The sequence below is a fragment of the Micromonospora matsumotoense genome, from assembly GCF_900091525.1.
Taxonomy (GTDB): Bacteria; Actinomycetota; Actinomycetes; order Mycobacteriales; family Micromonosporaceae; genus Micromonospora; species Micromonospora matsumotoensis.
The window spans coordinates 1-57,671 of the sequence record NZ_FMCU01000013.1; the positions used below are offsets into that span (position 1 = coordinate 1).

46 protein-coding genes (1 of these 46 running past the window's edge) are annotated in these 57,671 nt (G+C 69.4%); 21 read left to right on the forward strand and 25 right to left on the reverse strand.

The annotated features are described in order from the left end of the window. The coding region (locus tag GA0070216_RS22775) for an arabinan endo-1,5-alpha-L-arabinosidase (protein WP_218108258.1) at positions 1-1,046 on the reverse strand (1,046 nt) is incomplete at its 3' end. Positions 1,047-1,495: 449 nt separating this feature from the next. Here GA0070216_RS22775 and GA0070216_RS22780 point away from each other — a divergent pair. Further along, positions 1,496-3,016 (forward strand): FAD-dependent monooxygenase, encoded by a 1,521-nt coding sequence (locus GA0070216_RS22780; protein ID WP_091249898.1) that lies wholly within the window; start codon positions 1,496-1,498, stop codon positions 3,014-3,016. A gap of 15 nt (positions 3,017-3,031) precedes the next feature. Here the strand turns inward: GA0070216_RS22780 and rubN8 are convergent, their stop codons facing one another. The 5 genes from rubN8 to GA0070216_RS22805 form a co-directional block, all read right to left on the reverse strand. Beyond that, a complete protein-coding gene (gene rubN8, locus GA0070216_RS22785) occupies positions 3,032-4,306 on the reverse strand; it encodes an amino sugar nitrososynthase RubN8 (protein WP_245722652.1) in 1,275 nt (424 codons plus the stop codon). Positions 4,307-4,369: 63 nt separating this feature from the next. Continuing rightward, positions 4,370-5,605, reverse strand: a complete 1,236-nt coding sequence (locus GA0070216_RS22790) for a class I SAM-dependent methyltransferase (protein WP_091249904.1) — start codon at positions 5,603-5,605, stop codon at positions 4,370-4,372. Positions 5,606-5,634: 29 nt separating this feature from the next. Further along, positions 5,635-6,756: a DegT/DnrJ/EryC1/StrS family aminotransferase gene (locus GA0070216_RS22795; RefSeq protein WP_091249909.1), complete on the reverse strand. Its 1,122-nt coding sequence runs from the start codon at positions 6,754-6,756 to the stop codon at positions 5,635-5,637. Beyond that, positions 6,753-7,175: a PPOX class F420-dependent oxidoreductase gene (locus tag GA0070216_RS22800; protein WP_091249912.1), complete on the reverse strand. Its 423-nt coding sequence runs from the start codon at positions 7,173-7,175 to the stop codon at positions 6,753-6,755. Before GA0070216_RS22800 ends, GA0070216_RS22795 begins: the two co-directional genes overlap by 4 nt. Before the next feature lie 206 nt (positions 7,176-7,381). Beyond that, the gene (locus GA0070216_RS22805) at positions 7,382-8,200 is read right to left on the reverse strand and encodes an AfsR/SARP family transcriptional regulator (protein WP_091249915.1); all 819 of its coding nucleotides are present in this window, start codon (positions 8,198-8,200) and stop codon (positions 7,382-7,384) included. A 263-nt stretch (positions 8,201-8,463) separates the two neighbouring features. Here GA0070216_RS22805 and GA0070216_RS22810 point away from each other — a divergent pair, with 263 nt between their 5' ends. Continuing rightward, positions 8,464-10,431, forward strand: a complete 1,968-nt coding sequence (locus tag GA0070216_RS22810; RefSeq protein WP_091249918.1) for an AMP-binding protein — start codon at positions 8,464-8,466, stop codon at positions 10,429-10,431. Next, complete coding sequence (locus tag GA0070216_RS22815; protein WP_091249922.1) at positions 10,428-11,453, forward strand: methyltransferase; 1,026 nt, start codon at positions 10,428-10,430, stop codon at positions 11,451-11,453. The genes GA0070216_RS22810 and GA0070216_RS22815 overlap by 4 nt, the downstream gene beginning before the upstream one ends. Before the next feature lie 112 nt (positions 11,454-11,565). Here the strand turns inward: GA0070216_RS22815 and GA0070216_RS22820 are convergent, their stop codons facing one another. Beyond that, entirely contained in the window at positions 11,566-12,015 is a 450-nt protein-coding gene (locus tag GA0070216_RS22820; protein WP_091249926.1) for a nuclear transport factor 2 family protein, read from the reverse strand. 187 nt (positions 12,016-12,202) lie between these two features. Here GA0070216_RS22820 and GA0070216_RS22825 point away from each other — a divergent pair, with 187 nt between their 5' ends. From GA0070216_RS22825 to GA0070216_RS22835, 3 genes are read left to right on the forward strand one after another with little or no spacing between them, the layout of a single operon-like run. Further along, positions 12,203-13,153 (forward strand): aromatase/cyclase, encoded by a 951-nt coding sequence (locus GA0070216_RS22825; protein ID WP_091249930.1) that lies wholly within the window; start codon positions 12,203-12,205, stop codon positions 13,151-13,153. Between the two features lie 35 nt (positions 13,154-13,188). Beyond that, positions 13,189-13,890: a class I SAM-dependent methyltransferase gene (locus tag GA0070216_RS22830; RefSeq protein ID WP_218108259.1), complete on the forward strand. Its 702-nt coding sequence runs from the start codon at positions 13,189-13,191 to the stop codon at positions 13,888-13,890. 14 nt (positions 13,891-13,904) lie between these two features. Then, a complete protein-coding gene (locus GA0070216_RS22835; protein WP_091249933.1) occupies positions 13,905-15,410 on the forward strand; it encodes an FAD-dependent monooxygenase in 1,506 nt (501 codons plus the stop codon). Between the two features lie 68 nt (positions 15,411-15,478). Here the strand turns inward: GA0070216_RS22835 and GA0070216_RS22840 are convergent, their stop codons facing one another. The 3 genes from GA0070216_RS22840 to GA0070216_RS22850 are packed head-to-tail and all read right to left on the reverse strand — an operon-like array spanning position 15,479 to position 19,873. After that, positions 15,479-16,990: an FAD-dependent monooxygenase gene (locus GA0070216_RS22840; protein WP_091249937.1), complete on the reverse strand. Its 1,512-nt coding sequence runs from the start codon at positions 16,988-16,990 to the stop codon at positions 15,479-15,481. A 15-nt stretch (positions 16,991-17,005) separates the two neighbouring features. Beyond that, on the reverse strand, positions 17,006-18,625 hold the full coding sequence (locus tag GA0070216_RS22845; protein WP_218108260.1) for an NAD(P)/FAD-dependent oxidoreductase: 1,620 nt from the start codon (positions 18,623-18,625) through the stop codon (positions 17,006-17,008). 39 nt (positions 18,626-18,664) lie between these two features. Then, positions 18,665-19,873 (reverse strand): nucleotide disphospho-sugar-binding domain-containing protein, encoded by a 1,209-nt coding sequence (locus tag GA0070216_RS22850; RefSeq protein WP_342670785.1) that lies wholly within the window; start codon positions 19,871-19,873, stop codon positions 18,665-18,667. A 247-nt stretch (positions 19,874-20,120) separates the two neighbouring features. Here GA0070216_RS22850 and GA0070216_RS22855 point away from each other — a divergent pair, with 247 nt between their 5' ends. From GA0070216_RS22855 to GA0070216_RS22870, 4 genes are all read left to right on the forward strand, one after another. Then, positions 20,121-22,088 carry an elongation factor G gene (locus GA0070216_RS22855; RefSeq protein ID WP_091249948.1) on the forward strand — a complete coding sequence of 656 codons (1,968 nt, stop codon included), beginning with the start codon at positions 20,121-20,123 and terminating at the stop codon, positions 22,086-22,088. Between the two features lie 132 nt (positions 22,089-22,220). Continuing rightward, complete coding sequence (locus tag GA0070216_RS22860; protein WP_091249951.1) at positions 22,221-23,006, forward strand: AfsR/SARP family transcriptional regulator; 786 nt, start codon at positions 22,221-22,223, stop codon at positions 23,004-23,006. Further along, the gene (locus tag GA0070216_RS22865; protein ID WP_425413184.1) at positions 23,003-23,938 is read left to right on the forward strand and encodes a putative sugar O-methyltransferase; all 936 of its coding nucleotides are present in this window, start codon (positions 23,003-23,005) and stop codon (positions 23,936-23,938) included. Before GA0070216_RS22860 ends, GA0070216_RS22865 begins: the two co-directional genes overlap by 4 nt. Further along, on the forward strand, positions 23,935-24,924 hold the full coding sequence (locus GA0070216_RS22870) for an NAD-dependent epimerase/dehydratase family protein (protein WP_091249955.1): 990 nt from the start codon (positions 23,935-23,937) through the stop codon (positions 24,922-24,924). Before GA0070216_RS22865 ends, GA0070216_RS22870 begins: the two co-directional genes overlap by 4 nt. 7 nt (positions 24,925-24,931) lie before the next feature. Here the strand turns inward: GA0070216_RS22870 and GA0070216_RS22875 are convergent, their stop codons facing one another. The 6 genes from GA0070216_RS22875 to GA0070216_RS22900 all read right to left on the reverse strand — a co-directional run bounded on the left by GA0070216_RS22875 (position 24,932) and on the right by GA0070216_RS22900 (position 32,980). Next, positions 24,932-26,308: an NDP-hexose 2,3-dehydratase family protein gene (locus GA0070216_RS22875; RefSeq protein ID WP_091249959.1), complete on the reverse strand. Its 1,377-nt coding sequence runs from the start codon at positions 26,306-26,308 to the stop codon at positions 24,932-24,934. Positions 26,309-26,328: 20 nt separating this feature from the next. Continuing rightward, the gene (metK, locus tag GA0070216_RS22880; protein ID WP_141723161.1) at positions 26,329-27,522 is read right to left on the reverse strand and encodes a methionine adenosyltransferase; all 1,194 of its coding nucleotides are present in this window, start codon (positions 27,520-27,522) and stop codon (positions 26,329-26,331) included. A gap of 46 nt (positions 27,523-27,568) precedes the next feature. Then, the gene (dapC, locus tag GA0070216_RS22885) at positions 27,569-28,969 is read right to left on the reverse strand and encodes a succinyldiaminopimelate transaminase (RefSeq protein ID WP_281190456.1); all 1,401 of its coding nucleotides are present in this window, start codon (positions 28,967-28,969) and stop codon (positions 27,569-27,571) included. Between the two features lie 31 nt (positions 28,970-29,000). Next, positions 29,001-29,663 carry a LuxR C-terminal-related transcriptional regulator gene (locus tag GA0070216_RS22890; RefSeq protein WP_091249964.1) on the reverse strand — a complete coding sequence of 221 codons (663 nt, stop codon included), beginning with the start codon at positions 29,661-29,663 and terminating at the stop codon, positions 29,001-29,003. Positions 29,664-30,854: 1,191 nt separating this feature from the next. Continuing rightward, complete coding sequence (gene asnB, locus GA0070216_RS22895) at positions 30,855-32,711, reverse strand: asparagine synthase (glutamine-hydrolyzing) (protein ID WP_245722653.1); 1,857 nt, start codon at positions 32,709-32,711, stop codon at positions 30,855-30,857. A gap of 11 nt (positions 32,712-32,722) precedes the next feature. Continuing rightward, entirely contained in the window at positions 32,723-32,980 is a 258-nt protein-coding gene (locus GA0070216_RS22900) for an acyl carrier protein (RefSeq protein ID WP_091250249.1), read from the reverse strand. Positions 32,981-33,209: 229 nt separating this feature from the next. On the opposite strand from GA0070216_RS22900, the gene accA reads away from it, so the two are divergent. Genes accA through GA0070216_RS22915 form a run of 3 tightly spaced genes read left to right on the forward strand, consistent with a single transcriptional unit; the run spans position 33,210 to position 36,822 of the window. Continuing rightward, a complete protein-coding gene (gene accA / locus GA0070216_RS22905) occupies positions 33,210-34,937 on the forward strand; it encodes an acetyl-CoA carboxylase carboxyltransferase subunit alpha/beta (protein ID WP_091249967.1) in 1,728 nt (575 codons plus the stop codon). Then, positions 34,934-35,461 carry an acetyl-CoA carboxylase biotin carboxyl carrier protein gene (locus GA0070216_RS22910; RefSeq protein WP_245722654.1) on the forward strand — a complete coding sequence of 176 codons (528 nt, stop codon included), beginning with the start codon at positions 34,934-34,936 and terminating at the stop codon, positions 35,459-35,461. The genes accA and GA0070216_RS22910 overlap by 4 nt, the downstream gene beginning before the upstream one ends. An 8-nt stretch (positions 35,462-35,469) precedes the next feature. Beyond that, positions 35,470-36,822 carry an acetyl-CoA carboxylase biotin carboxylase subunit gene (locus GA0070216_RS22915; RefSeq protein ID WP_091250255.1) on the forward strand — a complete coding sequence of 451 codons (1,353 nt, stop codon included), beginning with the start codon at positions 35,470-35,472 and terminating at the stop codon, positions 36,820-36,822. A 25-nt stretch (positions 36,823-36,847) separates the two neighbouring features. On the opposite strand, the gene GA0070216_RS22920 is transcribed toward GA0070216_RS22915, so the two are convergent. Then, complete coding sequence (locus tag GA0070216_RS22920) at positions 36,848-37,624, reverse strand: cyclase family protein (protein WP_091249969.1); 777 nt, start codon at positions 37,622-37,624, stop codon at positions 36,848-36,850. A gap of 20 nt (positions 37,625-37,644) precedes the next feature. Continuing rightward, positions 37,645-39,285: an FAD-dependent oxidoreductase gene (locus GA0070216_RS22925; RefSeq protein ID WP_091249972.1), complete on the reverse strand. Its 1,641-nt coding sequence runs from the start codon at positions 39,283-39,285 to the stop codon at positions 37,645-37,647. A 166-nt stretch (positions 39,286-39,451) separates the two neighbouring features. Between GA0070216_RS22925 and GA0070216_RS22930 the strand changes: the two genes are divergently transcribed. After that, the gene (locus GA0070216_RS22930; RefSeq protein WP_091249975.1) at positions 39,452-40,480 is read left to right on the forward strand and encodes an acyltransferase domain-containing protein; all 1,029 of its coding nucleotides are present in this window, start codon (positions 39,452-39,454) and stop codon (positions 40,478-40,480) included. Here the strand turns inward: GA0070216_RS22930 and GA0070216_RS22935 are convergent. Both GA0070216_RS22935 and GA0070216_RS22940 read right to left on the reverse strand, forming a co-directional pair. After that, positions 40,446-41,702 carry a ketosynthase chain-length factor gene (locus GA0070216_RS22935; protein ID WP_091250258.1) on the reverse strand — a complete coding sequence of 419 codons (1,257 nt, stop codon included), beginning with the start codon at positions 41,700-41,702 and terminating at the stop codon, positions 40,446-40,448. The genes GA0070216_RS22930 and GA0070216_RS22935 overlap by 35 nt on opposite strands. Continuing rightward, complete coding sequence (locus GA0070216_RS22940; protein WP_281190457.1) at positions 41,699-42,994, reverse strand: beta-ketoacyl-[acyl-carrier-protein] synthase family protein; 1,296 nt, start codon at positions 42,992-42,994, stop codon at positions 41,699-41,701. The genes GA0070216_RS22935 and GA0070216_RS22940 overlap by 4 nt, the downstream gene beginning before the upstream one ends. A 166-nt stretch (positions 42,995-43,160) precedes the next feature. Between GA0070216_RS22940 and GA0070216_RS22945 the strand changes: the two genes are divergently transcribed. The 5 genes from GA0070216_RS22945 to GA0070216_RS22965 all read left to right on the forward strand — a co-directional run bounded on the left by GA0070216_RS22945 (position 43,161) and on the right by GA0070216_RS22965 (position 50,894). After that, positions 43,161-44,204: a methyltransferase gene (locus GA0070216_RS22945; protein ID WP_091249981.1), complete on the forward strand. Its 1,044-nt coding sequence runs from the start codon at positions 43,161-43,163 to the stop codon at positions 44,202-44,204. Between the two features lies 1 nt (position 44,205). Continuing rightward, positions 44,206-44,784 carry a flavin reductase family protein gene (locus GA0070216_RS22950; RefSeq protein WP_091249983.1) on the forward strand — a complete coding sequence of 193 codons (579 nt, stop codon included), beginning with the start codon at positions 44,206-44,208 and terminating at the stop codon, positions 44,782-44,784. Positions 44,785-44,792: 8 nt separating this feature from the next. Then, positions 44,793-46,118, forward strand: a complete 1,326-nt coding sequence (locus GA0070216_RS22955; RefSeq protein ID WP_218108261.1) for a cation:proton antiporter — start codon at positions 44,793-44,795, stop codon at positions 46,116-46,118. 111 nt (positions 46,119-46,229) lie between these two features. Then, entirely contained in the window at positions 46,230-47,774 is a 1,545-nt protein-coding gene (locus GA0070216_RS22960; protein ID WP_091249988.1) for an MDR family MFS transporter, read from the forward strand. 1,095 nt (positions 47,775-48,869) lie between these two features. Then, on the forward strand, positions 48,870-50,894 hold the full coding sequence (locus GA0070216_RS22965) for a HelD family protein (RefSeq protein WP_245722655.1): 2,025 nt from the start codon (positions 48,870-48,872) through the stop codon (positions 50,892-50,894). A 50-nt stretch (positions 50,895-50,944) separates the two neighbouring features. Here the strand turns inward: GA0070216_RS22965 and GA0070216_RS22970 are convergent, their stop codons facing one another. Both GA0070216_RS22970 and GA0070216_RS22975 read right to left on the reverse strand, forming a co-directional pair. Then, the gene (locus tag GA0070216_RS22970) at positions 50,945-51,508 is read right to left on the reverse strand and encodes an NADPH-dependent FMN reductase (protein ID WP_091249994.1); all 564 of its coding nucleotides are present in this window, start codon (positions 51,506-51,508) and stop codon (positions 50,945-50,947) included. 44 nt (positions 51,509-51,552) lie between these two features. Beyond that, a complete protein-coding gene (locus GA0070216_RS22975) occupies positions 51,553-53,013 on the reverse strand; it encodes a DHA2 family efflux MFS transporter permease subunit (RefSeq protein WP_245722656.1) in 1,461 nt (486 codons plus the stop codon). A 77-nt stretch (positions 53,014-53,090) separates the two neighbouring features. Here GA0070216_RS22975 and GA0070216_RS22980 point away from each other — a divergent pair, with 77 nt between their 5' ends. After that, complete coding sequence (locus GA0070216_RS22980) at positions 53,091-53,549, forward strand: MarR family winged helix-turn-helix transcriptional regulator (protein WP_091249997.1); 459 nt, start codon at positions 53,091-53,093, stop codon at positions 53,547-53,549. 429 nt (positions 53,550-53,978) lie between these two features. Here GA0070216_RS22980 and GA0070216_RS22985 read toward each other — a convergent pair whose 3' ends face one another. The 3 genes from GA0070216_RS22985 to GA0070216_RS22995 form a co-directional block, all read right to left on the reverse strand. After that, a complete protein-coding gene (locus GA0070216_RS22985; RefSeq protein ID WP_091250264.1) occupies positions 53,979-54,800 on the reverse strand; it encodes an alpha/beta fold hydrolase in 822 nt (273 codons plus the stop codon). 20 nt (positions 54,801-54,820) lie between these two features. Further along, positions 54,821-55,390 (reverse strand): DJ-1/PfpI family protein, encoded by a 570-nt coding sequence (locus GA0070216_RS22990; RefSeq protein ID WP_091250001.1) that lies wholly within the window; start codon positions 55,388-55,390, stop codon positions 54,821-54,823. Between the two features lie 88 nt (positions 55,391-55,478). After that, positions 55,479-56,222 carry a GntR family transcriptional regulator gene (locus tag GA0070216_RS22995; protein ID WP_091250004.1) on the reverse strand — a complete coding sequence of 248 codons (744 nt, stop codon included), beginning with the start codon at positions 56,220-56,222 and terminating at the stop codon, positions 55,479-55,481. Between the two features lie 443 nt (positions 56,223-56,665). On the opposite strand from GA0070216_RS22995, the gene GA0070216_RS23000 reads away from it, so the two are divergent. After that, positions 56,666-57,671 carry the 5' portion of an extracellular solute-binding protein gene (locus GA0070216_RS23000; protein WP_245722657.1) on the forward strand. 380 nt of this gene lie beyond the right edge of the window, so only the first 1,006 of its 1,386 coding nucleotides appear in the window; it begins with the start codon at positions 56,666-56,668; the stop codon falls past the right edge of the window.

Sequence of the window (57,671 nt, forward strand, 5' to 3'; positions counted from 1 at the left end):
AACGGCCAGCCGGCGGTGTCGTAGCCGAGCAGGTTGATGCCCAGCAACGAGGCGCCGTTGTTCGCGTAGTAGTGGTAGGCGAGGACCTCGGCGTCGGTGTCGGTGAACACCGCCTGGTGCCCGGGTCCGTGGATGCTGCCGTGTCCGGCGAGCACCTGGGTGCCGCCGCCTGAGGTCATCGCCACCCCGTTGCGGTCGACGTACGGGCCGGTGACCGAGGTCGACCTGCCCACCATGACCCGGTACGTGCTCGCCGCACCCTGGCAGCACCGGTCGAACGACACCCACAGGTAGTAGTAGTTGCCGTGCCGCACGATCACCGGCGCCTCGATCGCGCCTCCGTTACGTCCCGCGATGCTGCGCACCGTCGTATCCGAGCGTTTCCCGGTGGCCGGGTTGAGCGCCACCATCTTGATGCCCGACCAGAACGACCCGAAACTGAGCCACCACCGGCCGGAGGCGTCGACCACCAGATTCGGATCGATCGCGTTGAAGTTGTCGGACGTCCGGGACTCGATCACCAAACCCTGGTTGGTCCAACTACCGGAGGCACCGGTCGTGCTCGTGGCCAGGAAGATCGCCGACCGGTTCGACCCGAACGTCGAGGCAGAGTAATACAGCCAGTACCGGCCATCACGGTAAGACAGATCCGGCGCCCACAGGTTGCGACTGCCACCGGTGTACGTCGTGGTCCACGGCGCACCGTTGGGGAACACCGCACCCGCGTTACGGAACGCGGTCCGGTCACTCGAGGTCTTGAGAGCGATGTTGTCACCGGTGTGCGCCAACAGGTAACCACCACCGGGACGAACCACGATCGTCGGGTCGTGCACCCCGACATCGCCGGTGACCCGGCCGGGACCCGGGTAGGACCCGGGCGGTGTGGTGGGCGTCGCCGCTGCCCGTGGCGCGGCAGTCGACGAGGCGGCCGACGAGGACCGCGCCACCACGAACGTGCCGGCGACCACCACCACGACGGACAGGGACAGCAGAGCCAGTCGACGGACGGTGGGTGGATTCTGTACGGGGGTGAGCGAAGTGGTCACGACAGTTCCTTGGGTCGGGCGCCGGCGGCCCGATCACAGGCCGTAACGGCACGTGCATAACGTGTGAACCGTTGTATCGGTGGAGCCAACCTGTCCATCGACCTGGGAGATCAGGGGGCACGACACGGTGTCCCGACGGCCACTGACACTGAGTTCAGATTCGGAAAGTTAACGCAGACATCGATACATGTCAACGTCGATGCGACGCTGGCCCCCCCACAACAGGTGACGTAGGACCCATCGGCACGCTGCACTACCGCATCCGCGACCGCATGCGAGGCCGAGTTCGCCGCCGTGCGGTACTTCGCCCTCAACGGCACCGCCCACCGGACCACACCCAGGCTGAACACGGAAAACTACGCAGTCCCGCCACGACGCAAGGGTTGAAGATCAAGTTAGATCCACACCACCGTGCCGCATCAACCGTGGGATGACGACATAATGCCTGGGTGAGTCTTCCCGTTCTGATCGTCGGTGCCGGACCGGCGGGTCTGGTCGCCGCGTGTGAACTCGCGCGTCGCGGTGTCGACGTCCGCCTTGTCGAGCAGGCGGTGTCGCCCTCGTCGGGCTCGCGTGCGAAGGGAATCCAACCCCGCACGTTGGAGGTTTTCGAGACGCTCGGCGTCGTCGAGGAAGTAACCTCATCCGGAGGGCCTTTTCCGCGCTGGCGGAGCTACCGGGCAGGGCACCTGTCGTGGGAGAAGTCGATCTACGAGATGCTGGGAATGGGTCAGCCCGCCGCCACTCCAGCGGTTCCCTATCCTGAAACCTGGATGATTCCGCAGTGGCGGACCGAGGAGATCCTCCGTGGCGCCCTACGGCGGCTCGGCGTGCAGGTCGAGTATCGCTCGGTACTCATCGCGCTCGCTGAGGACGAAACCGATGCCATCGCCACGATCCGTAGTCCCGATGGGACGGAACACATCCGCTCGCCCTACGTCATCGCCGCGGACGGCGCGGCCAGCACCGCACGGAAACTCGTTGGCGTGGCGTTCGACGGGGTGACTCGTGACGATCAGCGGTTCCTCACCGCGGACGTACGAACGACCCAGCTGGATCGTTCGTACTGGCACAACTGGTCGCGCCCCGACAACCCGGCAGCCCGCGTGTCCATCTGCCCGCTGCCGGGAACGGACACCTTCCAGTTCGTTGCCCCGCTCCTACCGGGCGACAATCCCGTTCCCGATCTACCCACGATCCAGCGTCTGTTCGATGAGCGGTCCGACCGTGTCGCGGTGACCTTCGACGAGGTGCTCTGGGGCACCGAGCATCGAGCGAACGAACGGCTGGCGAGCCGATTCCGGGTCGGCCGGGTGTTCCTCGTCGGAGACGCCGCGCATGCTCTTCCGGCGGCTGGCGGACAAGGGCTGAACACCGCTGTCCAAGACTCACACAACCTCGGATGGAAGATCGCAGCTGTTCTGCGGGGCGCACCGGAGAAGCTGCTGGACAGCTACGAGGAAGAACGTCGACCCATCGCAGCACGCCTGATGAAGGGACTGGCAGCACCCGATGACCGCGGCGAGGTGGCGGACATCTTCCAACTGCGGAACAACTACCGTGGACGTCGACTCAGCGTGGAGACCCGGCAGACTCCGGGGATCGTTCAAGCTGGTGACCGGGCACCGGACGCGCCGCTGAGGCTCTCGGATGGCTCGCAACTTCGGTTGTTCGAGTTCATGCGAGAGGGGAACCTCACCGCTCTCGCGTTCGGTGACGAGGCGACCAAGGGATGCCGTGTCATTGCGGACCAGTGTTGCCCGGCGGATGCCCCCCGGATACTCGACGTTCGCAACGAGTCGTCCTCGACCGCTGACGCGCTACAGGAAACCTACGGCGTCAACGACGACGACGTGCTCTTTCTCATACGTCCGGACGGGCACATCGGACTCGCCGCGGAGGACCATTTCGCCGAGCGGCTGAACGGTTACCTCGCGTGTTTGACTCCCTCCGGCATGGCCCGCAGGTGAGTGGCAGCGCCACGGTCAGCGACCATCCACCGGCGGGGCGGCCCGTACGCTCACGTAGTTGTTGTCCCGTTCCAGGTTCAGTGCCTGCGCGCTTAGGTAGTCCACCCCGTCGACGTAGGTGTACGGCTGCATGAAGCGGCCGGCGCGCACATCCCGGTACAGCCGGGCCAGCGGGTGGTCCGCCACATAGGTGGCCCCGCCCACCACGGTCAGGCAGTCGTCGACCACCGCCGCCGCCAACTGGTTGACCATGAGCTTGGCACACTGGAATGGGGTCATCATGCGCCGTCCCCGTTCTTCCGCGTCCATCTCCTGGTTCGGGGACAACTCGTCGGCGTTCACCAGCGAGGCCGACGCCGTGGCCCGCAGCGCGTACAGTCGCGCGTCGATCTCGGCCACCAGGGTCCGCTTCGCCGCCGACGGGATGGTCGACCGGCGGGCGACCGTGTCGACCGCAAGGTCGCGGGCCGCCTGGGCGACGCCCGCATAGATGCCCAGCATGGTGATGGAGCTCACCGCGTGTCCGGCCAGGGCCGCGTCGCCGTGCGCGCCCACACTGCCGCGCGCCAGCACGTCGCCGGCCGGCACCGGGCAGTCGTCGAACGCGACGTCGAGCGTGCCGGACGCGCGCATGCCCAGTCCCTCCCAGCCATCGATGACGGAGAGTCCCGGGGCGTTGCGGGACACGATGGGGGCGAGCAGCAGCGTCGGCCCCCCGGCGACGGGTGCCTGGGCGGAGACCACGAAGTGCGTCGCGATCGGCGCCATCGTCACGAGCATCTTGCGGCCGGACAGCAACCAGCCGCCGGAGCCGTCGGGGCGCAGTTGGGTGACCGCGCTTGGATGGTCCTTCACCGCGCCACACACCACAGCTTCGCCGCGGGCCATCGACCGCAGCAGCCGTTCGGCAAGATCACGAGTGGCCGGGGGGCCGTTCCGCCACTCGTATGTCAGGGTGATCCCCCGACTGAACTGGGCGTGCAGGGCCAGCGCGGTGGAGGCGTCCGCCTCGGCGATCCGCAGCAGCGCGACGGCCACGTCGTGCAGCCGGCTGACGCCCATCCCACCCAACTCGACGGGCACGGTCGCGCCCAGCACGCCGTCGCGCGCGAAGTCCCGGAAGGTCTGGACGGGGAACGTACCGTCCCGGTCGTTCGGGGTGGCCATGGACCGTAACGCGGGCAGGTGTCGCGCTAGAACGGTCAGCAACTCGCGGCCGGGCATGGTGATCGTGGTGTCCAGGTTGCCGGGCGCAACCGACCGCGAGGCGTCTCGTTCGGTCGTCGTCACCGCGGAACCGGCCTGGCACGGGGCCGGGACGTCGTACTCTGACATGAGTTCCTCTCGATACTCTCACAGCACCCGGACGTCCGGCACATAGCTGATCCACTGCCCACCGCAGCGCCGGAACTCCCGCTCCTTCCCCATGATCTCGTCGGCGTGGTTCCAGGCGAACAGCAGCGCATAGTCCGGGTACGGGTCACGGAACGCTGCCGGCGGCCGCACCGGGATGTGCTTGCCGGGCGTCATCCGGTGCTGCTTGGCAGGTGTGCTGTCGCACACGTAGGAGACGAGCTCGGGCCCGATGCCACAGAAGTTGGTAACCGTCGCGCTCTTGGCCGTGGCGCCGTAGGCGGCCACGACCGATCCTTCGGCGCGGAGCCGGCGCAGCAGCTCCATGAGGTCATCGCGTATCCGCAGCACGCTGTCGGCGAAGCCGCGCAGGGTCTGCATGTCGGACAGGCCGTCGGCATCCTCCTCGGCGAGCAGCTCGGCGACGGCCGGGCTTGGCGCGCGCCTCCCGGCCCGGGCGAGTGTGTAGCGGACCTCGCCACCGTGCACCGGCAAGCGGTCCACGTCCACCAGCTCGAACCCGTAGTGTTCCGCCATGGCCCGCACCGAGTGCCCGCTGAACAGGAAGAAGTGCTCGTCGTAGATCTGATCGAAGGAGGTCTTCGCCACGAGATCGCCGAGGTACGGGTCCTCGAACACGAACACGCCGTCCGGCGCCAGCAGCGCATCGACACCGCGAAAGATCGATGCCGGGTACGGTATGTGACACATGGTGTTCGCCGCGTAGATGACCTGGGCCGGCCCCTCCTCAGCACGGACCTGCGCCGCCGTCGCCTCCTCGAAGAACACGGTGCGCACCCGGATGCCCTCGGCGCGGGCCGCCTCGGCCACTCCACTGGAGGGCTCGAAGCCCAGATGACGTACGCCGGCCTGCTTGATCGTGCTGAGCATGACGCCGTCGTTGCAGCCCATCTCGACGATGAACGGATCCGCAACGGCGAGTTCGGTGTCAAGGAACCGCTGCGCGACGCTCGCGAAGTGCGCGCGCATCACCGCAGACCCGGACGAGTGGTACGGGTAGTCCTCGTGGAACATCTTCTCCCGCGGAACCGACTCCGTCAGCTGCACCATCGCGCACGCCTCACACCGCCCGACGGCGAGCCGGAAGAAGAACTCCGGGACGTCGCTGTCCGGCTCACGGAACGCGTCGGACAACGGCTGCCGTCCCAGATCGAGGAACTCATGGACTCTTCCACCGCACACCTTGCAGGTGACGGCCACCGACTCTGTCGGCATGGTGCTCCCTCCGTACCATTCGGGTGGTCTCAGAAACCGGTCAGCACGTCACGCAGGGCCCGGATCACGGCCTGCTGCCGATCGGGCGACAGCATGGGGTACATCGGCAGGGAGAACACCTCACCAGCGAGCCTCTCGGTGGCGGGCAGCGCGCCCTTGGCGTACCTGAGGTGCGCAAACCCGGTCATGGTGTGCACCGGCCAGGGGTAGCTGATGTTCAGCGCGATGTCGTACGCCCGCAGCCGCTCGATGATCTCGTCCCGGCGGGGATGCCTGACCACGTACAGGTAGTACACATGCTCGTTGCCCGGGGCCACCGTCGGCAGCACGAGCCCGCCCGGTTCGGCGAGGTCACCCAGTGCCTCGGTGTAGCGTCGGGCCACCGCCCGACGCCGCGCGATGTACGTGTCGAGCCGACGCAGCTTGCCCCGCAGGATCTCGGCCTGCAACTCGTCGAGGCGACTGTTGTGGCCGGGAGTCTGCGCCACGTAGTAGCGGTCCTCCATGCCGTAGTAACGCAGGCGCCTGACGTTCTGGTCGATGTTCTCGTCGCTGGTGAGCACGGCGCCTCCGTCACCATAGGCGCCGAGAACCTTGGTGGGATAGAACGAGAACGCCGCAGCGTCGCCCATCGTGCCTGCCAGCTGATCGTGGTGGCGTGCACCGTGTGCCTGGGCACAGTCCTCCAGCACGGACAGGCCGTGCCGGGCAGCCAGCCGGTGCAGCGGTGCCATGTCGACGCACTGGCCGTACAGGTGCACCGGGAGCAGGGCCCGGGTACGCGGGCCGATCGCGGCCGCGACCTGGTCGGTGTCCATGAGGAAGTCGTCCTCGCGCACATCCACGAAGACCGGTTTGGCACCCGTCCCGTCGATTGCCACCACAGTCGGCGCGGCGGTGTTGGCCACCGTGATCACCTCGTCGCCCGGCCCGACTCCGAGCGCCTGCAACGCCAGCTTGATCGCGTTGGTGCCGTTGTCGACGCCGGCGCAGTGACGGACACCGTGGTACGCCGCGAACTCCACCTCGAACCCGGCCACACCGGGACCCAGGATCAGCTGGCCGGACTCGAACACCCGCGCCACCGCAGCCAGGATGTCCGCGCGCTCGTCGTGGTACTCCGGCAGATAGTCCCACACCCGGATCGTCATCGCCGCGCTCCACGGTCGGCGAGCGTGCCACCGACCGTGCGGCCCACCGCCCCTGACTCCCACCCCGAGTCGATTCCCCAGGCGATGATCCGGATCGGGTGTATCCGGATCAGGTCGACGCCGGTGCCGCCGGCGGGCGGCAGCGCCTCGGCCTCACCCCGGATCTCCAGGCCGCGGAACGCGGGTGGCGAGTCGGGCGTGATGTCGTCGACGACGAAGGCCACCCTGCCGTTCGCCCGCACGTCACGGTACTTCCGGCTGCTGCCCAACCCGCGCCCGGTGATGTCGATGGTGTCCCAGTCCGCGTTGTACGTGAACCGCACCGGGACGCAGTGCGGATAGCCGGTGCCACCGATGGTGGCCAGGCGGCCCAGGGACTGTGTCCGCAGGTAGGTAACTTCCCCTGCCGTGAACAGCATGGCGATCCCTTCTGCATGGGGCTGCGATACAGACGATCCTGGGGGTTCCCGATCGAGATGGCCTCGAGGGCTGTTGGGGCGGGGCCGTCCGTCGAACGACCGGCGCCGGGACGCTTTTCGCGCCGGCCTCTGTGCGCGGCTCCCCATGTCACCCGATGCCGGCACGGCGGTCGACTGTGGCGCTCCGGCCGGGCCCACCGTGCTCGTCATGACGGCCCGGTCCGTTGCCGTGGCACCACCAGGTCCAGTTCAGCCTGCGGGTCCAGCGTCCACGGCACGCCGGCGACAACGTCGTGCTGGAGCTGACACAGCCGCGACGAGGGTGCCACGCCCAGTTCGGCACCGAGTGTGGACTGGAGCCGTTCGTACACCTGGAGGGCGTCGGCGCGTCGGCCGGTCTCGGTGAGCGCGATCATCAACTGCTGGTGGAACCACTCGTCGATCGGGTTGGCAGCCGCCAGGAACTGGAGTTCGGGGATCAGCTCGTGGTGCCGGCCCAGCCGCCGGTCGGCGACGATGCGCAGCCGCAGGGTCCGGGTCCGGATCTCTGCCAGGTGCGTGACGTGCGGCGTCAACAACGGCCCGGCCGGCACGTCGGCCAGCGCCGGCCCGCGCCACAGCGCAAGCGCCCCGTGCAGCTGTCGCGCGGCCTGCTCGACGTGCCCGGACTCCAGCGACGTACGCCCCTGCTCGCTCAGCCGCTCGAACACCCACGCGTCGATCTCCGCCTCGTCCACCCTGAGCAGGTATCCGGGCGAGCGGGTCTGCACGAACTCGCCCCAGCCGAGCTGAGAGAACCGATGCTGGTACTTCTTGCGAATTTGGTAGACGTAGGTCTGTGCGGTGGTGACAGCACTGCGTGGCGGGTGCTCGCCCCACAACTCCGCGATGATCGAGGCGCGGCTGACGACCTGATTGGCCCGGAGCAGCAGCAGGGCGAGCGTCCAGCGCACCTTGGTCGCCGTGGGCGTCTCGATGGTGCCCTGCACGGTGACTTCCAATGGACCGAGCACTCGGAACATCATGCCGCTATGTAACACCTACGACGCTCTGAGTGACAGGTAGAGCGAGCCAACTGGGCGGGTGAGTGTTCCCGAGGGCACAGCGCGCCATCGCCCCTGGGCACAGTGGACCGTCAACCCGGCAAGGGGCCGAGGAGTCCGGGCCAGGTGATCCGGCGGTCCTGATCGTCGCTCGCATCTCGACCCGGCGTCGAGCGGAGAGGCGAAGGGTCGCCTGTGGGCCGCACGGCGCGGTCCGGCATCTCTGAGAACGGACGGACCGACCGATGTCCGAGACAAGCATGGAGGAGGACGGCGTCGTCCGCGGTGCGCCGCTGGATCGCACCATCGCGCGCCTGATCGACGGACGCGTAGACGCACTCCTCACCCGCGCGGTACGACTGGCACCGGACCGGATCGCGCTGCGCTGCAGCGCCGACGCGCTGACCTTCGCCGAACTGGACCGGCTGGCGACTCGATGTGCGGCTGCGCTGCGCGCCCTGACTGGTGGGCCGAACCAGGTGGTCGCGCTGGCCGGCGTGCTGGACCCGGTCTTCGCGGTCGGGTTCTTCGGAATCGCGCGGGCCGACAACGTCAGCGCGCTGGTCAACCCGCTGCTGCGGGAGGACGGTCTGGTCCACGCGCTGAGCACTGTCCGGGCCGGCACCGTCGTGGCGACACCGGAGATGTGCCGCCGGATTCGGCGGGTGCGGCACCGGCTGCCCGGGTTGACCCACCTGGTGCTGACCCACCGGGACGAGGGTGTGGCGGCCGACCGGGACGTTCCCACGCTGCGGGAACTGATCGACGCCACCACGACCACGACCACGGCACCCGCACCGGCCGGCAGGCCGGACGCGGTGGCCTGCCTGCAACTCACCAGCGGGACGAGCGGGCCGGCGAAGGCGGTGCAGCTGACCCACCGCAACCTCACCGTCAACGCCGCGCAGACGGTGTACGGCCACCGGCTGACCGACGACTCGGTGCTCTTCAACTACCTGCCCACCTTCCACCTGATGCACCTGACCATCGGGCTGGCCTCGACGGCGACCCACGTACTGTGCGCGGAGCCTGATCTCGCCGAGGCGGTGCGGGCCGCCGACGCATGCGGCGCGACCCACCTGTACAGCCTGCCCGTGCGACTGTCCCGGCTGGCGGTGGAACCACGGCTGCCGATGATGCGGATCAGCTCCCTGCGAGCCGTACTGTCCGGCGGCTCGGCCATGCCCGAGTCGGCCGTCGATACGCTCAGTGACCACTTCGGGGTGCCGGTCGTGCAGGGATACGGCCTGGCGGAGACCTCACCGTCGACTCACCTCGGCGACCTGGACCGGCCCCGAACGGGTTCTTGCGGGCGGCCGGTGCCCGGCACCGAGTGCCGGATCGTCGACGTGGACACCGGTGCGGTGGTGTTGACCGGCGGCAAGGGCGAGGTGCAGGTGCGGGGTCCTCAGCTGATGCGTGGGTACCTCGGTCACGAACGCTCCCGGGATATCGACGCCGATGGTTGGTTTGCGACCGGCGACATCGGTCGGTGCGATCCGGATGGCTACCTCTTTCTGGTCGATCGACTCAAAGACGTCTTCAAGCGGGACAACTGGTTGGTGGCGCCGACGACCATCGAACGCGAGTTGCGCCGGCATCCAGCGGTCACCGACTGTGTCGTCTTCGACTACCCGGACACATTCAGCGGGGCCGTGGCCTACGGACTGGCCGTGGTCCGCGACGACGCCACCCGTCCGGCCGACCTGATGGCGTACGTCAACGACCGGCTCCCCTATTACGAGCACCTGGCCCAGGTGGAGTTGGTCGACGAGATCCCGCGCTCGGCCACCGGCAAGGTCCGTCGGCGCGAGTTGCGCGACCAGACGCTCGACCGGCACCGCAACGCAGCGGTCCGGGCCGATCGGAGTTCATCCCTGCAGGACAGAGCTGAAGGTGAGGACCACGTGTTCATTTTCATCGACCGGATGACGGTCACCGGGGACGTCGAGGAGTTCGAGCAGGCGCTGGCCCAGATCTCCGAGTACATGGCACAGCAGCCGGGCTTCCGCTCACACCAGCTGTACCAGTCGGCCGACGATCCGAAGGTGTACATGGAAATCGCACACTGGCAGGACGCCGCCGCGCATCGCCAGGCCACCAGCACGGAGGGCTTCCGCACGCCGCTACAGCAGGTGATCAAGAATGCCAGGGTAGACTTCTCGCCGTACGAGTTGCGCTCCAGCCACGGCGACGCGGCGTCGCAGTCATGACCGACATGAAGGTGCCGCAGGCCGCCCGGCAGCTACGTGAACTGGCGCTGAGTGCCGCGTGCGCCGCGGCACTGCGCGCCGCGGCGAGGCTCGGCGTGGCCGACGCGCTGGGCGACGACCCGGCGTCCGTGGAGGAGATCGCGCGGGCGGTGAAGGCCGACGCCGGCGCGCTGCGACGGCTGATGCGCGGCCTGTCCAGCCATGGCATCTTCGCCGAGGTGGACGGCGACCGTTTCGCGCACACCGAGGCCTCCCGCCTGCTCCGCGAGGACACGCCGAGTGGACTGCGGTACACCACGCTCTGGGCGACCGAGCCCTGGACATGGGAGTTGTGGCCGCGGCTGGACGAGGCGGTCCGGGCGGGACGCAGCCAGTTCGGCGACCTGCACGGCAAGAGCTTCTTCGAGTTCCTGCACGAGGACGCGCCGGAGTCGGCCGCGGTGTTCGACCGGGCGATGACCCAGGCCAGCGCCTTGTCCGCGCGAGCACTCGCGGACGTGCTGGACCTGCACGGGGTGGCCGTGGTGGCGGACGTGGGCGGCGGCCAGGGCGGCGTGCTGCGCGCCCTGCTGGAGCGCTCGACGACGCTGCGCGGCGTGTTGTTCGATCTGCCCGAGGTGATCGCCAACGCGGACCCGTGGCTGCGTCCTGGCGGCCCACTCGGCGATCGGGTCCAGTTGGTCGCCGGTGACTGTCGACGCGAGGTCCCGGTGGAAGCCGACCTGTACCTGGTGAAGAACGTCCTCGAATGGGACGACGACAGCACGGTGGCGACCCTGCGCGCCATCGCGTCGAGCGGCCGGCCCGGCGCTCGGGTGGTCATCGTCGAGAACCTCATCGACGGCAGCCCGGAACTGAAGTTCACCACGGCGATGGACCTGCTCCTCCTGCTCAACGTCGGTGGGCGCAAGCACACCCGGGAGGGGCTGGAAGCGCTGATCGGGCAGGCCGGGCTGACGCTGGGCAGGGTGGAGCCGGTCAACTCCTACCTGCACATGTTCACCTGCGTCGTACCCGCCTAGCTGGTCGAGTCCCACCGTCCGAGGGCCGATCTCAGCGGGAGTCCGGGGCTCCCCCGTCCAGCGGCGACGCCCCGTCCGAGAATCGGACGGGGCGTCGCCGTACGTGTCGCGCTCAGGCCAGATCGTCGCGCGTCACCCGCCGCGACCTCACCCGCAGCTGCCCGTCCTCGAACACCAGGACGTCCTCACAGACGCAGGTACGGTACAGGCGCGGAGCACCGCCGAGCAGCGTCGAGAAGACCAGCGCGTAGCAGCGGACCGCGATGGTGCCGTCCGCCCCCGGGCGGACGTCGAGCATGCCGTGCCAGTGCCTACGGACATCGCCGGCCGCGGCCAGCTCCGCTGCGGTACGGCTCATCGCGGCGATCAGCTCGGCCCGGCCCCGGGTCGGCTCGTCCAGGGTCGGCGCCTCGAAGGTGCCGTCCTCGGTGAAGGTCTGCGCCCACTCGTGCGCCGCACCGGCGTCGAGCAGGTGCATGTGTCGTGCGTAGAACTGTTGGACCTCGACGTAGAGGCGTTCGAAGGTGAGGTCTGCGGTGGGCAGGTCGAGCTGTGCTGGCATGGCCACTCCGTTACGGCAGGCGGTTGAGGTTCCAGGCGCGCGCCGGCTCAGCCTGTGCCGATCGTCTCGAACCGCGGTGGAGCGTCGTTCACGCCCCCGCTGTCGACCGGTGCTCCACCACGCCTCCAGTACCCGCGTCAACCGTGGCAACCATGGCCCGCAACTGTCACGACCGAAAGGACCACCCGTGTTGACGAGGACTACCCATGTTGTCGAGGAGAAGGCTTCGATCCGCGCGCCGTGGCAGGTGTGCCGCGACCTGGTGACCGACCTGGCCGGCTGGAGCCAACTGCATCGGCCGGCGGTGCACGCCGAACACCTGGCCCGGGACGCATCCGGTGACCTGGTCCAGCGGTGGTACGTCACCGGATTCGACACCGTACGGACCTGGCGTGAGCGTCGTGCGACCGAGGAGGACGGGCGGCGCACCGTGTTCACGCACGAACCGGCGGAGCCGCCCTTCGCAGACGTACGCGGGGCCTGGACCCTGGACGAACAGCCGGACGGCAGCACCTTGGCCGTGCTGCGTCTCGAGTTCGAGCTGCTGGATGCGGATCCCGCCGAGGCGACCCGCCGGATCGACCTGCTGCGCCGGGACAGCCGTGCGGAGTTGGAGACCCTCCGCCACGCCGCCGAGCACCGCGACGAGCTCAGCGAGCTGATCATCTCCTTCGAGGACCCGCTGTTCGTGGCGGGTTCCGTGAGCGACGCCTACACGTACCTCTACGAGGCGGACAAGTGGCCGGACCGCATCCCGCACGTGGTGCGGCTGGCGATGACCGAGGAGGTGCCGAACATCCAGTTCTTCGACATGGACACGGTCTCCGCCGACGGGTCGGAGCACACCACCCGGTCGGTCCGCATCTGCCTGCCGAACCGGAAGATCGTCTACAAGCAGACCCAGCCGCCCGCGACGATGACCGCGCACGCCGGGCACTGGATGTTCACGGAAACCCCGGAGGGGCTGATCCTGGGCGCCCGGCACACCTGCACGATCCGCCCTGAGGGGCTGCACCTGCTCGGCGAGGGCACCACGGTCACCAAGGCCCGGCGGTACCTGCGCAAGGTGCTCAGCGCGAACAGCATGGGCAATCTGCGGCTGGCCAAGTCGTACGCCGAGGAGCGGGCGGAAGCATGACGCGCACCGACCCGATCCGCGGGGAGGACCCCGCCATGCCAACGCACCCCGCTGACGGCTCCGACGCCGGAGTCGTCGCCGAGGTACCCGACCAGGTGTTGGCCGGCGCGGCCGTGTACAGCAGACGTATCCTGGCCGCGTACGACCTGTGGGTGCTCGGCTTCGTCTGCTCGGCCGTGTGGCACTGCCCGCGGCGGTACATGCTGAGGCAGTACGACCGCAACGTCGGCCGTCGCCACCTGGACCTCGGCCCGGGCACCGGCTTCTTCCTGGACCGCTGCGCGTTCCCCGTCGACCGGCCCCACCTGGTCCTGGCGGACCTCAACGAGGAGGTCCTGCGCAAGACGGCCGGTCGGCTCGCCCGGTACCGCCCGGTCATGTACCGCCGCGACGTGCTGCAACCGCTCGAACTCGGCACCGCCCGGTTCGACTCGGTCGGCATGAACTTCCTGCTGCACTGCATGCCGGGTGGGATCACCGAGAAGGCCGTCGTCTTCGACCACGTCCTGCCCTACGTGGCACCGGGTGGACGCATCTTCGGTGCCACCGTCCTGACCCACGGGGTACGGCACGGGCGGCTCGCCCCGAAGGCGCTCGAGTCGCTCAACGAGGACGAGGTGATGAGCAACAGGAACGACTCGCTGGCCGACCTCGACGCCGCCCTCGCGGCCCGGTTCGAGAGCTACCAGCTGCGGGTGCGGGGATCGGTAGCGATGTTCGAGGTGTCGGTCGTCTAGGAGGGAGACAGTCGATGGAGGTCGACGTTCTGGTGGTCGGTGGCGGCCCCGCCGGCACCATGCTGGCCAGTGAGCTGCGGGTCGCGGGGGTCCGGACGCTGGTCGTGGAGCGGATGACCGAGCCGTTCGGTCATCCGAAGGCGCTGGGTCTGCATGCCCGCACGATCGAGGAGTTCGAGCTCCGGGGAGCCCACCAGGAGCTCCTCGACGGTGCGCCGAAGCTACGCGGCGGCCACTTCGCCAGCCTGCCGTCGCCGCTGGTGTACGAGGCGCTCGACAGCCGCCATCCGTACGGGCTGTACCGCACGCAGGTGGAGGTCGAGGAGTTGCTGACCGCGCGGGCCCGCCGGCTCGGTGCGGAGATTCGGCGCGGGCATGAGCTGATCCGGCTGGAGCAGGACGACGCCGGGGTCACCGCCGGCATCCGCGGGCCGGACGGCGAGTACCAGATCCGGTCCCGTTACCTGGTCGGCTGCGACGGTGGGCGCAGCACCACCCGCAAGCTCGCCGGCATCGGGTTCCCCGGCCAGGAACCGAGCCTGGCCGTGCTGCTGGCCGACGCCAAGTTCAGCGGGGAACTGCCCGTGGGCGAGGGGATGGGGCCGCTGCGCCCGTACGGCGTGGTAAGGCCCGAGAAACGTGCCTGGTTCTCGGCGGTGCCGCTCTTCGAGCCGGGGCTGTACCGCGTCATGGTCTTCTGGTATGGGCGGACCTTCCCCGACCGCCGCGCCCCGGTGACCGAGGAAGAGATGCGGGCCGCGCTCGCCGAGATCGCGGGGAGCGACTTCGGGCTGTGCGACATCGAGTGGCTGACCCGTCTGACCGACAGTTCCCGGCAGGCCGAGCGATATCGGCAGGGGCGGGTGTTCCTGGCCGGCGACGCCGCGCATGTGACGTTCCCGGCCGGCGGTCCGGGAATGAACATGGGGCTGCAGGATGCGATGAACCTGGGATGGAAGCTGGGCGCCGCCGTGCACGGCTGGGGTGACGAGGCGCTGCTGGACTCGTACCACGTCGAGCGCCACCCGGTGGGCGAGCTGGTGCTGCGCAACACCCGGCTCCAGGTCGTGCTGCTCGATCCCGACCCGCACCTGCAGCCGCTGCGCGACACCTTCACCGAGCTGCTGCGGATGCCGCAGGTCAACCGGCACTTCGCCGGGCTCGGCGTGGCGCTGGACATCAGGTACGACCTGCCCGGTGAGCATCCCATGATCGGGCGACGGATGCCGGATGTGCCCCTGGTCACCGCGGAGACCCGGCGCTACCTGAGTGAGTACTTCCACCGTGGGCACGGGGTGCTGGTGCTCCTCGACGGGACGGCACCGGCCGTCGATGCGACCACGGCGTGGAAGGACCGGGTCGACGTCGTCACCGGCACGGTGGCCGACCCGGACGTACCGCTCGCGGACGCCTTCCTGGTACGGCCGGACGGTTACGTCTGCTGGGCCGGCGACCCGGTCACCGGGGCCGCCCAGCTGGGCGTCGCGCTGGAGACCTGGTTCGGGCCGCCTCTGCGGTGACATCAGGACGGTGGCCGGGTTCATGCAGTCGAACCCGGCCACCGTCCTACTCCCTGCTGTTTCGCCGGTCAGCGCACCGCAGCCGTGGCCAGTCCGAACCAGGCCGCGAGCGCGGCCGGCAGCGACGATTCGACCGCTGCCGGTGCCACGTCCGGCGCGGCGGCCCAGGCGACGTACCCGTCCGGCCGGATCAGCAGCGCGCCCACCGTGGCCCCGTCCTCTTCCCGGGCCGCGATCACATCGACGCGGTCACGGTGCCCGGCTGCCGCGGTGGCCACCGACGGCTCGTCGCCCAGGTCGACCAGGACCGGCCGGCCGGTCCTGAGCAGCTCCGCCAGCCGTACCGGCCCGGCGGCGGTCCGCAGCCGCAGCGGCGGGGCCAGCCGCCCGACGAGCGGGTGCACCGCTGCGGTCGGCTCCGGCTGGTAGCGCGCGTCCAGCCCGGTCAACATCCGGGACAGGTGCCGGTTGACCTCGTCGATCGCGAGCAGCTCCCGGAACACCTCGCGGAGGGGGTCGATCCGTTCGTCCGAGTTCATCAGCGCGAGCTGTGCCCGGGTCTCCAGGATCACCCGATCCGCCGCCGGGCGTCGCTCCCGGTCGTAGCTGTCCAGCAGGTCACCGGGCGCCCACCCGTGGATCTGACCGGCCAGCTTCCAGCCGAGGTTCATCGCGTCCTGGATGCCGAGGTTGAGGCCCTGGGCACCGATCGGGAAGTGGACGTGTGCCGCGTCGCCGGCCACGAACACCCGGCCGCTGTGGAACCGGTCCACCAGCCGCGACGAGTCGGTGAAGCGGGCGAGCCAGGTCGGCTCGCTCATCTCGATCTCCAGCCCGGTCACCCGGGTCGCCGCGGCCCGCAGTTCGTCCAGGCTCACCGGCGCGTCCCGGTCGGGCACCGGTCGGTCGAACTCACAGGTGAACACCCGGATGCCGGTGTCCGGCATGGCTACCGCCATGATCAGGCCGGACCGGGTGCGCAACGTACCGGGGATGCCGGAGGGGAAGGCGTCCGGATCGCCGAGCGTGACGTCGCCCAGCAGCGCGCTCACGGTGCCGGGCACCCCGGGGAACCCGATCCCCGCCGCCTTGCGGACGAGGCTGCGTCCACCGTCGCAGCCCACGACGTAGGCCGCCGTGAGCGAGTACGGGCCGTCGGCACTGTTCACCTGCAGAACGACCCCGTCGCCGGTCTGTTCCAGTCCGGTGATCTCGTGGCCGCGCCGGATCTCGGCGCCCAGCCCGGCCGCGTGCTCCACCAGGTACGCCTCGGTGCGCGCCTGCGGGATGCCCAGCGTGTACGGATGCTCGGTGTCCAGCAGGTCCAGGTCCAGCAGCGGCGGTCGGATCGCCGCAAAGTGCGTCTTGGGGATCCTGATGGCGTTCGCCACGAACCGGTCGAGCAGCCCCCGGTAGTCGAGCAGTTCCAGGGTCCTGGTCTGCAGCCGGAACGCGCGGGAGTGCACCGTCGGCTCGACGGACCGCTCCAGCACCACGACCCGTACGCCGGCCAGTCGCAACTCACCGGCGAGAAACGCACCGACCGGTCCGCACCCGACGATGGCAACATCGACAGTCATGTTTCTCCTCGTGGATCAGTGCGTCGGTGCGGCGTCGGCCAGCAACTCGCGGATCGCCCGTCGTGGATGGTTGGCGGCCCACCCCGCGATCGCGCCCATCCTGTCCGGGGTCGGATCGATGTAGCGCACCTCGGGCCGGTTGAACTCCAGTGGCGGGAGCATCCAGTCGGCCGCCCGGATCTTCTCGTTGATCCGGTCGGCGGCCTGCTGCGCCTCCAGCGTGCCGGCGTCCACCGCCGCGCAGGCGGCGACAAGCTCGTCGAACAGCTCCGCGTAGAAGTCGACCGGGCACCACAGGCCCGGATACGGGCTGTCGTCCAGCCGACGGCACGGCCCGTCGTCACCGGTTCGCTGCGCGGCGATCATGGCGTTGAGCACGTGCTTGCCGCCGAGCACGCTACCCGCGGCCCAGATGCGGAACACCGCGTTCCACAGGTCGTAGTTGCTGAAGGCAATGAACGCCGAGTTCACCAGTCGGTCGTTGTAGTCCAACAACCCCTGCTCCAGTTGCTCCACGGGGGCGAACCGTTCGGCGGAGAAGTCGTCGTCGCGCAGCGCCTCCATCAGCCGCCACGCGAGCGTGTTGATGACCTCGCAGGTGTTGGACAGCCCACGGGAGAAGAGCGGGTCGATGAAGCCGCCCGCGTGCGACATCAGGCACCAGCGCCCCCCGACCGTACGGGACGAGGAGTACTGCATACGGTCGGTGCTGACCCACTCGCGCACGCTGCGCGCGTGGGCCAACTGCCGCTTCACCGCCGGGAACCGGTCGACGTGGGTCCAGAACTCCTGCTCGGGGGTGAGGTCACGGCGTGCCGGGTAGCGCCGCGGATCGAGCTGGATACCCACGCTGCACAACGGATTGGTCGCACCCTCCCGGTTGTTGAACGGGATGATCCACATCCACCCGCGTTCGAAGATCTGGTGCATGGTGCCGTCGTTGAACGGCACCGGCGGCTGGTCCTGCGGCCCGAAACCGAGATGGTCGTCCGCGGCCTCGACGCCGATCATGTGCGTGAAGATCGACCGCGCGTGGTGCTTGAGCCGGCTCGGCGTCTCCCGCAGGCTCAGTTGTTGGGCCAGCGGCGACCGGAACCCGCTGGCGTCCACGAGGTACCGGCTGCGGTGCACGCTGCCGTCGGCGCCGGTGACCGTCACCTCGTCGTCCGCGAAGTCGATCTTCTCCACCCGGTAGTTCTGGCGGGCGGTGCAGCCGTACCCGATCGCGGTGTGGAACATGTAGGCGTCGGTGTCCTGGCGGAAGTAGTGCGCCGCCCGCCCCATCCCGGTCGGGATGCGGAACATGTTGGTTTCCCGCGGGTCCGGCTCCTGACCGTCGCGGTGAATCGCGAAACCGAAGTTGCTCTTGCGCCCGTGGGCGCTGCTGATGTGGGTGAGCACCCCGTCGAGGCTCGCCAGATTGGCGATCTCCGGCACGCCGTAGCGGGTGGCGATGAGGCGCATCACCGAGAGGGTCTGCCCGATCGTCGACTCACCGACCGCGAAGCGCGGATGCTGAGTGCCGTCGAGCAGTATCACCCGGAAGCCGTGCCGGGCCAGGATGGAACCGAGAATGGTGCCGGACAGCCCGGTACCGATGATGGTGACGTCGTAGGTGGCGTCGTCTGTCGTCACGTCGGGGATCTCCTATCGCATGGGCCTCACGGCCCGTCGTCAGGCGGAAGCCACCAGCGGACTGGTCCGGATGTCCGCGCCGGCCGCACAGTCCTCCAGGAGGTTGACCACGCTGGCCGGTGATGGTGTCGTGGCGACCTCCCGCTGAAGGGCCAGCGCACGCTGGCGGTACTCGGGCCGGGTCAGGACGGTCTCCAGCGCCTGCTGGAGGGTGAGTTCGTCGGCGGCTTCCGGATCGGCGATCGAGACGCCCAGGCCGAACTGCTCGACCTTGTTGGCCCAGAAGTCCTGTGAGGTGCTCTGCGGCAGGGTGACCTGCGGAACGCCGTTGGCGGCGGTGTGCATACCGGTGCCCAGGCCACCGTGGTGGATGACCGCGTCGCAGGTGGGCAGCAGGACGCTCAGCGGAAACGACTCGACGACGCGGATGTCCGGCAGGCTCTCCGCGACGCCGGCCCGGTCCGCCCGCTCCACGGCGATGACCAACTCCGCGCCCATCTTCTGGACCGCCCGCGCGATCCTGCCGGTCAGCGGGTCGAGCACGGTGGTGGTGATGCCGGAGGTCAGACACACCCGGGGTCGGCCCCCGGAGGGCACCAGCCACGGCTCGGCCACCACCGGACCGTTGTAGGACACCAGCCGCATGCCGGCCCAGGGAATGCGGTACGGGTCACGCAGGCTGGGCGGGCACGGGTCGACCAGGATCTCGGGGAAGATCGCTTCGAGACCGAACCGGTCGAACAGTCCCTTGTAGGCCTCCCACAGCTCCGGCTCGCCCCGGTAGTCGAAGTCGAGTGTGTAACCGGCGGTGTGCCCGATCGCCGGCACCCCGACCGCCGCCGCCGCCACCAGCCCGGCCGAGGCGACGGTGTCGTAGACCACGAGATCCGGCCGCCAGGACCGCGCCAGTGCGACGGTGTCCTCGGCCGTCGCCTCCGCCGCCGCGAGCAACCGCCTGGCCATGCCCACCCGCAGTTCCTTGTCGAGCAGTTCCGGCCGGGCGAACCAGTTGCCGGTGATGTTGCGTGGGGTGCCCTTGTAGGCAAGGCCGCCGTGCCGGCTCTGGGCCTGTTGGATGACGGCCTCGTCACCCACGGACACGGTGACCAACCCGGTGGCCTTGACGGCGTCCACACCCTGCGGCCGGACGGCCACCCTGACCTCGTGGCCCGCCAATTGGAAGGCCCAACTCAATGGCACGATCCATGGCACGTGCGGACCCGCCGCAGCTACGAAGAGGACTCGCATCTACACCTCCCGATGGTGATGGCAACTCACTGCCACGGGACGTTAGGGAGGACGTCTCGACGCGACGTCGACGGCGACTCGACGATCGCCCGGACGCGTACGTCGCGTAGTGGCCTTGGTGGTAGGCTGCGGGTCGGGTAGATAGTTGTTCAGCCTGTTCTCGGTAAGGAGAATGAGATGCGCCGACAGTCCGGAGCACCAGACGGGACGGTCATGTCGGCTATCTACCCCAGGGTGGCGTTCATCAATGGGCTCCCTCAATATCGGGATCGTTGCGCATGTTGATGCGGGAAAAACGAGCCTGACCGAGCGGCTTCTTCATCACACCGGTGTCATCGACCAGGTCGGAAGCGTCGACGCCGGTAGCACCCAGACCGACTCCATGGAGATGGAGCGGCGTCGCGGGATCACCATCCGGTCCGCCGTGGTGTCCTTCAGCATCGACGATCTTCCGGTCAATCTGATCGACACACCCGGGCACCCCGATTTCATTGCCGAGGTGGAGCGGGCGCTGCGGGTGCTCGACGGCGCGATCCTCGTGGTGTCGGCCGTCGAGGGGGTGCAGGCCCAGACCCGGATCCTCATGCGGACGCTGACCCGCCTGCGGATTCCCGTCCTCGTCTTCGCCAACAAGATCGACCGCGTCGGTGCCCGCTACCAGGAGTTGCTGGACAGCATCGGGCAGAAACTGACCCCCCGCCCGCTCGCGATGAGCACGGTGACCGGTCCCGGCACCGCCGAGGCACGGTCACTGCCCCTGCCGCTGGCCGCAGGCGGGCGGGCCGCCTCGGTGGCCGAACTGTTGGCCGAGGAGAGCGACGCGTTCCTTGAGTCCTACCTCGACGACACGACGCACCTCACCGAGGGCGACTATCGCGCCGAGTTGACCCGCCAGGTGCGGCAGGCGCGGGTGGTGCCGGTGTACTTCGGCTCGGCCATCACCGGCGAGGGCGTGGGTGAACTGCTCCAGGCCATCCGGGAGTTCCTTCCACCGGCGGCCGGCGACCCGGCGGCGCGGTTGCGGGCGAGCGTCTTCAAGATCGACTGGGCACCCGGCGGCGAGAAGGTCGCCTACGCGCGGGTGCACTCCGGCCGGCTCACGGCCCGGGAACCGGTCGACACCTACCGCCGTGGCCGCACCGGCGAGGTGATCGGGGGAAACGGCAAGGTGACGTCGGTGCGGGTCTTCGCGCAGGGCACCACCACCCACGAGACGGCCGCCGAGCCCGGCGACATCGCCAAGGTGTACGGGCTGGCACACGTGCAGGTCGGCGACCAGCTCGGCTCGCCCGAGGGGCTGCCATCCGGTGGTTTCTTCGCGCCGCCCAGCCTGGAGACCGTCGTCCGGGCCGCCCAGCCCGCGCAGAACGCCGAGTTCTACCAGCGCCTGCAACGGCTGGCCGAGGAGGACCCGCTGATCAACGTACGTCGCCACGAGGCGGACCGGACGATCTCGGTGGCCCTCTACGGCGAGGTGCAACGCGAGGTCATCAAGGGCCTGCTCCTGGACCGGTACGGCATCGAGGTGGTCTTCGAGGAGACCACGACGGTGTACGTCGAGAAGGTGGTGGGCGTCGGCCACGGGCTGGAGGTGATCTGGCAGAACGAGTTCGCCGCCACCGTCGGCCTGCGGATCGCGCCGGGTCCCGCCGGCAGCGGAGTGCGGTACCGGATCGAGGTCGAGCCCGGTGGGCTGCCCGCCTCCTTCCACAAGGCGATCGAGGAGACCGTCCGGCAGACGTTGCAGCAGGGGCTGTACGGCTGGGAGGTCGTCGACTGCGTGGTCACGTTGACCGACACCGCGTACTTCAGCCCGGTCACCTCGGCCGGCGACTTCCGCAAGCTCACCCCGCTGGTGCTGATGGCGGCGCTGAGCACGGCGCGGACCACGGTGCACGAGCCGGTCAACCAGTTCGAGGTGGAGGTGCCCGACGACACGGTCCGCGCGGTCATGTCCCGGCTGACCGCCGCGCGGGCGATCGTGGACCACTGCGACACCCACGGCCCGGTCAGCCGCCTGCACGGCACGATCCCCGCGAGCAACGTCCACGACATCGAGCGGCAGCTACCGGGCCTGTCCCACGGCGAAGGCGTCTTCGTCTCCGCGCTGAGCGGCCACCGCCGCACCACCGGCACCCCGCCGACCCGACGACGCACCGACGGCAACCCACTGCACCGCAAGGAATACCTGACCCACGTACTCAAACGGGGGTGAAAGATCGGCGGGGCGGGGTTGAGGGCCACTGTCACCGGGAGTGCAAACGGATGTCCACCCGGATACACACGGCATTCTCCATGGGGCAATGAGCTCTATCGGCCCCGCACCGCCGGCTGTTAGAAACGGTTCATGAAATTCCGGGTACTCGGTCCACTCGAAAGTTCGATGGACGGCACGCCGAGCACGCCCAGCGCGGCACGGGTGCGCTGGACGCTTGCCCTGCTGCTACTGCGAGCCAATCAGGTAGTTGATCGGGGTTGCATCATCCACGAGTTATGGGGGGAGAATCCTCCGCGCAGCGCGGTCACCACGGCCCAGACCTACATCTACCAGTTGCGGAAGAACTACCACCGGTATACCGACCAACCGGGCTGTGGTGAGTTCATCGAGACACGCCCCCCGGGGTACCGGTTGCGGTGCCACGAATCGGAGATCGACGCGTTCGCCTTCGAGCGGTCGAGCGCGGACGGTGTGGCGGCCTACGCCGCGGGTGACCCGGAACGGGCGGCCCGTCTTCTGCGCGAGGCGCTCATGCTGTGGCGCGGCCCGGTCCTCGCCGACATCACCGCAGGCCCGGTGCTGACGCCGCACATCCGGCAACTGGAGGAGGCGCACACCCGGGCGGTCCGGACCCGCATCCTGGCCGACCTGAGACTCGGCCGGCATCGCGAACTCATCCCCGAGCTGCGGTTCGCCGCGTTGGAGCACCCCTTCGACGAGTGGATTCATGAGCAGCTGATGATCTCCCTGAGCCAGGAGGGCCGACGGGCTGACGCCCTGGACACCTACCGCCAGTTGCAACGAATGCTGGACCAGAAACTCGGCATCGAGCCGTCGCGCGCACTGCGGCAACTTCAGCACGACGTACTCGTGGGTGCCGTGCGAAACCCCCACCCGATGGAGGAAGTTGCGTGACAGAGCAGGCTAAGCTGACCCCCCGGCGGTACGGCCCGAGTGCGCAGTGGCAGCACATCAACGAGGCGCACATCACCGAGGAGGCCGCGGCGGATCTCGCCGGCTTCAAGTCGAACGCGGTCAATTTCAAGCTGGCGCTGTGGAACCCTGAGCCCAACGGCGTGCGCTACCTGAAGGCGCTCACCTTCGCGCTGGGGATGCAGCTGACTCCCGCCAACCGGGAGCGGCTGCGCCGCACCCGCAACCGCGAGGTCGGCACCCCCTATTCGGTGCGCTGCAACGGCGAGTCGGTCTGCCTCGACTATCTCCAGGCCGTGCACGAGGTGGAGTTCATGTCGGCTCAGCTGCCTCTCGACGGTGCCCGGGTGGTGGAGATCGGCGCCGGCTACGGCCGGACCTGCCACACCATGCTCTCCAACCACGAGGTCGCCGGGTACACGATCGTCGACCTGTCCAACACGCTGGCGCTGTCCCGCCGGTACCTGGAGGCCGTGCTGACACCGGAGCAGTTCGCGAAGATCCACTTCGTGGGCATCGACGACGTGGACGAGCAGGTGCGCGGCGACCGCTTCGACCTGTGCCTGAACATCGACTCGTTCGCCGAGATGGACCCCGGCACGGTACGGGACTACCTCGAACTGATCGACTCGACGTGCGGTCACTTCTATGTCAACAACCCGGTCGGCAAGTACCTCGACGAGACGCTGGACGGACACTCGCAGGGAGCCGACGTGGTGCAGTTGGCGCTGAACAGCGGGCTGCTGCGCGACATCATCGACATCCACGACAGCGACGCGGTACACGAGCAGGTAGCGGCCTTCGTGTCCGCGTACCGGCCGGCCGCGCGGTGGCAGTGTGTGGCTCAGCATCGTGCCGTGTCGTGGAGCTACTACTGGCAGGCCCTGTACCGCGCCGACCCGGTGTCGCGGTGAACGCCGGTGCGGACCGGCCACTGGTCGTGGTGCTGGGTGGCTCGGGCTTCGTGGGTGCGGCGGTCGTCGAGGCCCTCGCGCGGCGGCCGATCCGGCTACGAACCATCGGACGTCGGCCCCAGTCGGTCCCGACCCATGCCGTGGCCGAGATCGAGGTGCGGTCCGCCGACCTCACGGATCGCCGGGAACTCGAAGGCGCTGTGGCCGGCGCGGACGCGCTGGTCCACCTGCTGATGCACACCGCCGGCTGGCGTGCCGCCGCCGGCGATCCGGCCAGCGAACGGGTGAACGTCGGGGTGATGTGTGACGTCGTCGAGCTGCTGCGGGCAGGTCGCGGAATGGCTGGGCCACCCGCGGTCGTGTTCGCCGGTTCCACCTCGCAGGCCGGGCTGCCCGAGCGGATGCCTATCGACGGTGGGGAGCCGGACCGGCCCACGACCGCATACGACAGCCAGAAGCACGCCGCCGAGCAGCTACTCAAGGATGCCACCACCGCCGGACTGGTCCGCGGCGTGTCGTTACGGCTACCCACGGTGTACGGTGACAGCCCGCGCGGACGGCTCACCGGCCGCGGCGTGGTCTCGACCATGGTCCGAAAGGCCTTCGCGGGCGAGGAACTGACCCTGTGGAACGACGGCACGGTTCAGCGTGACCTGCTGTATGTGCACGACGCGGCGGACGCCTTCCTCGCCGGACTCGACCACGCGGATCTGCTCGCGGGACAGCACTGGCTGCTCGGCACGGGACGCGGCGTGCCCCTGGGCGACGTCTTGCGGACCATCGCTGATCTGGTCGCCGCCCGCCTGGGACGGCCACCGGTGCCGGTCGTCTGCGTACCGCCGCCCACCGTCGCTACGGCCACCGACATGCACAGTGTCGTGATCGACTCATCGCGATTCCGGGCTGCCACCGGTTGGCGCCCTCGGGTGCCGTTGCACACCGCGCTGCGGCGCTGCGTCGACGCGTTCGCCCGGAACACCGAGTAGCGCCGTCTTACAGCCGCCCGCTCCACAGGCCGGCGACGGCAAGCAGGGTGCGGGCCTGCACGTTGAGGTAGTGCCCGTGCCGGCTCAGCGAGTTGAGCTGGCCGGGAGTCACCCACGCGAACCCGGGTGGGGGTTCAGCGGTCGCCTCCGCCTCGCTGGCCTCCACGAGCAGGAAGCGGCTCGTGGCGTTGAGGAAACGGCCGCCCTCCTCGGAATGCGCGGCGGCGTACCGGATGCGGTCCGCTCCCGCGTGCCGTACCAGATCGAGAAAGGGCGGGCGCTCATGCTCCGGCAGATGGGCGTAGTTCTCCGGAGTGCACTGCACCGTCGGTCCCAGCTCGACCGTGTCCAGGAAGCCGCCCTCGGCGCGGGCATGGACCAGGAAGTGCGGCACCCTGCCGAAGCGGTGGACCAGGAACGCGCACAGACCCACGCCGATCGGTTCGAACAGCGGTTGCATCCACGAGGTGACCTCGCGGTTACCGGCATGGACGGCCACTCCGGTGACCCGGAAGTACCGATTGGCGACGTGGTGGATGTCGTCGTCGGTGAACACCCAGTCGCGTACGTCGGCAAGCGGGATGCGCCTGACCCGCACGTCGTGCCGGGCCCGTTCCGTGGTGAACCAGGACAGCAGGTCCGTGTCAGAGTGCACCGCGCCGGCCTCCACCGGGGCCATCGGAGCGCAGGCCAGCACGCTACGTGCGTCCATGTTCACGATGTGGTCCCGGTGCAGCAGCGTGCCGAGCTGCCCCAGCGTGAGCCAGCAGAAGTCGTCGTCCGGCGGTAGGTCGTCGGTGGTCTCCACGATCATGTTCCGGTTCGACTTGCACAGGAACCACGAGCCGTGCTCCGACTGAAGCACGTCGGCGAGGACGCGGCCCTGACCCGGATCGATGAAGTAGTCGAGGTACTTCACGTCGGCGCCCTGGTGCACACCCGTGTAGTTGCTATGGGTGGCCTGCACGGTGGGTGAGAGCTGGAGCAGCCGAGGATTGCCCGGCTCCATCTTGGCCTGCATCAGAAAGTGCAGGACGCCGTCGAACTCCTTGGCCAGGATGCCGAGGATCCCCACCTCGGGCTGCACGATGATCGGCTGCTGCCACTCCCGGGCGCCGATGGTGACGTGCAGTCCCTCCACCCGGAAGAACCGTCCGCTGTGGTGGCCGATGTTGCCGCTACCAGGCTCGAGCGACCAGCCCATGAGGTTTCGCAGGGGCACCCGCTCGACGGTGAACCGGTGGGCCCGGCCGCGGGCGGCGAACCAGGTGTCGAAGTCCTCAGTCCGCATCATGGCGCTGGTGGTGATGCTCCGCCGGGAGCGGGCGAACCGCGCGGGCAGCTGGTTGTCCTCCCGCTCCGCCAACCTCGTCACGATCGTCATGCATGGCTCCTTCGGGTGCGTCAGGCGTTGACGGCGGCCTTCAACTCGGCGATCCGGTCGGTGCGTTCCCAGCTCAGATCCGGCAATTCCCTGCCGAAGTGCCCGTAGGCGGCCGTCTGCCGGTAGATCGGACGCAACAGGCCGAGATCCTCGATGATGGCGGCCGGCCGCAGATCGAAGACCTTGTAGATGGCGACGACGATGCGCTCGGCCGGTACCGCCTCGGTACCGAAGGTCTCGACGAACAGGCCGACCGGACGGGCCCTGCCGATGGCGTACGCCACCTGCACCTCGCACCGATCGGCCAGGCCGGCCGCGACCACGTTCTTGGCGACCCAACGCATCGCGTAGGCGCCCGAGCGGTCGACCTTCGAGGGGTCCTTGCCGGAGAACGCTCCGCCTCCGTGCCGGGCGGACCCGCCGTAGCTGTCCACGATGATCTTTCGGCCGGTCAGTCCGGCGTCGCCCATCGGACCGCCGATCTCAAAGCGCCCGGTGGGGTTCACCAGCAGCCGGTAGCCGGACGTGTCCAGCTCCAGACCGGCCAGCTCGGGCTCGACCACATGGGTACGCAGATCGGGCATCAGCATCGCGTCGAGCGAGACCGTCGGGGCGTGCTGGGATGAGACCACCACGGTGTCGAGCCGCACCGGCCGGCCACCTTCGTACTCGACGGTCACCTGGGTCTTACCGTCCGGACGCAGGTACGGCACCGCACCGTTCTTGCGGACCGTCGAGAGGCGCCAGGCCAACCGGTGTGCCAGCGCGATGGGCAGCGGCATGAGTTCGGGCGTCTCGCGACAGGCGAAGCCGAACATCAGCCCCTGGTCACCGGCCCCCTGCCGGTCGCGGGCGTCCCGTTCGCCGTCGCGGTGCTCGGCCGCGGAGGCGACGCCCTGGGCGATGTCCGGAGACTGCGCTCCGACCGACACGGTAACCGCACACGAGTCGCCGTCGAACCCCTTCGCCGACGAGTCGTACCCGATGTCGCGCACCGTCTTCCGCACGATGGCCGGGATGTCGACCCGTGCCGTCGTGGTGACCTCGCCGGCGACGTGAACCAGGCCGGTGGTCAGCAGCGTCTCCAGCGCGACCCGGCTGTCGCGGTCCTGGGCCAGCATCGCGTCGAGGATGCCGTCGCTGATCTGGTCGGCCATCTTGTCTGGGTGCCCCTCGGTGACCGATTCCGAGGTGAACAGGCGTCGTGTGGTCATCTGCCCTCCAGGCATGGGTGGGGAACGCCGGACTTCCGGGCCGTTCTCAGCGGGCGAGCCGGGCCACAGCCGAGGCGATGCGCTCGTCGGTCGCGGTCACGGCCAGTCGGACGTGGTTCTCGCCGGGCCGGCCGTAGATCGACCCCGGTGCGCCGAGGATGCCCTCGTCGGCGAGGAACGCGGCGGTGTCCCAGCACGGTTCGTCCCTGGTGACCCACAGGTACAGCCCGGAGTCGGAGTGGTCCACCCGCAGGCCTCGTGCCTCCAACGCGGGGCGCAACTGGGCCCGGCGGCGTGCGTAGCGTTCCCGCTGCAGTTCGACGTGTGTGTCGTCGGCCAGCGCAGCGGTCATCGCCGCGGCGATCGGAGTGGGGAGGATGAGTCCGGCATGCCGGCGTACCTCGAGCATCTCCTGCACGACACGGGGATCCCCGGTGATGAACCCGGCCCGGTATCCGGCGAGGTTCGAGCGCTTGGACAAGGTGTGCACCGCGAGCACGCCGGTGTGTGAGTCGCCGCAGACCTCGGGGTGCAGGATGGAGATCGGTTCCTGCTCCCAGCCGTACTCGAGGTAGCACTCGTCGTTGACGACCAGCACGCCACGCTCCCGGCACCAGGACACGATCTCGCGCATCCGGTCGGCGGACAGCACCCTACCGTCGGGGTTGGACGGGGTGTTGAGCCAGAGGACCCGGGGCGCCGGCTCGGGCAGGCCATGGTCCAGATTCACCGGCACCGGTGTGGCGCCGGCCAGCCGCGCGCTGACGTCGTAGGTAGGAAACGAGAGCTCCGGATAGGCGACGAGGTCGCCCGGACCGACGCTCAACACGGTGGGCAACCACGCGATCAGTTCCTTGGTGCCGACCGACGGCAGAACCGCCCCGGCCTCTGCGGCGACGCCGAAGCGCCGGCTCAGGTAGGCCGCGGCGGCCTCTCGCAGGGCCGGGGTGCCTTCGGTCGCCGGGTGACTCGGCGCGTCAGCGGCCGAGCACAGGGCCTGCTGGACGATCTCCGGGGCCGGGTCGACGGGCGTGCCCAGGGCGAGGTTGACGATGCCGTCCGGGTGCCGTGCCGCGCGGTCGCGCAGCGGCGCGAGCGCCGACCACGGGAACTCGGGAAGAGCTTTGATCACGATGCACTCCAGTCCTGAATCGAGTTTCGCTGCAATGCGCACACGCAACCAGCCGTTGGTTGTCTCGCCGGTCAGCGCCGGGCACCCCGGATGACGCGGCCGGAGAGGAGAGTCGAGCCCGTACGACGGCGATGCGCGCCTGCCCGGCGGGCCCGACGGCGGCAGGCGGGTCGATCTGGCTGTCGTCGACGCTGCCCGGTTTCGAGGAAGTGCCCACCCCGCGACGCTGAACTGCTGCCGGCTCCACGAGCTGGCACGAGTGCCTTCATGCCCCGCATCCTGGGGCCGGCCGGTCGAGGTGAGTTCGAGCGGCACTCTTCGGCTGGGTCGACGCGCCGCTGCCGGGTCAGGAATCCAGGCGTATGGTGGTGGCGATCATCATGACGGCCCGGGCCTTGTTCACGGCGTCGATGCGCGACACCGCGTTGAGCTTGGCGAAAATGTTGTGCAGATGGCGCTTGACGGTGCCCTTGGTGATCGACAGCTTGCGGGCGATCTGCGCGTTGCTCATCGCGTCCGCCACCAGGAGAATCACCTCGCGTTCCCGCTTGGAGAGCACCGTACCGCCGCTGCGGGTGAGGGACGGGAGTGCGGACGGGGACGCGGAGATGAACACGCGCTCGCCCTCCCGGCATATCTCGCGGATTACCGAGGTCAGATGGTCGCGGGAGACGTCCTTCGGTAGGTAGGCGCGCACGCCCTGCTGAAGCAACGACTCTGCATGACCCGGACGGTCACCCTGACCCAGGATGACGACGCGCTGGCCGACGCCCACGGCGAGGAGCCGGGCCAGTGAGCCGTTCACCTCGTGTCCGCGCTCGTCTATGCCGAACACCACGACGTCCGGTGGGCTGTGCGGGATGACGTGAAGCGCCTGCTCGATCCCGCACACGGCGGCAGTGACGGTCATGTCGTCATTGGCACTCAGCACCGCCTCGAGGCCACCACGCAACAGTGGGTGGGACTCCACCACAAGCACGCGAATTCTTGACATCACGCCAACGGTCATGCGAGACCCCCCGTGTTTGGGCAGGAAGTGAGAACGCTCGGTTTCGTGTGGGCAGCAGTGGCAGCGGCGGGGGTGCCGCACGCGGCACCGCCGACCGGGCAGGGTTCCGTGGCCCGGTCGGGCGTTGTCTCCGCAAGTGGCTTGTCGGTGATTGTCGCCGGGCCCGTGCGCCAGGCCAACGGGTGCGACCGGGAGCGCGCCGGGTGCGGGCACCAGGAGAGGGTGATGCCATTGCACGGGATGGAGCGGGCTGCTCGCGCTGCTCGGCGGTGGTCGGCGGACAACCGCCCGGCGGAACTCGTACCGGAGTCACCCGTCCCCGTGCGTCCCGCGAGTACGGTACTGCTCGTCAAACGACTCTTCCTGCCTTCCTTTCGACGCATGACTGCCATTACCGGGACGCACGGCGGCCAACTGGCCCACAGCACACCGAATACGATGCAGAACCCTATGGGCGCGCATCAGCGCCGCGCCACGTTGCGCCTGTCCGCTTAGTTCAACCATTCGTAACCGTCACTGCGCAGAGTGTAGCATTCACCCATCCCCGATCAACCGTGCAACTCGAACACTTCCGCGGACCGCCCATTCGGGGATGGCACGGGGTTCAGGAATTCTAATTCGACATGATCAAATACTCGGGGCGCGGCGTCGGGCATTCATGCTGGTGTGAAAAATCTGACACATATTGGAAGGATTGAACTATTCGTCAGGCTTCATGGCGGAAGGCCGGTTTTAAGCCGGCACCGCAGGGAGGAAGACGACCATATTACCTTTATCTCCCGTCGGCCCACCCGCGCTGAATGGTGACCCGCCGAATCGGGTCGGCTACGGCCGTGGCGGCGCGTCACCTCGACGGAAATGGGCACGGTTCGACGCAGCATCGAATCAATAGGGGCGCCCGACACGTTTCGCCGAGTGATACACGCCACGCAGCGTGACACATCGGATGCCATAACCGCAGCCCATGGGCACGTGTTTCCCTGATCGACACGGACGAATTGCGGTAGCGTGTCGAATTCGCGCCCCAACGGGCCGGCGTCCGCCGTTGGGGCCGGCTGCGTGACGGTGGCAGTACGGACTCGGCACCGCCGGTGCTCCATGGGGCACCGGCGCCGTCAACCACTACTTCGGCAGAGGGTCATCGAAGCCGATTCCCGACGACGTTCAGATCTCGGCGGTGCCAGCGGCCGTTCAGAAGTCGAGGGCAACGTCGTAACGGGTGATCCACTCGTTGAGCCAGAGAGCCATCTCGAGACCGCCACGGTCGTACGGCCGGCTCGGGCCCCGTAGCGGGCGGTCGAGTAGGCGCCGCACTCGCTCACGGTCGAGCAACGGCAGTACCGGGGCGTCGCGGTCGGCCACCACACGCGCCAGTTCGGCGCGCAGTGCGATCTCGTATTGCGGGTCGAGGGTGGCCGGATAGGGGGTCTTCACCCGATCCAGCACGGAGCGCGGCAGGAGGTCGCTTGTCGCGGCCCGCAGCAGGCCCTTCGCCCGACCGTCGAGGGTCTTCATCGAAAACGGCACATTGAACACGTACGACACCAGCCGGTGGTCGCAGAACGGGACTCGTACCTCCATGCCGACGGCCATGCTCATCCGGTCCTTGCGATCCAGCAGGGTCTGCACGAACCGGGTCAGGTTGAGATAGGACACCTCGCGCATCCGCCTCTCGGCGGCGGACTCACCAGGCAGCACCGGCACCTCGGCCAGGGCTTCCCGATAGCGCATCGCCCGGTAGGCGGGGATGTCGAGCTTCGCGATCAGGCCCTCGTCGAGCAGTGACAGCCCACCGAAGTACCGGGCCGACCCTGAGGTCAGCCAAGGAAACGTCGAAGCGCCGACCGCTCCCGGGTTGTGGAACCAGCGGTACCCCCCGAACAGTTCATCGGCCGCCTCACCGGACAGCGCCACGGTGCACCGGTCCCGGACGGCACGGAACAGCAGGTACAGCGAGGGCCACATGTCGCCCCAGAAGGCCGGCGGCAGATCAGTGGCGGCCAGGACCCGAGCGCGCACCGCCGGGTCGGTGAGTTGCCCGCTGTCGAGCCGGACCTCCGTATGGTCCGCGGTGACGTGCCGGGCGAGTTCCCGCGCGAACGGCGCGTCCGGGTCGCCACGCACCGCATCCGGAGCGAAGTGCTCGTCCGCATCGACAAAGTCGACGGCGAACGACTGTACGGGACCGGCTCCGGCGCGGAGCAGCGTGCCAGCGGCCAGCGCCGTGACCGCCGAGGAGTCCAGACCGCCGGAGAGCAGTGTGCCGACCGGCACGTCGGCTACCAGTTGCCGGGCGACCGTGTCGGCCAGCAAATCCCGCACCTGGCCCACGGTGGAGCGCAGGTCGTCACCGTGCGGGTGCGCCTCCAGGGCCCAGTACCGGTGGCGGGTGATCCCGGTGTGCCGAACACGGACCAAGTGGCCCGGCCGCACCTCCGACATCCCGGCGTACACCGCATGCTCCGGCGTCTTGATCATGTCGAAGATCTCGCACATCCCGTCGACACCGACCCGGGCCGACGCGAGCGGGTTGGCGAGGATGGCCTTGGGTTCCGAACCGAACAGCACCCCGCCGGGGGTGGGATAGTAGTACAGAGGCTTGACGCCCATGCGATCCCGCACCAGGAGCAACTCCTGGCTCCGTTCGTCCCAGACTCCGAGTGCGAACATCCCGTTGAACCGGGTCGCCATGTCCGCGCCCCATTGCAGGTACGCCCGCAGCACGACTTCGGTGTCGCCGCGAGTACGGAACCGGTGCCCGTACCCCTCCAGCTCGCGGCGGAGCTCGACAAAGTTGTACAGCTCCCCACAGAAGGTCAACACGGCGGCCGTCCGGCCGTCGAGCTCGACGGCCATCGGCTGCGCGCTACCAGCCAGGTCGACAACCGCGAGGCGACGATGCCCGAGCGCGGCCCGCCGACCGAGCCACACCCCCTCCGCGTCCGGCCCGCGGCAGCACATCGTGTCGGTCATCGTCTGGACCACCGTTCGCGAGCCGGACAAGTCACGCTGGAAATCCGCCCAGCCGACGATTCCGCACACCGTCATCCCTCCCGTCGCTACGCGTTCGACCGAAGCCTCGTGTTGATCTCGTTGAGCAGCGCGCGTGGTGTGCGGGCGTCCGCCACCACCGAGTCGGGCAGCTGGATGCCGTTCTCCCGTTCAATGCGGCTCACGGTGTTGAACATCGCCAGCGAGTCGTAGCCGAGAAGCTCGAAGTCGCTGTCCATGATGTCGCCGCTGAGATCGACGCCCTCCTCCTCACCGGCACTCTCCTTGAGCAGTTGAAGCAGCGTCTCGATGCTGAACTCCGCCATGCCGTCACCCTTCTGGTCCGCGGCTGCGGCGCCGACGATGTCCGCCGGCACGCCCTGAACCGCCCGATTCAACGGCCATGACGCTGCGCCGAATCCGTCGAGTGGCCTTCGAGCCACGGTGGAGAGGCCGGAAACCCCGGCGGCCGGCCGTTTCCACTGCGGCTTGATGCGCCTTCGAGGCGCGCCCCGCACGATGGCGGCTCCTGGCATCGAAGCGGAAGGACGTGCGATGACCAGTACAGCGGTGAGCGCGAACCGGTCGACCGAGGGGGTGTCCTGGACGCTCTGTCCGGGCTGCCGGACGGTACAACTCGGCAACAGGCTCATGCGCCTGCTCTGGGTGTGCCCTGACTGCGGACATCATCTGCAGATCACCGCCGCCCAGCGGATCGCCGCGCTGTTCGATCCCGATTCGGTCCAGCTGGTGCACCCGCCGTCGACGGACACCGATCCCCTGGAGTTCAGCGACACCGAGCCGTACCCCCGACGCCGGGAGCGGGCCCGGCGCAGCACCGGAATGCGCGAGGCGATGGTGCTCGCCACCGGTGCCATCCAGGGCCGGCCGCTGGTGGCCGCGGTAGCGGACTTCCGATTCCTGGGTGGCAGCATGGGGGTGGCCGTCGGCGACCTGCTCGCCCGGGCTGCCGAGATCGCCCTGACCCGCCGGGTTCCGCTGCTCATGGTGACCGCGTCCGGCGGCGCCCGGATGCAGGAGGGCGTGCTCTCCCTGATGCAGATGGTCCGGACGACCCAGGCGCTCACGCGCCTGGACGCGGCCGGCGTCCTCACCATCTCACTGGTCACCGACCCGACGTTCGGCGGGGTCGCGGCCTCCTATGCCACCCTCGCCGATGTCATCCTCGCCGAACCCGGTGCCCGGCTCGGCTTCGCCGGTCCCCGGGTGATCGAGCAACTGCTCGGCCGGCCGCTGCCGACCGGCTTTCAGACCGCCGAGGCGCTGCGCGCGCAGGGACACCTCGATCTGGTCTGTCCGCGCGGGGAACAACGGGCCATCCTCGCCCGGCTGCTGACGCTGACCGCACCGGAGACCTCGGCGCGGCGGACCGGCCCGGACAACGCCGGCATGGTGACCGCCCCGGACGTTCTCCCTCAGGAGGACCCGTGGCGGTCGGTGCGCCGTGCCCGGGACATCATGCGCCCGACCACCGCGGACTACGCCGCACGGGTGTTCACCGACTTCCTGGAGCTGCACGGCGACCGGCTGGCCAAGGACTGTCCCGCGATCATCGCCGGGCTGGCGCGTCTCGCGGGACGCACCGTGGTGCTGATCGGCACCCAGAAAGGGCACACGGCAGCCGAACTGTCCGCGCGTCAGTTCGGCATGGCGTCGCCGGCCGGCTACCGCAAGGCGGCCCGCCTGATGCGTCTGGCGGCGAAGCTCGACGTACCGGTCATCACGCTCATCGACACACCCGGCGCACACGCCGGGATCGAGGCCGAGGTGCACGGGCAGGCCCTGGCCATTGCCGACAACCTCCGGGTGCTGGCCGAACTCCCGGTGCCGGTGGTCGCGGTCATCACCGGTGAGGGCGGTAGCGGTGGTGCGCTCGCCCTCGCCGTGGCCGACCGGGTGCTGATGCTCGCCAACGCCGTGTACTCGGTGATCAGCCCGGAGGGGTGCGCGGCCATTCTCTGGAACAACGCGGCGGAAGCCCCCCGAGCCGCCGCCGCGCTGCGGGTGGGCGCCCGGGACCTGCTGCGACTCGGCGTGGTGGACGGCGTGATACCGGAGCCCGGTGAAGGCGCGCAGACAGACCATGCGGCTGCCGCGGAGCTGATGCACGTTGCACTGACCGCGACGCTGGCGGAGCTGGGCGACCTGTCGTCCGAGGAGCGCCGCCGGCACCGCTTCCGCCGGTTCGAGGCGTTCAGCGGGTCGTCATCGTCCAGCCCGGACGGCAGCCCGGACAGTAGTGAAATGGAGAAGGGCCAGTGAACGACTCCCGATCGATGCCGAATGGTCACGCACTCACCGAGCCGAAGTCCGCAACGCCCGAATGGAGCACGGACCGCCACGACGACACCGGTACCCCGTCAGCGCTGCGGCAGGCCACCCATACCGTCGACCGGCTGCTGCGCCTCGGCGGGCCGCCGCCGACGACACTCGTCGTGCACGTCGGTGAGGTGTGGATCGAGATGACCTGGGCTGTGCCGGGACCGGCGGTCGACGACACTGCCGATACCCCGCCCGAACCGGTGGACGAGGACAGCTCGGCAACCGCCGACTACATCACCGCGCCTGCAGTCGGCACCTTCTACCTGGCACCCTCGCCCGGCGCGGAGCCCTTCGTCCGCACCCACAGCCTGGTCGTGGCAGGTCAGCAGGTGGGCATCGTGGAGGCGATGAAGCTGATGATCCCCGTGGAGGCCGCCACCGCCGGTCGGATCGGCAAGGTGCTGCGCACGGACGGCGACCCGGTGGAGTACAACCAGCCGCTGTTCGAGCTGAAGCCGTGGTGAGCATCGACATGTTCAAGACGGTGTTGGTGGCCAACCGCGGTGAGATCGCGGTCCGGGTCGCCCGCGCGTGCCGGGAACTCGGCGTGCGTGTGGTGGCGGTGTGCTCGGAGGCCGACCGTGGGTCGGCCGTCACCCGGCTCGCCGACCGGACGGTCGTGATCGGGCCGGCCGCACCCCGCGCGAGCTACCTCAATGCCGCCGCGATCATCGAGGCCGCGTTGATGACCGGAGCCGAGGCGGTGCATCCCGGGTACGGGTTCCTCTCCGAGGATGCCGACTTCGCCGAGGCGTGCGCTGCCAGCGGCCTCACCTTCATCGGACCACCGGTCGCCGCGCTGCGTCAGCTCGGCGACAAGACGAGCGCACGGGCCGCGATGGCCGCTGCCGGGCTGCCGCTGTTACCTGGCGTGCTGGACCCGGTGCGGGACGAGGCAGACGCCGTGCGGGCGGCCGACACAGTGGGGTATCCGTTGATCATCAAGGCCGCGGCGGGCGGTGGCGGCCGGGGCATGCGGGTAGTACAGGGCCCGGACGAGCTGACGAAGGCGTACCGGGAGACGACAGCGACCGCTCGGCAACTGTTCGGCGACGGTCGGGTGTACCTGGAGCGGTACCTCGCCGCGCCACGGCACGTCGAGATCCAGTTGCTCGCCGACCAGCACGGGAACTACGTGCATCTCGGCGAACGCGACTGCTCGGTGCAGCGGCGGCACCAGAAGCTCATCGAGGAGAGCCCGGCGCCCGGCCTGCCCACAGAACTCACCGGCCGAATCGCCGAGGCGGCGATCCGTGGCGCGCGGGCAGCCGGGTACGCCGGGGTGGGCACCTTCGAGTTCCTGGTGGACTCCACAGGTCAGTTCTACTTCATGGAGGTGAACTGCCGCCTCCAGGTCGAGCACGGGGTGACCGAGCTGGTGGCCGGGGTCGACCTGGTGCGGGAGCAGCTCCGGGTGGCGGCGGGCGCGCCGTTGGACCTGCGGCAGGAGGACGTACGCCCCCGGGGGGTGGCGATCCAGTGCCGGATCAACGCCGAGGACCCGGCCCGTGACTTCATACCGACCCCCGGTCTACTCACCGAGTTCACCCCGCCGTCGGGCCCGTTCGTCCGGGTCGACACTCACGCCTTTCCGGGCTACCGGGTGCCGGCCAGCTACGACTCGCTGCTGGCCAAGCTCCTGGTCTGGGCGCCCGACCGGGAACAGGCGATCACGCGGATGCGCCTGGCTCTGGCGGAGTTGCGGGTCGACGGGTTCGGCGTGCACACCACCGCCGCATACCTCCGTGGGGTGCTGGCGGACCCGTGCTTCGGTGCCGCCGCGCACAGCACCCAGTGGGTGTACGACGGCGAGGGGGCCGGCTGACCCGGCGGGTCAGCCGGCCCCCGGGTCACTGCTGCGCGACCAGTGCCACCGCGCGAGCCCACCCGGCACCCGCATTTGCGATCTTCACCGGGAAGCAGCACACCGTGAAGCTCGGCGTGTCGAGTAGCGCGTCCAGGTTGTTCAGCCGCTCGATCTGGCAGTACTCGCGGCGGCGACCGGCGAAGTGGGCCGGCCAGAGCACGCTCGGGTCCGAGTTCTTCTGGTACTCCCGGATCATGTGCCCGAACGGCGCGTCCAGGCTGAACGCGTCGGTGCCGATGACCCGCACGCCCAGGTCGAGCAGGAGGTCGGTGGCCGGGCCGTCGAGGCCGACGAAGTCGGTGAAGTACCGGGGCGTACCGGCGAGGGCGTTCGCACCGGTGTGCAGCAGCACCATGTCCATCGGTTGTGGAGCGCGACCGGCCTGTTCGAACGCCTGCCGTATCCGGTCCGCGCCCACCGTGCCGACCGGCGCGTCGGAGATGTCCAGCACCAGGCCGGGCCGGAAGAACCAGTCCAGTGGCATCTGGTCGATGTGTCGGGGCTTTCCGTACTCGGCCGTGGAGCCGTAGTGCGAGGGTGCGTCCACATGGGTGCCCGTGTGGGTGGTCAGCCGCAGGGTGTCCAGCGACAGCAGTTCGCCGCCCGGCAGCGCCGCGGGGTCGAAGTCGAGTCCGTAGTTCTCCCGCATCCCCTCTGCCATGTGCACGGCACCCTCGGCGGGCGAGAGCACCGTGTGGTCGATCGGGTTCGGCTCCCAGACTGCGGCGTCGACGGGGGTGGACAGGTCGATGATGCGCATGGCTGTTCTCCTCGGCCGGTTCAGCGGGTCGGCGTGGGCTCGTGCGGGACGAGGGTGAACCGGCGGAGCCGCGCCGTCAGCTCGTCACTCCCCGCGATCCGGCCCTTGCCCGCCAGGTAGCCGTCAGGTCGGATCAAGGCGTACTCCCCGGTCCCGAGGCCGAGTTGGCGGCGCAGGGTGCCGCCCGGGTCGCCGAGCGGGCGCGGGTAGGTGCCGGTGTCGACGGTGTCGACCACCGTTCGCACCGAGACGGACCGGCCGAAGTCACGCTCCACGTCCGCCAACACGGCGGCGAGCCGGTCCGACTCGACGGTGGCGGTGGCGGTGGCGAGTAGCGTCCACCGCGGATCGGTCAGCTCGGCGCACATCTCCCGCCACCCGACGCTGACCGACTCGGTCTCGACGGAGCAGGCGACCCGATATCCCGGCTCGATGCCGTCGGCCGCGCTCACCGGCTGGCTCAGCGGGCTGGCGCAGTAGTGCAACGCCAGGCCGGACATGCCCTCCATGATCTTGCGCTCGACGCGGCGCTTGAGTGGCGTGGCCAGGTTGAGGAGGCCCAGCCCGATCGGCAGCGTGACGGGCGCGGCGGCATTGCGCAGCGCCACGAGCGCGGTGGCGGTCTTGGTCGTGCCGAGCAGCGTGGCACCGACCGGCACCCGCTCGGCGGGATAGCTGTCGAGCAGTGCGTCATCCGCGTGGCCGCGCACCACCTCGGCCAGCTTCCAGCCGAGGTTGTACGCATCCTGGATGCCGGTGTTCATGCCCTGCCCGGACGCCGGGCTGTGCACGTGAGCCGCGTCGCCGGCGACGAAGCAGCGCCCGGAGCGCATCTGCCGGATCATCCGCTGCTGAATCGTGAACACGGAGACCCAGGTGGGGGTGGAGACGCGGACCGGGATGCCGAGCGCCTTCGTGATCTTCCGGGCGAACCGGTCGGCGACCGCATCGGGGTCCTCGGCGCCACCGACGTCCACCGTGTCCAACAACCGCCACTTGCCCGGCGCCGGAAACGGCACCAGCATGATTGTGCCGTTTCCGGTGTGCATCCAGTGCAGGCTGTCGCGCGGCAGGTCGGCGTCGAGGACCGCGTCGGCGATCAACCAGGTCTCCGAGGACTCGCCGAGCAACTCGAACCCGAGGCGCTGGCGGACCAAGCTGTGGCCGCCGTCCGCGCCGACCAACCACCCCACCTTGACGTGCTCGGTCCCGCCGCCGACATGCTCCAGGGTGGCCGTCACCATGTCGTCGGTCTGGTCCAGCTCAGTCAGGCCGACGCCCCACTCCACCACGACGCCCAGGTCGTGCAGGGCGTTGCGGAGAATCTCCTCGGTGATCACCTGGTCCACCTGGAGCGTGAAGGGGAATCGGGTCGGCACGCTGGAGTAGTCGGTGTCGAGACGGATCAGCCGCCGTCCTCGTTGATGCATGGTGAAGTGCTCGACCCGCTGGCCGCGACGCAGGAACTCATCGACGAGCCCCATCTGGTAGTACGTCTCCAGCGTGCGGGCGTGGGTGGCGGTCGCCCGGCTCGTGGTGGCCGGGCCGGAGGCCCTGTCCACCACCCGCACCGCCACGCCGCGCCGCGCCAGCTCGTGGGCGGCGGTCAGGCCGACCGGGCCGGCACCCACCACGAGCACGTCGTAGCTAGAAGGGCTCATCGGCTCCTCTTCCTCCCGCGTTCCGGTGTATGTGGGCAGCCTGCCGGGCCGGGCTCGACTGCGGCCGGAACGCCGCTGGAGGCCGTGCCCGCTCGACCGGCGCTCCAGGTGGGCACGCGACGCTGCCTGCCACGCGGCGAACGACGCGGAGGGGAGTGCAGAACCGATGGCGTACGAGACAACGGGCCGTCCGATCGCCCTGCTGCTGCCGGGCCAGGGCGCCCAACACCCGGGCATGGCCGTGGAGCTGTACGGCCGCGAGCCCGTCTTCAGCGCAGTCATGGACGAGTTCTTCGCGCTCATGGGCGGCCCCGGGCAACGGTTGCGCGGGAACTGGCTCGCCGACCGGCCGGCCGTCCTGTTCGACGACGCCGCGACGGCACAACCCTTGCTGTTCGCGGTCGGGTATGCCCTCGGCAGCGCCTTGCGCGCCGGTGGGCGGCAGCCCGTGGCGCTGCTGGGGCACAGCGTGGGCGAACTGGCCGCAGCTGCCCTTGCCGACGTGGTGGACCTGCCCGGCGCGGCCGCCGTCATGCTGGCGCGTTCGGCGGTGATGGCCACGGCACCGTCCGGTGGCCTGCTCGCCGTCGGCGCGACACCTGCGGAACTCGCCCCGTACGTGGGCACCGACGACGATCCGGACAGCGTGGTGATCGGCGCACGGAACGCCCCACGGCAGACCGTGCTGGCCGGGCCGGAGCCGCGACTGTCCGCAGTGGAGCATGAACTGCTGGCGGCGGGGTGGCCCAGTCGGCGGGTGCGCGCCCGGCAGCCCTTCCACTCTCCGGCAGTTGCCGACCAGGCGAGGGCCTTCTCGGCCGTCTTCGAGACGATGCCGCTCGGCTCCCCCACAGTGCCGATCTGGTCCACCCGTACCGGCCAGGTGGTGGATCGCGAGCAGGCCGGGAGACCGGAGTTCTGGGCCGGGCAGTTGGCCGCCCCCGTGTTGTTCTGGCCGGCGCTGGACGCGCTTCTGGCCCACGGTGACTACACCTTGGTCGAGGCGGGACCCGGCCAGGGGTTGTCGATGCTCGCCCGCCGGCATCCCGCCGTCCGCGCCGGGCGCAGCACCGTGGTTCCGTTGCTGCCCCGGGGCGCGAGCGGGTCGTGGGACACCTGGTGTGCCGCGTTGCGGAAGCTGGATACCGCGCCACCGGCGGCTACCCGGAGCGGCGGAGCACCATCGCCGAGTTGAAGCCGCCCTGCCCTCGGGCGATGACGAGCGCGTTGGTCAGTGAGGCTTCCCGGGGCTCGGCGCCGACCAGGTCGATGGCCTCGGTGAAGGCGGGACGCTCGATGTGGACGGTCGGCGGGATCACCGAGTCGCGCATGGCCAGCAGCGCCGCAGCCAGATCCAACGGGGCCCCGCCGGCCAGCAGTCGGCCGGTCATGGTCTTGGGTGCCGTCACGGGTACCCGCCGCGGTCCGAAGACAGCGGTGAGTGCGTCGACCTCCAGCCGGTCCAGGACCGCGACCCCGGCGGCGTCGGCGAAGACCACGTCCACCTCCGGTGCGGGCAGTCGTGCGTCGATCAGGGCCAGCTCGATGGCCCGCCGCAGGCCAGGCTCGCGACCCGACCCGGGTTGCGGGTCGAAGGTGGCGGCGTGACCGGCGACCACGCCGTAGATCCGGTCCACTCCGCGCCGCCGGGCCTCGCGGGGACTCTCCATGACGAGCAGGGCCCCGCCCTCGCCCGGCACGTGGCCGGCGGCGTCGAGGTCGAACGGCAGGTACGCCCGGCCCGGATCGGTGCTACTGCTGACCCGGCCCGAGCGGATCATGCAGACCCAGGCCCACGGGCACAACGAGCCGTCCACCCCACCGGCGAGCATGAGCGGCGTGCCGTCGCGTACGTGCCGACGAGCCTTGGCGACCGCATCCAGGCCACCTGCCTGCTCGGCGACCACGGTGCTGCCCGGCCCCCGCATGGCGTGCCGGATGGATATCTGCCCGGTGTTGACCGGATAGAACCAGGCGAAGGACTGGTACGCGCTCACGTAAGCGCCGCCTCTGCTCCACAGCGCCTCAAGTTCCCGCTGCCCGAACTCGAAGCCACCAGCGGAGGCGGCGGTGACCACCCCGGTCGCGTAGTCGGCCATCCGTCGCGGGTCGGCACCGGCATCGGCCAGCGCTTCCTCGGCCGCGATCAGCGCGAGCTGGGTCATCCGGTCGGTCTGCGGTAGCAGCCGGCCGGGCAGGTGGCCGGCCGCGTCAACGGTGACCTCGCCGGCGAGCTGTGCCGAGTAGCACGTCGGGTCGAACCTGGTGATGCGCTCGATGCCGGATTCGCCGCGCAACGTTGCCGCCCAGTACTCCGCCACGCCCAGGCCATTGGGGGCGACCACGCCGAGGCCGGTGACCACTGCCGTGCCGGTCGCCCGGCCCCACGGGGTCCCGACGATCCCGGGCGCGGTCATGCCGCCCACCGTCCAGGCCGGGCGAGGACGATCGCGCTCTGGAAGCCACCGAAGCCGCTTGCCACGCTCAGCACCACGTCGGTGCGCTGCTCGCGGGCCACGAGGGGCACGTAGTCCAGGTCGCACTCCGGGTCGCGTTCCCGGAGGTTCGCCGTCGGCGGGATGACCGAATGCTCGATAGCCAGCACGGAGGCCGCGACCTCCAGTGAGCAGATCGCTCCCAGGGAGTGGCCGATCATCGACTTGATCGAGCTGATCGGCGTCGTGTAGGCGTGTTCTCCCAGGCTGCGCTTGTACGCGCCGGTCTCGTGCAGGTCGTTCTGCTTGGTCGCGGAGCCGTGCGCGTTGATGTAGTCGATCTCCGACCGGTCGACGCGTGCCTGGTCCAACGCACTAGTGATGGCCGCAGCCAGTTCCACGCCGTCCGGGCGAAGTCCGGTCATGGAGAAGGCGTTGCAGCGGGAGGCGTATCCGGCGACCTCTGCGTACACGTGCGCGCCTCGGCGGTGGGCATGACCGAACTCCTCCAGCACGAAGATGGCCGCACCCTCGCCCAGCGCGAAGCCGTTGCGGGTCCGGTCGAACGGCCGCGAGGCCGTGCCCGGCTCGTCGTTGCGCGGAGTGGTCGCCTTGATCGCGTCGAAGCACGCGACAGTGATCGGCGAGATGGCGGCATCCGCGGCTCCGGCGACCATCACCTCCGCCTCGCCGTCCCGGATCAGGTCCACGGCGTGGCTGAGCACGTCGATGCCGGACGTGCACCCGGTGGAAACAATGCCCACCGGTCCCTCCGCCTCGACCAGCCACGCGATCTCCGCCGCCATCGACGAGGGCACGAAGTAGTCGTACAGGTACGGCATCGCGTGTGCCTCGTCGACCTGCCAGGTGCGACCCTCGTCGCTGACGACCGCGTACTCGTGGTCCAGGCTGATGGTCATCCCGCAGGCGGTGCCCACCATCACCCCGGTGCGCACCGGGTTCAGCTCGCCGAGGACCCCGCTGTCGACGAGTGCCTCCCGGGCCGCCACGTACGCGAACTGTGTAGTCCGATCCCACCGGCGGATCTGCCGCTGGCTCAACCCGGCCTCCACGGGGTTGAAGTCACACTCGGCGGCCACCCGGGAACGGAACTGGCTGGCGTCGAACGCCGTGATGGTCCTGGTGGCAGTGCGCCCGGCGGTCAACAGGTCCCAGTACTGCTTCGTTCCGATGCCACCCGGTGCCACTACGCCGATCCCGGTCACCACCACCCGCCGAGCACCCCCCGGTCCTTCTTCACTCTTCCGCAGCACCCCGTCTCCCTCCGCCGTCGCCAACCGGCCAAGGCTGTCCTGTCGAGCTCGATTCGCCCTTGACCCGCGTTGGACGGTCGGCCGACTCGGTCCCCGCTCGATGCCGGCACGACCGACCGGTGTGACGGTGCGCTCCGGCAGAACCGATCGTGAGTGAGGACAGGCGATGACTCTTGGCGCAGCTCCCAGCAGTTCGGTGGCCCGGGCACGGGCCGTCATCGGGCTCAACACGGCGTACTTCCGGACGAAGGCCCTGCAGAGCGCGGTCGAACTCGGCGTGTTCGACCTGCTCGCCGACGGCCCGGCCACGGTGGAGACGATCCAGGAGAAGCTGGCGGTCCAGCACCGGTTGACCCACGACTTCCTCGACGCGCTCGTCGGACTGGAGTTGCTGGAGCGCGACGGAGCGGAGTACCGCAACAGCGAACTCGCGGCCGAGTTCCTGGTGACCGGGCAACCGACATACCTGGGCGGCACCTGCGCCCAGCACGCGAGGCTCCACTACCACGCATGGGGTCGGCTGACCGAGGCGCTGAGGGACGGCCATGCCAAGTCAGCGGTGGCGGCGCAGGGCGCGGCCGCTTATCTGGACTACTACCGGGACCTCGACAAGGCCCGGCAGGTCATGACGCACATGGATGCGCACAACGGGTTCACGGCCGACGAACTGGCTCGGCAGCTCGACTGGTCCGGATACACGACGTTCACCGACGTGGGCGGCGCCCGCGGCAACGTGGCGGCGCGCATCGCCCGCGCACACCCGCATCTACGCGGCGTGGTCGTCGACCTGCCCGCGCTGCGCCCGCTCTTCGACGAGCGGATGCGGGAGCTGGGCACGACCGACCGGGTGCGCTTCGCTGGCGGCGACTTCTTCGTCGACCCGCTGCCCGCCTCGGATGTGCTCATCCTGGGCCACGTACTGGCCGACTGGCCGGCGGACAAGCGGATGCGGCTGCTGCGCAACGCCTACCAGGCCGTCTCGCCCGGAGGGCGGATCGCCGTCTACGACGTCATGATCGATCCAAGTGGGGACGACCTGGAGACGCTGCTGCAACGCCTCAACAGCGCCATGATCCGTGACGACAACTCCGCGTACTCGGTCTCGGACTGCGAGGGACACCTGCGCGAGGCCGGCTTCGAGGTGGAGCGGGTGTTCCGCGCGGACACGATCACCCGCGACCATGTCGTGATCGCCCGCAAGGCGGTGTGACATGCGTGGTCGACAGGACGTGCGGGTGCCTCCGGAGGTGGCCGGGGCCTGTGTCGACGGGACCACGTTCCGGTCGGTGATGGGCGCGTTCCCGTCCGGCGTCACGGTGGTGACCACCCTCGGCACTGGCGGCGCACCACTCGGTGTCACCTGCAGCGCGACGTGCAGCGTGTCACTGGACCCACCGCTTCTGCTGGTGTGCCTGAACAGGAACAGCCGGGTCCTGAGCGCACTGGTGGACCGCGGCCAGTTCATAGTCAACTTCCTGCGGGACAGCCGGGAGAACACCTCGTCGCTGTTCGCATCGAGCACAGCTGACCGGTTCGCGTCGGCGGTGTGGGAGCCCAGCCGGCGGGGAGGGCTCCCGCTGCTGGTGGCCGACAGCATCGCGCACGCCCAGTGCGAGGTGGTGGGTGTGATCGACGCCGGCGACCACACGATCGTCATCGGCGCTGCCGTGGACGGCAACGTGCACGACGACGCGCTCGGGCCGTTGCTGTACTGGCGTCGCAGGTACGGACGCTGGCCGGCTGAGGACGACACGCGAACCATCGCCCTCACCCTCGCTGCGGAAGGATGAGCGGCCGCGTGGCTCACGCACCGGTCCCGCTGCTTCCGGCACCGCAGCTGTTGCTGTTCCTGTTGCAGGTGGCTGCCCTGCTGGCGGTGGCCTTCGTGCTCGGCCGGCTGGCCAGCCGGCTCGGCATGCCGGCGGTGGTCGGGGAACTCTCGGCCGGCCTGCTACTCGGGCCGACCCTGCTGGACCATCTCGCGCCGGGTCTGGCGGCGTGGCTGTTGCCCAAACAGGCTGACCAGTTCCACCTGCTCGACGCGGTCGGCCAGATCGGGGTCCTGCTGCTGGTCGGGGTGACGGGGATCGAGGTCGACTTCCTGCTGTTACGTCGGCGGGGCACGACCGTGCTGCGGGTGGCCACGGCCGGGCTGCTGCTGCCGCTCGGGCTGGGCGTGGCCACCGGGCTGCTGCTGCCGGCCTCGTTGATACCCGGTGGTACCGACCGGGTCGTCTTCGCGCTCTTCCTGGGCGTCGCGATGTGCCTCAGTGCGCTGCCGGTAATCGCGAAGACGCTCACCGACCTGCGGCTGCTGCATCGCAACATCGGTCAGCTGATCCTGGTCACCGGCATGGTGGACGACGCATTCGGTTGGCTGATGCTGTCGATCGTCGCGGCGATGGCAGCCACCGCCCTGCACGTCGGAACGATCGTGGTGTCGGTACTCACACTGCTGGCGATCGTCCTGGCGGCGGCCAGCGTGGGTCGGCCACTGGTCCGTCTCGCGCTGCGCCTGGCCGAGCGTACGGGCGGGTCGACCGGCGTGGTGACCGTCGCGACGATAGTCATGTTGGCCTGCGGCGCGGGCACCCAGGCGTTGGGCATGGAGGCGGTCTTCGGGGCCTTCGTCGGCGGGGTCCTGGTGGGTAGCAGCGGCGGGGTGGCCCGCGCCGCGCTCGCGCCGTTGAACGCGATCGTGCTGGCCTTCTTCGCGCCGCTCTTCTTCGCCACTGCGGGGCTGCGCGTCGACCTGACCGCGCTGGGCCGGCCGGTCGTACTGTTGACCGGACTGGTCGTGCTGACGGTGGCGGTGGTCGGCAAGTTCGCGGGCGCGTTCGTCGGAGGGTTGGCCAGCCGTCTCAACAAATGGGAGTCACTAGCTCTCGGAGCCGGCATGAACGCCCGGGGCGTGGTCGAAATCGTCATCGCCATGGTCGGGCTGCGCCTGGGCGTCCTCAGTACCGAGACGTACACCATAGTGGTGCTGGTGGCCATCGTCACCTCGCTGATGGCACCACCCATCCTCCGCGTCGCCATGCGCCGGGTCGAGTACACCGTGGAGGAGTCCTTTCGCGCCAGGCGGAGCGGCGCTTCGTTGGCACAACGTGCGGACTCCGGCTAGCGATTTTCCCGAATTTCAGGAATCCGTCGGGAGTGTGCCGACTGGGGTTCGACGGGAACTCGGGATATCCTGCAGCGGCTCGTGGCGGCCTCTATCTCCAAGGAGACAGTGATGGCGACCCCTGACCCTGAGATAGTTGACGCACCGCCGCGAGAGGGGCCGCTGGGCCGCAACTCGATGCGCATCGTCGTCATCGCGATGATGATCTGTTCCGCGCTCGGTTCACTCGATCTGACCATCGTGTCGACCGCCGCACCGACGATTGTGGGACAACTCGAGGGTGTTCAATACCTTTCCCTGCTGTTCACCATCTACATCATCGTGGCGGGCGTGACCACGCCGCTGTACGGAAAACTCGCCGACCTCTACGGCACGCGCCGGTTGTATATCTTCGCGATCAGCGCGTTCCTCATCGGCTCGGCGCTGTCAGGCATGGCACAATCGATGGTGCAGCTGGTCGCGTTCCGTGCCGTACAGGGAGTGGGAGCCGGCGGCCTCTCGGTGCTGACCATGACGGTCGTCGCGGAGATCGTCCCGCTGCGCGAACGGGGCAGGTTCATGGGCATGTTCGGCGCCGTGCTCGGCGTCGGCGCCATCGCCGGCCCACTGCTCGGCGGTGTCCTGACCGACCAGCTCTCCTGGCGTTGGATCTTCTACATCAACCTGCCGCTGGGTCTGATCGCGCTGGCCGCCATCATCCGGGAGCTGAAACTCCCGCCGAAGAAGTCCACGATGCCCATCGACTACCTGGGCTTCATCCTCCTTGCGGCGTTGATCGCCGACATCACGCTGCTCACGTCCCGGGGTGGCGTCCAGGACGCCTGGTCCTCCCCGATCATTCTCGCCCTGGCGGCCGCCGGGATCGTGCTGGTGGTGTTGTTCGTGCTGCGCGAACTGCGGGCACCCGAACCGATCATGCCACCACGGTTGTTCCGCATTCCGTCGATCACCTTTGCCTGTCTGGCCAACGTGATGGTGCATACCTGGATCACCGTCATCGGCGCGTTCGTGCCGATGTTCATCCAGCTTGCCATGGGCATCAACGCCTTTAACTCCGGTTTGCTCCAATTGCCGATGGTGTTCGGGTTGATGGTGGTGTCAATTGTCGGCGGCAATCTGATCACCAAATGGCGGCGGTACAAGTGGTCACCGGTGCTCGGCAGCGCCCTAGCCGTGCCGTCACTGCTGCTGTTCGCCACGATGACCCCACACACGAGCCTGTGGCTGGTGATCACGTACATGGTGGTCTTCGGGCTCGTCGTCGGGCTCTGCATGCAGCCACTGATGGTCGCCATTCAGGCCACCGCGCCGGAGCGGGACATGGGCAGCGCTACAGCGACCGGCGCGTTCTCCCAGCGTATCGGCGGTTCGCTCGGCTTCGCCGCACTGGCGGCGTTGTTCAGTAGCCGGCTCAGCACCGAACTCTCGCACCGGTTGCCAGCCGACACCGCGGCGCGGATCCCCTCGGATGGCTCGATCTCCCCGGTCGACCTGCAAGCGCTCCCTGTCGAACTGCGCGTCGCAGTGGAGTCGGCCTTCGCCGACACGATCCGGAGCGTCTTCATCTGGACGATCCCGTTGATGGTTCTGGCGCTCGTTTTCAGTCTCATGCTCAAGAACGTCCGGATTGACGAGGGCGTGGAGATCGAGGTCTGACCGCACAACGCAGACAGCACGGGCCGGCCCACCCACGACCAGGAGCAGGCCGGGCACCGCGGCCAGAACCGCGGAGCCCGGCCAATCCAGCCGGACCTGTCGGTTATGCGACACCGATTCCCGGCAACGACTGCACCGCTGCCCCTGCACGCGCCTGCATCAGGCTGACCGGGGCATGCATCTGCCTCACCGGTGGCGCGGGTGCAGAGCGAGGACACCGACCCGAACGATCTGCTCGGCCGGCCAACGGCTACACCTCCCGCGCCTCCGCCGACCTGCCGGGAGGCAACCGTGATGGCGAGAAGTACGGCATCGACTGCGGGTGTCGGGGAAGACGAGACCATCGGCGGCGAAGAAAGGCCGAGAAGGCCCGCAACGACCTGTAGCCGACGGAGCCCCGCCCACCCTCATCCAGGGCGGTAGTTCACTCCCGCCGCCCGCTCGGGCAAGCCCACATGTGTCACGTAATACGGCTCGTCCGAGGGGACTTGAACTCGCATGGCCGGAAACCGGCCGGCAGTCGAAAGTGCTCCAACAAAGTCAAGAAATGGACTGGCCTGGATCAATATCAGGCCCGTGACTGGCTGACCTGGGGTGCCATACCACCTTGTCGATGGCCGCCCACGCATGGCTCTTCGTCGCCGGAACCCCGGCCATCAGCAGGGGAGACAGAGCCACCGAGGACGCGATGATCGACTACCCGGCCCGCCCGACGCCACCAGCTCACCCACCGACACGGGCCAGTCAGCTGGGTGCCGTTGCAGTATCAAGAGGTGCTCACTGCTGAATCAAGATGGGGTGAGGCCACGAGCGGCAAGGGGCCGCAAGGTATTGAGATGCTCATCTCCGCCGACCAGGTTTCGGCACGATGAGGAGACGCCGACTCTATGCTTGCCACCGGAATACCTGTGGCCCGGTCGGGTGGCAGGAAAACACCAGGACGAGGATCTGGGAATGCGCCGGAAATCTGCTCTGGACAATGGCATCGCCGACGTCAGCCCGGCAATTCTCCACGGCGCAGCGCCAATCTCCCACGCAGCGGACGTCGCGCGGCGATCCGCGGTTGCCGAGGAGCAGGAGTTTCTCGACTCGGTCATGGCCCGCCGTGACCGGCTTGTCGACCACCTACAGGCCGAGCTTTCCTCGGGTGCCCTGGAGGAGTGGGAACGGGCGCGGCTGCGCCTGCTCCGCCGGCGGTACGAGGAGCTACTGCGCGCGCAGGAGAGGCTGGTCTTCGGCCGCCTCGACGGTCTCGACGGCACCGTGCGGCACGTGGGCCGGGTCGGCCTGCGCACCGACGACGAGGACGGTGGGCCGCTGCTGCTGGACTGGCGCGCTCCCGCGGCCCGGCCGTTCTACACCGCGACGGCCGTCGACCCGCAAGGTCAGGCCCGACGGCGGCACATCCACACGACGGGACCGGTGGTCGACGGCGTGGACGACGAGCCGCTGGAGGCGGGCGCCGCCACGGAACTCGTCGGTGCGGGGGCTCTGCTGGCCGCCCTCGACCAGCGGCGTACCGGTCGCATGTCGACTGCGGTCTCGACGCTGCAACGCGAGCAGGACGACGTCATCCGGGCGGACGCGACCGGACCACTGATCGTGCAGGGCGGTCCCGGCACCGGCAAGACCGTGGTGGCCCTGCACCGCGTCGCCTATCTGCTGTTCACCCACTCGGCGATCGCCGACCAGGCGGTCCTGGTCCTCGGCCCCTCCCCACGGTTCCTCCGGTACATCGCCCAGGTGCTGCCCGCGCTCGGTGAGACCGCCGTCGTCTCGGCGACCTGCGACACCCTGCTGCCCGACATCCACGTGGGCCGCGGCGAGAGCCGGAATCTCGCCGAGATCAAGGGCCGCGCCCTCTGGCAGGCCGCGCTCGAGAGCTACGTCACCGCGCTGCTCCCCCGGCCCCGCGCGCTGAGACTGCGCTGGGAAGGCGAGTTCCACGTCATCCCCGCCACGGCAGTGGCACAGGCGCTCGCCTCGGTGCAGGGACGCCCGTACCACCGGGCCCGCGAGGCGTTCGCCGAGCAGCTGCACCACCTCCTGGCCGAAGCCGTCGTCGCGCAGCGCGAGGCGCTGATGCACGAGATGGAGGAGGGCTTCGAGGACATCCTCGCCCGCGTCGACAGGAGCGTGCAGCGCGACCATCAGCCCGGCGGACCCACCGGCAGTGACATCGACGGACTGCTCTCCGAGGAGGAGGTGGAGGACCTTCGCCGTCGGATCGCGGAGAACGCGACCATCGCCCGCTTCGTCGAGTCATGGTGGCCCACCCTCGACACCGGGAGCCTCCTGGGTGATCTCCTGACCGACCGCGCCCGGTTGGCCCGTTTCGCACCCCAGTTGTCCACGGCGGAGATCGCCGCCGTCTCGGCCGAGCCGGCACCCTGGGCACCGAGCGACATCCCCCTGCTCGACGCCCTCGCCGACCTGCTGGGCGAGATCGAGGCCCCGCCACCACAGGGCGAGTTCGTCGCCGACCACGCCCGCCGGCAGCGCGGCTGGGTGTACGGCCACGTCGTCATCGACGAGGCGCAGGAACTGTCCGAGATGCAGTGGCAGATGGTCCTGCGACGGTGCCCCGGTCGCTCCATCACCGCGGTCGGCGACATCGACCAGGCGGAGGCGGCGCACCGGCACACCACCTGGGCACAAGCGGTGCAGGCAGCTTTCGGAGACCGCTGGACCGCTGCGGAACTGACCATCTGCTACCGGACCCCGCGGGAGGTCATGGACCTCACCGGACCCGTCCTGAGGAAGGCCGGAAGCCACAACACCCCACCACGGGCGGTGCGCTCCTGCGGCATCGCCCCCTGGGTGCTCACCGTCGCACCTGCGGAGCTTGCCGACACCACCGCCCGGCTGGTGCGACAGCTACGGCAACGGTGGCACGGTGGCACGGTGGGCGTCATCGCCCCCGCCGACCGCATCGCCGAACTCCGCTCCGTACTGGCCGACGTGCCGGTGCTCACCGCGACCCAGTCCAAGGGACTGGAATGGGATGCGGCGCTCCTCGTCGACCCCCAGGGCATCGCCGCCGCGCCGCGCGGCTGGAACGGCCTCTACGTCGCGCTCACCCGGTGCACCCAGGAACTCGGACAGTTGGTTCTCGGCTAGCGGCCGCCGTACGCGTCGACAGGGGTTTCGGGTGTGCCGCCGACGGCCGGTCACGGCTGGCGCAGGGTGGCCAGGGCACCGCCCCAGGCCACCACCTGGTCGAGCATCCGGCGCAGGATGTCCTCCTGGTGCTCGGCCGGCAGCACCTCGCCGCCCGCGCCGAACTCGGTGAAGTAGTTGAGACAGACCTGGTCGCGGACGTCGGCGACGTGCAGTTCGGCCAGCACCACCCGCAGGTGCTCCACGGCGCGGGTGCCACCATTGAGGCCGTAGCCGACAAAACCCGCCGACTTGTTGTGCCACTCGGTGTAGAGGTAGTCGATCGCGTTCTTCAGCACGGCGGTGTAGGAGTGGTTGTATTCCGGGGTGACGAAGACGAACCCGTCGTACGACGCGATGGTCTCGGCCCAGCGGCGGGTGTGCTCGCCGGTGTAGTGCTCGGCGCCCATCGCAGCCGGGACCGGCTCGTCGAGGTGCGGCAGGTCGTGGTCGGCCAGGTCGACGATCTCGTAGACCGCGTCGCCCCGCTGGGCGGCCAGCGTCTGGACCCACCGGGCCACCGCCTCGCCCCGTCGTCCCGGTCGGGTGCTGCCGATGATGACGGCGATACGCATGACATGACCTCCTGATCGATGGAATGTGTTCGGTGGCGTCCCGGTCACCGGGCCTCCACACGTCGGGCGCGTCGCTGCGCGCGGGTCAGCCAGGTGGCGAGGACGAGGGCGACCGCCGCCATCCCGGTCAACCACCGGAAGGTGACCCGGAAGGCCGCGGCGACCTCGGCGTCGGAACCGGCGTCCGCCAGCGCGCCGGAGAGCACCACCACGCACAGGGCACTGCCGATTGCACCGCCGACCCGGGACAGGGTGTTCACCTGCGAACTGGCGTCCGGCATCTGGTGGGACCGCACCCGGGCCAACGCGGCCGAGACGGCGGGTGAGCCGGCCAGCGCCAGACCGACGCCCCGGACGACCTGGAGGGCCTCGACGAGGACGAGGTCGGGGTCGGCCGGCAGCAGCGCCATCGGAATCGTGCCGACCACGACGACCACCAGGCCGATCAGGGCCACGACGCCGCCACCGTGGACGTCGGTCAGCCGGCCGGCGACGGGAAACGTCACCGCAGCGGCGAGGCTGAACGCCATCAGCAGCAGCCCGGTGTCGATGATGCCCCGCCCCATCCCGACCTGGAAGTAGAGCGGCATCACGATCAGCCCGCTGAACAGGGCAGCGCCGGAGAAGACGATGGTGCCCGCGGCGGCGGCGTAGACCGGGTCCCGGGCCAGGCGTAGGTCCATCAGCGGCTCGTCGGCGCGCAACGACCGGTGGACGAAGAGCGCCAACGCGACCAGCGCGGCCACCAGTGGCACCAGCACCGCCGGCGCGAGCAGCCCGCCGCGGTCCATCGCCGCGGTGACGGCGTAGGTGAGCAGCGGCAGTCCGAGGGCGACCAGCAGCAGGGCCGGCAGGTCGAGCCGGCCGGCGTGACCTGCCTCGCCGCGCGGAACCACCCGCAGGGCCAGCAGCAGTCCGACGATCCCGATCGGCACGTTGATCAGGAACATCCAGGGCCAGGAGAAGTTGTCGATGAGCAGGGCGCCGATGATCGGTCCGAAGGCCGGGGCCAGGATCGACGGAACGCTGGAGAGAGCGATCACCCGACCCATCCGCTCCCGGCCGGCGATCTGACCGAGGATGGCCATTCCGGCGGGGATGAGCAGTCCGCCGGTGAGCCCCTGGAGCACCCGGGTGACGATGAGCAGCTCGGCGCCGCGGGCGAGCGCGCATGACGCGGAGGTGAGGGTGAACCCGACCAGCGACCAGAGCCAGAGCCGGCCGGCCCCCATCCGCCGGCTGAGCCAGCCGCAGACCGGCAGCGTCGCGGCGAGCGCCAGCAGGTAGCCGCTGTTGATCCACTGCGCCTCGGTCAACGAGGCGCCCAGGTCGCGCCCGATGGCCTCGATGCCGACGTTGACCAGTGAGGTGTCGAGGCCGGTCAACACCGAGCCCGAGGCGAGGACGACCGCGATCCACCACACCGAGGCGGGCACCGCCGTGGTGGGGGTACGCCCCGTTGCGGTGGCCGTACCCGCGTTCCCGCTGGCTGCCGTCATCATCATCCCGATCAGAGAAATTGTTGGACATCCAACGATACCGGAAGATCGTTGGATGTCCAACGTTTAGGTACACTGGGCCGGTGACAGAGCGGACCGAACTCACACCGGGGGCACCGCCGGCCCGGCTCCGGCGGCTGACCAGTTGGCTGCTCCACCACGCTGCGGCCCGCGCCAGCCGGACCGTCGGCCGCCACCTGGACCGCCCGGCCGACCGGATGCGGTACGCCATCCTCGCCGCGCTCGACGAGTTCGGCGGCACCAGTCAGGCGGAACTGTGCCGCCGGCTCGGCATCGACCGGGGCGACGCCGTCTCCACGCTCAACGGGATGGAGGCCGACGGGCTGCTCCGCCGCGAACCGGACCCCGCTGACCGACGTCGCAACGTCGTCCACATCACCGCCGCCGGGACCGCCCGGATGCGGGAGCTGGACGTCCTGGTCGACGACGCCCAGGAGGAACTGCTCAGCGGGTTCACCCCGGCCGAACGCGCCCAGATCAGCCGCCTGCTGCACCGGCTGAGCGACCTGCCGCCGAGCTGAGTCACCAGGCCACCGGCACGCCGAACGCACTGCTCGCTGGTGCGAGACGTCTCCACCTCTAAGAGCATCCTAGGACATTAGGGTGCCGCGTCGGATGGCCATCGTCGGGCTGGTGAGGGCGTCATGAGGTCAGGCAGCCTCGACCGGGACGGTGCCGACCGGCCGGGACGGGTCACGATCCGCAGATCGGGCAGGTCCGGGTCGACGACGTCGAAGGCCGCCGGCCGCGGATACCGCAGCATCCGGACCGGCGGCCACCGCCGGGTGCGCGGGTCGTCGCGTCTCCCGCCACATGCGGGGCGCGGTGGGTGACAGCCACACGGTGACCTCGGTGTCGCCGTCCGGTCGGACGGCGACCAGGTCGACGCCGACGTTGATCGACCTGCGGCAGTCGCGCACCGCACCCGACGTCCCCGGGCACCGCTGCGATCAGAGACCGCGGTCCCCGCGCAGGAAGCACGACAGCAGTTGCCGGAACTCGTGCGGGTGCTCGATCGCCGGCACGTGCCCGCACCGGCCGAGCACGTGCAGACGGGCATCGGCCAGGTGTGCGAGCAGGGGCCGGGCCGCCGTCGCGAGCGGGGTGACCCGGTCGTCGACGCCGTGCACGAGCAGCACGGGCGCGCGGATCGCGGCCAACGTCTGCGCCGGGAGGGTGAGGTCGTCGACCCAGCGCGCCCGGGGTGGCGGGAACAACGACGCGTATGCGGCCTCCCCCGCCCGCATCGCGTCCGCGCGGGCGTCGACGGCCGCATCGGTCACGAGCGCCTGGTCGAGGACGAGGCGACTCAGCATGTCCCGTGCCCCGATCGGGCCGGCGGGGGCGCCCCAGAGCGCGTCGAGGTCGGCGGACAACGGCGCCCCGGGGGCGCCCATCGTCGCGACCGCCACGACCCGGGTGACCTGCTGGGGGCGGGCGGCCGCCAACGCCAGCGCCACGGCACCGCCCATGGAGTGACCCACCACGGCGTAGTGCGCGATACCGAGGGCCTCCATCAGGCCCGCGGCCTGCTCCGTCCACAGCCGGAGTCCGCCCCTGGAGCCCAGCGGGAGAGGTGTACGGCCGAACCCCGCCTGGTCGGGCGCCACCAGGTGCCAGGACGTCTCCAACGCCTGCGCGGTGGTCGCCCAGGCTCCGGACCCGGTCGTGCCGGGTCCGGAGCCGTGCAGCATCAACACCGCGGGCCCCGCGCCGCTCTCCATGAGGTGAACGGGGGAGCCGTCGACGGTGACGGTCCGATGTGCCGTCACCGGCGCGGGGCCGGGTGTGCTCACCTCGACGATGAATCGACGGACTTCGAGAAGAGCTCCATCATCGCCCTGCCGAACTGCGGCATGTCGTGCCATCCCCGACAGGAGACGAGGTTGCCGTCCACGACGTCGGGCGCGTCGATGACCGTCGCGCCCGCGTTCTCCATGTCACCGGTGATGGGGGCAAAGCACGCCGTCTTCCGGCCCTTCAACAGCCCGTACACCGCCGGCACCTGCGCGCCGTGGCAGACCAGCGCGATAGGAAGGTTGCGCGCGAAGAAGTGCTCGGTGATGCGCCTGACGTCGGCGTCGGCCCGGATCCACTCGGGGGCACGTCCCCCGGGGATGATGAGGGCGTCGTAGCGCTCGACGTCGACCTCGGCCCAGGGCACGTCGACCGGCAGCTTCCGGCCGATCTTCTCCACGTAGGCGTCGGAGTCGGGGTCGAACTCGTGGATGACCAGTTGCACGTCACGCATCGTCCGTGACGAGACGTCGACGTCCCAGCCGCCTTCCTGCACGCGGTAGTAGGGGTACATGGTGTCGAGTTCCTCGGCGGCGTCGCCGGTCAGGAGCAGCGCTCTGGGCACCTGCTTCTCCTCGCGTCTGGTGGTGGGTGAGGTGGAAGCGATCCAATCCGATCCGATTGGGCTAGCATTCCCGTGCCCCGCCCGCCCGTCAAGCCTCTACCGCCATCGCGTCCGCGCCCCTGAGTTCGTCGAAGAACCGCCGGAAACGTTCGCCGGAGAGCAGGATGTGCCGACGCATCGCGTAGGCGGCGGCGTCCGGGTCACGCGCGGCGATCCCGGCCACCACCTCCTCGTGCTCGGCCATGGCCAGGTGGGTGACCTGGGCGTCGTGGTGCAGCCGGAAGAGGTGTACGTGACTGTGCAGGCGGGCGAGCGCCTCCCGGATGACCTGGTTCTCGGCGCTCTGGGCGACGAGATCATGGAAGGCGGCGTCGCGTAGCCCGAAGGCGCCGTAGGCCGTGGGCCCGTTGCCCCCCTCCAGTTCCGCCATCTCCTCCAGCATTCGTCGCAGGCCGGCCACCTGCGCCGAGGATGCGCGTTCCGCGGATCTGCGCGCGGCGGCCGGCTCGAGGAGCAGGCGGACCTCGAGCATGTCCTCGAATCGGTGCCGGGTGATCTGCGGGGGAATGCGGTAGCCGGCATGAGGCACCCGCACGACCAGGCCCTCGGCCTCCATGCGGTTCAGCGCGTCGCGGATCGGCGTCTGTGAGACCCCCAGCTCGCGCGCCAGGACGTCGATCGTGACGCGGGAGCCAGGCTCGATCCGTAGCGACATGAGCTGTCCGAGCAGCGTGTCGTACACCTCGTCGGCAAGCCGGCCGCCAGCTCGTCCCGGCGACGTTCCGCCCGGCACGCCCCTGCGGCCCCGCGCGACCATCGCTTCGTCGTCCATCGTGACGTGGGGTCCTCTCTTGCACCTTCGGGAACCTGTTGACATCAGTCACGACGCTGCGACATGCTGACGCCCCCCACCAGATCGTATAGGAAACGTGACGGACGCCCGTCACTTTGCACCGTCGCCGTAACGCCTGCCATCGCTCCACTCGATCAACTGGAGCTCCATGAGCATGCTCGACGTCCTGCCCGGCTCGTCACCGGGCCACCGATGGGCCGACGTACCTCTCGACGGCAGGACAGCCCGGCAGGTCGCGGCGCGCCTGTGACGTCGGTCCACGGGTCGGCCCGCGCGCCGGCCCGGCACCACGCCTGAACCACCCAGCACCTGCTCGGCGAGGCACATAGCGAGGCGCTAGAAGTCCCCACCACCACCAGAAAGCAGGTACCACGATGCGGCATCCGAAGCGACTTGGACGAACATCCGTTTCTGGCCGAAAGGTGCAGTTGGCGACGGCGGCCATGCTGCTGGTGGCCACGACCCTGGTGGCGTGCGGCGACGGCCAGGACGACGACGCGAAGGTGAGCGCCCCGAAGGCTCCGGCGACCATCCCGGAGCTCACCAAGGACCCGCTGACCCTCAGCTTCATCTGGTTCGACTGGCCCCCCGCCCACGCCCTGGAGGACTTCGCGAACGCGGAGTACAAGAAGGAACGGCCGAACGCGACCATCAAGGTCAACACCGTGCCGAACGCGAACTGGCACGACGCGATGTTCACCCAGTTCGCCGCGCGCAAGACCGACTTCGACATCGCGATCCTGGACTCGCAACACATCGGCGAGGCCGTGACGAACGGCAACATCCTCGACCTCACCGACTTCGTCAAGAAGAACATCGACGTCAAGGCCTACGACCCGTACCTCCTGGCGGCCTACGGCCAGTTCCCCCAGGCGGAGACCGGCAAGCGCGACGAGAACGCCAGCCTGTACGGGCTGCCGCTGCTCGGCGACACCTGGACGATGATCTACCGCAAGGACCTGATCGGCGACAAGCCCCCGCAGACCTGGGACGAGATGATCTCGGTCGCCGCGAAGTGCCAGGCGAACAACCCCGGCGTCAGCGGGCTGGCCTTCCACCAGGCCAACGGCTCCGACGCCGCGGCCGTCACCTACAACACGGTCAACGGCGTCTACGGCGGCAACCTCTGGGACCCCAAGAGCCGCAAGATCGACGGCGTCCTCAACGACACCGCGGGCCATGAGGCGATGGACGTCCTGGTCAACAAGATGAAGCCGCTGACCGCCAAGGGCTCCGGCAACTGGTTCATCGACGAGGTGAACGCGTCGGTCGCCCAGGGCAAGTCCTGCATCGCGTTCAACTGGATCGCCGCGAGCGGCGGCCTGCTCGATCCGAAGCAGTCGACGCTCGGCACCACCCGGGAGCAGATCCTCGACAAGCTGGGTTTCGCCACCCTGCCGAGCCAGAAGACGAATCTGGTCCCGCTCG

Excerpts from the sequence above, each read along its gene's own strand:
- GA0070216_RS22945 (WP_091249981.1), top strand. The coding sequence starts at position 43,161 with ATGACTCTTGGCGCAGCTCCCAGCAGTTCGGTGGCCCGGGCACGGGCC.
- GA0070216_RS22800 (WP_091249912.1), bottom strand. The coding sequence starts at position 7,175 with ATGCTGTTCACGGCAGGGGAAGTTACCTACCTGCGGACACAGTCCCTG.
- GA0070216_RS22840 (WP_091249937.1), bottom strand. The coding sequence starts at position 16,990 with ATGACTGTCGATGTTGCCATCGTCGGGTGCGGACCGGTCGGTGCGTTT.
- GA0070216_RS22820 (WP_091249926.1), bottom strand. The coding sequence starts at position 12,015 with ATGCCAGCACAGCTCGACCTGCCCACCGCAGACCTCACCTTCGAACGC.
- accA (WP_091249967.1), top strand. The coding sequence starts at position 33,210 with ATGACCAGTACAGCGGTGAGCGCGAACCGGTCGACCGAGGGGGTGTCC.
- GA0070216_RS22900 (WP_091250249.1), bottom strand. The coding sequence starts at position 32,980 with ATGGCGGAGTTCAGCATCGAGACGCTGCTTCAACTGCTCAAGGAGAGT.
- GA0070216_RS22890 (WP_091249964.1), bottom strand. The coding sequence starts at position 29,663 with ATGACCGTTGGCGTGATGTCAAGAATTCGCGTGCTTGTGGTGGAGTCC.
- GA0070216_RS22975 (WP_245722656.1), bottom strand. The coding sequence starts at position 53,013 with ATGATGATGACGGCAGCCAGCGGGAACGCGGGTACGGCCACCGCAACG.
- GA0070216_RS22995 (WP_091250004.1), bottom strand. The coding sequence starts at position 56,222 with ATGGACGACGAAGCGATGGTCGCGCGGGGCCGCAGGGGCGTGCCGGGC.
- GA0070216_RS22830 (WP_218108259.1), top strand. The coding sequence starts at position 13,189 with ATGCCAACGCACCCCGCTGACGGCTCCGACGCCGGAGTCGTCGCCGAG.
- GA0070216_RS22920 (WP_091249969.1), bottom strand. The coding sequence starts at position 37,624 with ATGCGCATCATCGACCTGTCCACCCCCGTCGACGCCGCAGTCTGGGAG.
- asnB (WP_245722653.1), bottom strand. The coding sequence starts at position 32,711 with ATGACGGTGTGCGGAATCGTCGGCTGGGCGGATTTCCAGCGTGACTTG.
- GA0070216_RS22790 (WP_091249904.1), bottom strand. The coding sequence starts at position 5,605 with ATGCCGACAGAGTCGGTGGCCGTCACCTGCAAGGTGTGCGGTGGAAGA.
- GA0070216_RS22855 (WP_091249948.1), top strand. The coding sequence starts at position 20,121 with ATGGGCTCCCTCAATATCGGGATCGTTGCGCATGTTGATGCGGGAAAA.
- GA0070216_RS22950 (WP_091249983.1), top strand. The coding sequence starts at position 44,206 with ATGCGTGGTCGACAGGACGTGCGGGTGCCTCCGGAGGTGGCCGGGGCC.
- GA0070216_RS22925 (WP_091249972.1), bottom strand. The coding sequence starts at position 39,285 with ATGAGCCCTTCTAGCTACGACGTGCTCGTGGTGGGTGCCGGCCCGGTC.
- GA0070216_RS22930 (WP_091249975.1), top strand. The coding sequence starts at position 39,452 with ATGGCGTACGAGACAACGGGCCGTCCGATCGCCCTGCTGCTGCCGGGC.
- GA0070216_RS22835 (WP_091249933.1), top strand. The coding sequence starts at position 13,905 with ATGGAGGTCGACGTTCTGGTGGTCGGTGGCGGCCCCGCCGGCACCATG.
- GA0070216_RS22960 (WP_091249988.1), top strand. The coding sequence starts at position 46,230 with ATGGCGACCCCTGACCCTGAGATAGTTGACGCACCGCCGCGAGAGGGG.
- GA0070216_RS22810 (WP_091249918.1), top strand. The coding sequence starts at position 8,464 with ATGTCCGAGACAAGCATGGAGGAGGACGGCGTCGTCCGCGGTGCGCCG.
- GA0070216_RS22965 (WP_245722655.1), top strand. The coding sequence starts at position 48,870 with ATGGCCCGCCGTGACCGGCTTGTCGACCACCTACAGGCCGAGCTTTCC.
- GA0070216_RS22970 (WP_091249994.1), bottom strand. The coding sequence starts at position 51,508 with ATGCGTATCGCCGTCATCATCGGCAGCACCCGACCGGGACGACGGGGC.
- GA0070216_RS22860 (WP_091249951.1), top strand. The coding sequence starts at position 22,221 with ATGAAATTCCGGGTACTCGGTCCACTCGAAAGTTCGATGGACGGCACG.
- metK (WP_141723161.1), bottom strand. The coding sequence starts at position 27,522 with ATGACCACACGACGCCTGTTCACCTCGGAATCGGTCACCGAGGGGCAC.
- GA0070216_RS22795 (WP_091249909.1), bottom strand. The coding sequence starts at position 6,756 with ATGACGATCCGGGTGTGGGACTATCTGCCGGAGTACCACGACGAGCGC.
- GA0070216_RS22935 (WP_091250258.1), bottom strand. The coding sequence starts at position 41,702 with ATGACCGCGCCCGGGATCGTCGGGACCCCGTGGGGCCGGGCGACCGGC.
- GA0070216_RS22815 (WP_091249922.1), top strand. The coding sequence starts at position 10,428 with ATGACCGACATGAAGGTGCCGCAGGCCGCCCGGCAGCTACGTGAACTG.
- GA0070216_RS22805 (WP_091249915.1), bottom strand. The coding sequence starts at position 8,200 with ATGATGTTCCGAGTGCTCGGTCCATTGGAAGTCACCGTGCAGGGCACC.
- GA0070216_RS22915 (WP_091250255.1), top strand. The coding sequence starts at position 35,470 with ATGTTCAAGACGGTGTTGGTGGCCAACCGCGGTGAGATCGCGGTCCGG.
- GA0070216_RS22850 (WP_342670785.1), bottom strand. The coding sequence starts at position 19,873 with ATGCGAGTCCTCTTCGTAGCTGCGGCGGGTCCGCACGTGCCATGGATC.
- GA0070216_RS22875 (WP_091249959.1), bottom strand. The coding sequence starts at position 26,308 with ATGACGATCGTGACGAGGTTGGCGGAGCGGGAGGACAACCAGCTGCCC.